The following is a 57,373-nucleotide window of genomic DNA, read 5'->3' on the forward strand; positions in this document are numbered from 1 at the left end:
GCAGCAGAAGGCGCACAGTGATTCTGTGCGTCGGTATTGGAGCAAATTCGCCCGTTTTAAGCGCCATCGGCCAGTGTCCCCCTGTCCCCTAGGCAGGCAGACTTACCGACGTTGCTTTGCTCGTGTGTTGCTCCAATGTGGCCCAACCTGGGCACGGTGCAGAGCGCTCGAGGAGAAAGGCTTCCGATCCGACCTAGGCCGCGGCGTCACGCCTCGGATGGAAATGCGTCGCAGGTACCCGCCGGGAGCGTCACCTCGATCGTGCTGGGTCGCGTGGCGGCTGCGCCGGCCTCTCCGCCATGTTGCCGAGCGATCTGACGAACAAGAGCAAGCCCCAGGCCAGACCCTTGCGAGCGCGTTCCGCGCGGGCGGTAAAACGGCGCGAAGACCTGCTCACGCTCGCCCATGGGGATGCCATCTCCACCGTCGCTCACCGTCAGGATAGCGCGTTGGCCCTGGCGGCGAACCCGGACCCCAACCGGAGGCGATCCGTGCTGCTGGGCATTTTCGATGAGGTTGCGAATCATTCGACGCAGCAAGGTCGGATCGCCGCTCACAACGATGGGCTCGCCCGTGATGTCGCTCTCCCCGCACCGCGCACCCTCCTCCGCCGCGAGCGCCAAAAGGTCGACCTCCTCACGAATGTCGAGCTCCCTTACGGCGTTGAGGCGGCTTGAGAGCAGGATCTGTTCGATCAAGGCGTCGATTTCGGTGACGTCCTTCTCCAGATCGGCTTTGCGCTTCGGGTCCGCAACCTCTTTGAGCAGCTCAGCCGTCAGACGCAGGCGCGCCAAGGGAGTCCTGAGCTCATGCGAGACATTGGCAAGCAAAAGCTTATGCGCGCCGACCAGCTGCTCGATCTGTGCCGCGGCGCTGTTGAAGCTCTGCGCCAGGCGCCCGACCTCGTCGCAGCCTTCGACTTTTACCCGCGCCGTAAGGTCGCCTGATCCCAATGCCTCTACACTCGATTGCAGGCGTTCGAGCCGGCGCGTCATGCGTCGCACGACCGGATAGCAAAGAAGCGCGATCAGGAGTCCCACAGGGACGAACATCTTCACCTTGTCGTAGATATCTTGCGTCGATGAGAATCCTCGCGCCTCGATCCAGCCTCCATTGCTCAGACGAATACCAATGGCAGGCCGGATGGCTACGAAAACGTTGTCGCCGCCCTCATCGCCGACGGCGTCGATGAGACGATTGTCAGCGCCAAAAAGGGCAAAGTCGACACCTACCAATTCGGATAGATCCGTGAGGAAGCGGCGGCGGGCGACAGGGTCGGAGTCGGGAGACAGCAAACGGCGCGACTCGAAAGTGGCGACGCTCTCGAGAGCAATTTGGGCGTCATTCTTCCGCCCTGACAAATGCCAGAGACCAATGATCCCAACGACGACAATCAAGAGCGCCCCGAACATCGTCAGGTAAAGCTGGTAATGGAATCGGTTGCGTATCGGCCAGCTCAATCCTGCGTCCTCGCAAACACGTATCCGGTGCCCCGAACGGTGATGATGCGGCGCGGCCTCTTCGGATCGTCCTCGATGCTTGCCCGGATGCGCGAGATGTGGACGTCGATCGAGCGATCGAATGCCTCCAGGGCCTCGCCCTTAACGAGGTCCATAAGCGCCTCCCGCGCCATGACGCGACCGGGCCGCTCGGCGAGCGCAACGAGCAGGTCGAACTGATAGCCTGTTAGTGTGCGCGCGACGCCTTCGATGCGCGCCACGCGCGCGCCGCGATCGATCTCGAGCCGGCCGAAAATCAGCAGGTCGCCCTTCCGCATGTCCCTCTCGCGGCGCAGGATCGCGCGCAGGCGCGCTAGGAGTTCGCGGGGCTCAAATGGCTTGGGCAGGTAGTCGTCGGCGCCCAGCTCCAGCCCGATGATCCGGTCCATGGCCTCCCCGCGCGCCGTCAACATCAAGATCGGCGTCGGCGCCGCCACGCGCACCTGCCGGCACACCTCGAGGCCGTCGATGTCGGGCAGCATCACGTCCAGCACTATGGCGTCGAAGCCATCGCGCGCGTGCAGCTTCAGGCCCGCGCCGCCGCTCGGAGCGTGCGAAACAACAAATCCCTCGGCGCCCAGATAGTCGCTCAACATCCCGGCAAGCCGCAGGTCGTCCTCGATGAGGAGGATCTGATGCATCATGTTCTCGAGTTGAGGACCCCGAGCCCAGAAGCCTCATACCTACGGCCAAAATGCGTCAAAGGCGGACGGGCCAGAGTACGAGTTTGGTTTACGCGTCGAAATCCGCGCATTCCGCCGCGGCGCGTGTTTGTAAAGTTTTGTAAAGCGCGGCGAATAACCGCCGGCGTTTCGCGCCGCACTTGATCGCGCTCGACTTCACATAACTTTACATGCCGGACAAACGGCAGAAATCCCCGCTTTTCAATCTCGGTCCCTGCTGCGGGGCCAAAGAGAGTGGAGGATTGTTCTTGTCCAAAGATCATCCTGAGAACGAGGCCGGTGCACCCGATAGCGAGCCTGAGCTGAGCCGCCTCGGGGCCATAAGCCTTGTCGTCGTGTTGCTCCTCCTGATCACGCTGATGGGAGGGCTCCTCTATGCGTCGACGGGGCTCTGATGCTTTCGCCGCGCCTTATGTCGGCACCAAAGCGATGCGGAGCCAAGGCGGGGCGGGATTGGCGTGCGCTGTCTGCACCGTCCTCTCGGTTTTGTGCCTCCCGCCCGTATCTCAAGTTCGGGCCGCTGCGGCCTCCGCCACGCTGGCACCAGGCGCCCGCCAGCCCGGCCCCACAGCCACGTTGGCTCGGAAGCAGAATTGGTATTGCCGGCGAATAGAGCGCGCGATCGCCAGTCTCGCGGACGCGATGCTGGCGGCGAAGGCACGCGCGGAATTGGAGGAGGAGCAATTGGCGCCGACACTCGCGCGGACGTTTGCGCGTGTCTCTGGTCCGCCCGGAGCGGGCAATGCCGCCCTCGCCGAGTTCCAGGAACTGCGTAGCGACGCGGACCAATTGAACGACCTGCTGCGGGAAAAGGGATGCGCGACCTTCCCTATCTGGGTCGATGCTCCCGAGTTCTTGAAGTGATGGCGCGATGCGCGGCTGCCCGCCTCCTTACGAAACTTTGCGTTCTCGAAAAACGCCGGCAACGGGCAGTCGCAATCCCAAGCGCACGATGTCAGCCCCCGGGATGTGGCTGCGCAATCAGCGATCCCAGCGACCCTGCCGCGCCGCTTCACGGCAGGCGTGCCTTTGTCGGCGTCAATTTCCCGGAGCATGCATGAATCAGCAAACGCCCTCTCGCCACCTCGCACTTCTCGCTCTCCTCGTGAGCAGCTTGCAGCCAACAAGCGCCGCACCTCTCGAGGTGTTCAGTGCAATGCCTGGTTTTTGGATAGGACCCGGGCGCATTGAATTCACCGAGGGCGCATCAGAGGCACTCGTGTGCAAGGCCTACTACGCGACCACGGATCAGACCAGCCGGCTCAGCATCGTTCTCCGCTGCGCCAGCCCTTCTCAGAAAATTGAGCTGAGGGCTCAGCTGCTAGCGCAAGGCCCAAATTTGACGGGGATCTGGGAGGAACGAACCTACAACGCCAGCGGAACCGTCACCGGCCAAGCGACGGATCAGCAAATTACGCTTTCGGTCGAAGGCGGCGGTTTCACCGCCACGATGCTGGTGGTGCAAGACGGAGGACACCAGAGCGTGTCCATCACGACGCAAGGCGTCGGCTTCACGAAGGTCAGCGTGTCGCTCACCCGCGGCACAAACGACAAAGACGGCAAGCCCAACGAGGCTCACCGGTAGGCTCGAGCAAGCTGCGACTCTGGCCTCGCCGCCGAGCGCACTCGAAAGACGCCGCACCAATGCAGCCCAAACCTTGAGAGGCGGATATGAATTGGCGTCCTGCGAATATTCCACGGTTTGCGACGGCGAGGTGCGTGGTCCCCGCGATGCTCCTTGGGCTGTTGCTGGTCCCGTCGAGCCGCGCACAGGATCAGCCCAACGCATCGGTCGTCGCCTCCGCCGCGACAGTCGCCGATGGGCGGCCCTGGACCATGCACATGGTCGACCAACAAAGGTTCACGCTGACCTTGATGCCGAACGGCACGGGTACGATGGAGCCCAACTCCCTCGCACCCGACCTCACCTGGTGGCAAAGTGGGGAAAGCCTGTGCATCAGGCCATCGCCGATTAAGAGCGAGCATTGCGTCACGTTGCTCGTTCGCGACGGCGGCTACGATGCCGTCGAAAACAGCGCCCTCTTCTTTAGGCTTCGCCGCTGACCGCGAGTGCTCCCTCCAAATGCGAAACATGGCTGTCCGAATATGCTTAACGGGCCGCCAGAAACATTCCTTCACACAGCGTCATGCTTTGGCCCAGTGGCTTGCATAGGTGTCCGATACGGGGTGCGCATCAGTGCACCAAATGCAGAGTAGCCACTTCACCAGGGGATGTGGTTTGGCCAATTGCTCACCAGCCCACCTGTCTCTCGCGCGAGCATACGAACCCGTCCGGCTCAGTTGCGCTGCAGCCATCCTCGTTGCAGCCCAACTGTTGTTGGTCGGTTGTGCCACTGATCGGTATAGCGCAGTTCCCTCGGCGCTCGCCGGCGACCTCACCTTCGCGCAGGTCGAGAATGCGCGCTTTGCAGGCGAGGATGTCGCCTCCATGCGAATCGAGCTCGAAAGAGCCTTCGCACGCCGGCGCTCTCAAGCGCAGTCGGCCGCGCCGGTGACGCTCCTCGCATTGTCCAGTGGACAGGAGGACGGCGCCTTCGGGGCGGGCCTTCTCGTCGGCTGGAGCGAACACGGCGGCCGGCCAGCATTCCAGATCGTCACCGGCACGAGCACGGGTGCACTTGCAGCGCCCTTCGCGTTTCTCGGCCCCGAGTTCGATTGGGCGCTCGAGGCCATGTACACGAAAACCGGCGCCGACGACGTTGTGGACGCACGCTACCTAGTGGCGGCCGTCAACAACGATGCATTGATGGATACGGAACCTCTCGCGCGGACCATCGCCAAGTATCTCACGCCAGGGGTCCTGCAACGCATCGCCGCCGAATATCAAAAAGGTCGGCTATTGTTGATCTCGACCACCAATCTCGATTCCGGCAAGCTCGTCATCTGGAACATCGGCGCCATCGCCGCCAGCGAGAATCCGCAGCGTCTTGAACTGGTGCGCAAGATCGTCCTCGCGTCGGCGGCTATCCCGGGGCTTTTTCCTCCCGTCATGATCGACGCCACCCTGAAAGATGGACGTCATCAGGAGATGCACGTCGACGGCGGGACGGTGTCGCAGATGTTCCTTTATCCGCCGTCTCTCGACATGGCAGCGATCATCAAGGCCTTCGCCAAGAGGAAGGAGCGGCCTGCCGCGTATATCGTCCGCAATGGACGCGTCAGCCCTCAACCCGAGGAGGTAGAGCGCGGGACGCTGCAAATCGCGGGTCGCGCCATCACCACGATGATCGCGAGCAACGCCGTCGGAGAACTCTATCGGATCTATACGACGACGCAGCGCGACCATATCGATTTCAAACTCGCTTTGATCGAGGACGACTTTGCGGAGCCGTATAAGCTGCGCTTCGACCACGGGTACATGACCAAGCTGTTTGCTTATGGGAGAGCGAAAGGCATCGCCGGCTATGCCTGGCAGACCGTTCCTCCCGGCTATGCACGCTCGTCGCAGTGAATTTTTGACTAGCCCGCCGTCGCGCGCAACAGGCTGTCGAGGTCGAGTGCGCGCGTGTGCATGGCGAGGCCCCCGTCGGCGTTGCGCGGCCAGTCCTTCTCATGCCTATCCCAATAGAGCTCGATGCCGTTGCCGTCAGGGTCGCGCAGGTACAGCGCTTCGCTGACGCCGTGGTCGCTCGCGCCGTCGAGGCCAATGCCGGCGTCGATGAGGCGACGCAGGGCGTCGGCGAGCAACGCACGCGTCGGATAGAGGATGGCGACATGGAACAGCCCCGTCGTACCGGGTGGTGGCGGCGGGCCGCCTTTACTCTCCCAAGTGTTGAGGCCGATGTGGTGGTGATAGCCGCCGGCCGCGAGGAATGCGGCGTCGCGCCCGTAGCGCTGCTTCAGCTCGAAGCCGAGCACGCCGCAATAGAACGCCAATGCGCGGTCGAGATCGGCCACTTTCAAGTGCGCGTGGCCGATGCGCACGCCGGCATCGATGGGGCGAGGCGTGAGATTGGGGTCGAGAGCGGGCAGCGTGGGCTGGGACATGGGTGTTCGCCTCAGGGGGTCTGTCCCGGCAACATGTAGGTGCGGGCGCCCGGGTTGCCGAGGGTGACAGGAGGGGCTACGCGGCGCGCGCCAGCGTATGCACTTCGCGGGCGGTGCCGGCCGGGTCGCGCGCAAAGCCCAGGCGGGCGGCCAAATCGAATAGCTGCTGCAGCCCCGCGTCGCCATAGGTGTCGCGGTGCACCTCCATGACGATGGCGCGGACGTGCGGTAGCGCCGCGATTTGCATGAGGGCCAGCTCGCCCCCTTCGATGTCCATGATGAGGACGCCGGGCTTGTGCTTGTCGAGCAGCTGGGCGAGGTCGAGCGACGGCACCTCGACGGCGCGCTCGTAGGCAGCCGACGTGGGCTCGAGCGAGCTCGCCCAGAAATCGCGGCGGCAATAGAACGGCATGCTCGCGGGAAACGGAGGCACCTGCGCCACGCCGTTGAGCACCACCGTGTCCGCGATGCCGTTCAGACGGTGGACGTTCTCGATATAGGGCACGAGGTCAGGATTGGCCTCGACGCAGACGATCTTGCCGGCAGCCGTGTTGCGGCGAAGGTAGCTCGAGACGAAGCCGATGCCGGAACCAAGCTCGAGCACGGTGTCGCCGGGCGCTACGGCACGCGCGCCCATTCTCGCCTCGCCCCATTCATAGCGCCCCTTGGCGAGCGTCCACTCCATGTTCGGGGAGATGACTTTGGCGGAGAGCGGCAACCGGATGCCATCTACCTTGGCTTCGCCACGCCAGCGGTTGAGGTGCAGTCGGGCGGTTCGGGTCAGCTTCATTGCACACACACGTTGGCTGGAGCGGCGCTACAAGACTTCAGCTTGGCGAAAACGTCCATGCCAAAGTGGGCGTCCTCGTTCGTATGGTTACGCGGCAATCTGCGCCTCGCGCTCGAGCGTGCAGGTGATGTCGAGATCGGCGACCTCCGCCTCGAAGTCGGCGAGCGGGAACAGTCCAAAACAAGGCGTGGCGCCCGGCGGCGGTCCCTCGCCTGTCACGAGCCGCTTGGCGAGGATCACCGACGCCATTGCCGGCACGTAAGGACCATCGCCCCTGCGCGCGATCAGCGTCCAGGTCGACGCCCGGCTCGTCCCCTGCTGGTCGCGGCCGACGACCCGCACGAACATGCCGCCCGCGTCGGTGCCCAGCATCGATAGCCGCCGCTTGGCGGCGAGCATCGGCGGCGCGAGTGCGCCGAGGTCGCGCAGCAGCCCGGCGCGGACCAGCCCGGCTGCGGCCCACAGCCCGAGGTGAAACACACTGACCTCAAGGCCGGCGCTGAAACGTGCGGTCCGCAGCTCGGGATAGTGCTGTGGCAGCAGCTCGAGATCGGGCACGTCGACGTCGCTCATCCAGCGCGCGCCGATCTCAGGAAAGACATGCCGGTGCAGGCCGTGCCAGGCGTAGAGCGTGGTCCACCGACCGCCGCTCCGCGCTTGGATCGGCTTGCCCGCAGCGCTTATGATCGACGCTGCCGTCGCGATGCCGGGATCGAAGCTGTTGCCGGGTGAGATGCCGATGTGCACCTCGTCGAGCTGCGCGAGGTTGCCGGCCATGTGCCGCACCGCGGCCGATGACAACCCCGGCACGGAGCTCGCGCCGCTGACGACGCTGACGTTGGCAGCGCGCGCCTCCGCGTCGAGCTGCGTGATGCCGGTGACGAAGCCGCGCGCATCGGCGAGATCGACGTAGTGGCACCCCGCAGCGATGCAGGTGCGCGCCAGATGGTAGTCCTGCGCCTGGAAGGGCCCCGAGGCATTGATGACGACGCCCGGCGCCAGCGCCCGCAGCTCTTGTGCGGTGACGCGCGTGGCGTCGAGCGCGGCGGCCGTGACGCTGGCCTCGGCCGTCGGAGAGAGCATCCCCGCCTGCGCCCGCGCCGAGGCAAGGGAGCGTCCGGCGATGATGACGTCGAGACCGGGCTCGCGGGCCAGGCGTTCCGCCGCACGCGCCCCGAACGCACCGTAGCCGCCGACGATGATGATGCGGCCCACGGCGCGCCGCCGTGGCTAAGCGTGCTTCTTGGCGGCGACTCGGTCCGACGGCGGGGCGGGTGTCGCCGGTTCCACCGACGTGTGTGTGGACGCGGAGATGCGGTCCGACAGGGCCAGCAGCACGCTCGAGACGACGAAGACAACGTGGATGACGACCAGCCAGAACAGGTCGCGGTCGGACACGGTGGAGATCGTCATGAACTGCTTCAGGAGCTGGATCGCCGAGATGGCGACGATCGACCCGAGCAGCTTGATCTTCAGCGCCGTGAAATCGATCGTGCCCATCCATTCGGGCCAGTCGCGATGGCGGCTGTGGTCGATCTTGGAAACGAAGTTCTCGTAGCCCGAGAAGATGACGATGACGACGAGCGAGCCGGTCAGCGCCAGGTCGACGAGCGCGAGCAGACCGAGGATGACCTGCGATTCAGTCGCGGTGAACGCTGTCTCGGCAATGTGCACCAGTTCGAACATGAACTTGATGAGCAGCACGAACAGCGACAAGGCGAGGCCGAGGTAGAACGGCGCCAAGATCCAGCGGCTGGCGAAGATCGCCGCTTCCATGGCGCGTTCGATTTGGCGTGGGATACTGCTCATTATGTCGACGTCCCGCTGATTGGAATTCTGCTGCAGCGTGTATGACACGCAGCGGGAAACGTCGGCAAGTGAAGCCCGGCGGCTGCGACGAGCCGCCGGGCTTCAGATCATTGGTAGCTCGTCATTGGTAGCTCGAACTGCGGAATTCGTGCCAGCGGCGATTGTCGTCGGAGCCTCTGGTGTAGCGCGCCTCGTGGACGACGCGTCCCTCGCCGCGGTACTCGCTGTACTCGCGCTTGCTGCTGCGCTTCTTGCTCTTCTTCGCCGACTTCTTCTTCTTCGGCGAGCGAGCCTTCTCGCGCTCCGGCTCCTCGAGCTTGAGCGTCACCTTGTGTGCGACTTGCTCGCGCAGGGCCGCGTAGCGGCGGCAGCTGGCGAGCGCGAGTGAGCACCGCAGAGGACGTGTCAGGGTTTCGCTGATGCCCGGGCGTGCAGCCTGCGACGCCACCTGCTTCTCGAAGTTCTCGCCCAGCTTGTTGGCGATCAGGGCGGCAGCGGCGGGGCCACCGAGATAGGAGGCAGTGCCCGCCACCGCAATCGACGCGGTCTTGATCTCGGCCGTCTGCGGCTCGATCTGCGGCTGCTCGGCGACGCGCTTGTTGATGGTCGAGAGGTCGGCGATGACCTGTGCCGTTTCCGGACAGACGTCGATCGGACCCGGATTAAAGCCCTCGAGGCGGCTCGCCGACGCGAAACTGTAGCGCGTTCCGCACACGCTGACACGCGGCGGGCGGTGCGTGCGCTCAAAGAGGTCGTGGCCCTCCTTGAGGTTACGCCAGAAGCCGTTCCACAGCGGGTAGTCGTACTTGGCGAAGTTCGCTTCCGTCATGCGGAACGGGAAGACGTGCACCGGGATGTTCGGCTGGCCTGCGTCGAGGGCGTCGGTCGCCAGCTTGAACACTTCGAGGCTGACCGCGTTGGTCATGGCAAAGCAGCCGATCGAGGCGCAACCGCCGTGAATGAGGATGTGCGAGCCCGAGCGCAGGTTCACTTTGTCGAACGGGTTCGGGTAGCCGATGTTGAGCGACTTCGGCCAGCGCGTCCCCTCGTGGAGGCTCTGCTCCATGGTGACGGTGTAGAAGCCTTCGGGGGCCTGCTTATCGCCCTCTTTCTGCTTCGGGCCGAGCGTGCCGGACCAGTAGCAGATCGGATAGGTGGCGAAGAGTTTGTAGTTTCCGTCGTCGTCCCCGGTCCAGACTTCCATCTCGGACTCGGCCTTGAACACACGGATGAGAATTGGCGCGTCATCGGCGACGCCTTGCTCGGCAAGGCGCTCATCAAGACGTTTCAGATCGGGCGTGCCGGCCAGCGGCAACTTGCCGTCCGAGTTCGCCTTCTTGCGCTCCATGCGCAAGTCGGTGATGTCCTTGATGTCCAGCGAATGTGCCGACGTGGTCCCGACCTGTCCCAGGACGACGGCAGCGGCGCACACGGTAAGAGCGGCGCGCCCCATGTAAGGGATCGATTTCCTCATGCCGTCGCTTCTGCATACCGCGTGCCAACGGCCCACTGGCCGGAGCGCTCGCGGCAAACGCAAATTGTTTCGGAAAGTGTCAGCATGTTGAACTCTCTTACTTCTTCTTGCTGGCGAAGATTTGGCAGGTGAAAAATTGGGGCGTGAATGTCAACTACGACTCACGTCGCAGGGCAGCCCGCTTCAATGGGTGCACTGCCGTTGCCGACCCCGGTTCCAGGCCGAATTGCGTAGCGTCCATCGCAGACGCTCACATTCGGTGGGACATGATCGCGCATGAATGCGTCATGTCCCTCCCGCAGCTGTTGCCAAAACCCGATGTTCGGGTTTGCCGCATGGCGTGACATATTTGTCTCGGTCATGCGGAACGGGAAAACTTGCACTTGAACGCGCTTCTGACCGGCGTCGAGTGCTGAGGTCAACAATGACCAGACTTCATCAATAACGCCATCGGTCATGGCGTAGCACCCAATCGAGCGGCAATCGCCGTGAACCATAAGAAGCGACCCGGTGCGATCGTGCGCGCGATCGAATGCGTTCGGGAAACCTAAATTGAATGAGCGGTGATAGGCGCTGTTCGGATTTAGCGCCGAGCTGTCGACCGTGTAGAAGCCTTCCGGCGCCTGCTTGTCGCCCTGCTTCAGTTTCGGCCCCAAGCCTCCTGACCACATGCAGATCGGATAGGTGGCGAACAATTCGAACTTGTCGCCGCGCTTCATCCACATCTCCAACTCGAATTCGCGCTTGAAGACGCGAATGAAGATCGGATCGCCAAGCTTCTGATTCTGCGCCGCGAGTCTCGCCGGCAGGTTTTTCAGATCGGGCGTTCCGGCGAGTGTTTGACCAGCCGAATACGTGTCCCAGTGCTGCTTCTTGGCGCGCCAGATGAGCTCGGCTTCGATGAATGGATAGATTTGGGGCCAGAAAAAGTAGCCTGTCCCTGCGGCTACTGCTGCGAGCACTGCCAAGACGACGAGTGCCACGGACCAGCGGCTTCTGCGGCGGTCAACCATGCGCGGAGCATGCCGGGGAAATGTGGCGCGCGCAATGACGCTCGGCGCGTGCCGCGGCGATCTGCCCTTGGCGAACTCTTATTGCGCGAATCCGACCGCCGGCGTGCTGCCCGTTTCGACAGGAGCGCCAAGGCCATATGACGGCTGATACGCCGTCTGTGATGGCGGCTGTGATGGAGACGGCGGCATCGGTATGACGTCGGCAAACTGGCGGGTCTTCGGGCCGGGCGCGGTGATGCGCTCGTCCGCGATCTGCTCCTCGAACGGCTTGGGCGAGAACGGCTCGAACACCGGGCGCTGGAAGCGCGGGCACTGGCCGTCCGGGCGGACCGACGCGTTCGACGGGATCTTCACGTTGACGACGTAGCGCTTCTCGCACACGGCAACGGTGGGCGGCAGGCGATACTTCTCGAAGAAGTCGTAGCCCTGCTTCATCGTCCGCCAGAACGGCATGTTCGGGTTGCCCTGGAAGCGCGCGAGATTGGCTTCCGTCATGCGGAAGGGGAACGCGTGCACCTCGAACGCTTCCTGCCCGTTCTTCAAGGACTCGCGCGCGAGCGTGTAGATCTCCTCCATCAGCGCGTCGGTCATCGCGTAGCAGCCGACCGACTTGCACTTGCCGTGCACCATCAGCGCGTCGCCCGTGCGTTGCAGGGCGCGGTCGTAAGCATTCGGATAGCCGAGGTTGAAGGCGAGGTAGTACTGCGAGTTGGGGTTCATCTGCGAAGTGCTGACGCGATAGAACCCTTCCGGCGCCTGCTTGTCGCCGAGCGTGGTCTTCGGTCCGACGTTCCCCGACCAGTTGCAGATCGGGTAGGTCTTGAAGTGGTAGAAGCGGCCGTCGTCGCGCGCCTTCCACACCTCGAGCTCGGACTCTTCCTTGAAGATGCGCACGAAGATCGGCGCGCCGGTGTCCATGCCCTTGCGGCCGAGCATCGACAGCGTCTCTTTGCTCAGCGGTGCCTCGGAGGCCGGATTTAGGGTCGGAACGCCGCCGCTGCAGCTGGCAAGCGCGCAGGCGCCCGCGGTCATCGCGATGGCAGCGAAAAATCGGGCTCTCAGAATTGAGCCAAGGATGATCGAACGCATACGCAGTGCCCCTGGCGCACGGTGACCAACCATCGATCTTTAGACCTTTAGAATTGGTTAGCGTTACGGGTTTCTTAGCGGCGACGGGCACTTGCACGGACCGCGAGGCTTCTGGGTAACTAACTGAGAGATTGGACCGGAATTGGGCGAAACGCGCTGCAAAAACTACGGTTTGACGCGCTAACCCCTTACAAGGACTGCCCGATTTCCATGAACCGGGTGTGCCTCTGGCGGCGGATCTCCGCCGGCGACTTGCCGTCGAACTCGGCCAGGGCCCGGGCGATGGCATCCCCCGTAGCCTTCATAATCGATTCGCGGTCCCGATGAGCGCCCCCCACCGGCTCGGTGATGATCACGTCGATGACGCCGAGCTGGTCGAGGTCCTGGGCGGTGATCTTCATGTTGGTGGCCGCGTCGATGGCTTTGGCGCTGTCGCGCCACAGGATCGAGGCGGCGGCCTCGGGCGAGGCGACCGTATAGATCGCGTGCTCGAGCATGAGGATGCGGTTGGCGGTGGCGATGGCGATGGCGCCGCCGGATCCCCCCTCGCCGATGACCACGGAGATGAGCGGCACGCCGATTGCGAGGCAGCAGTCAGTGGAGCGAGCGATGGCCTCGGCCTGCCCGCGCTCCTCGGCGCCGATGCCCGGATAGGCGCCGGCGGTGTCGACCAGGGTGATGACCGGCAGGCCAAAGCGCTCGGCCATCTCCATCAGGCGCACGGCCTTGCGGTAGCCCTCGGGCTTGGCCATGCCGAAGTTGTGGCGGATGCGGCTCTCGGTATCGGAGCCCTTCTCGTGGCCGATGACCACGACGGAACGCCCGCGGAATCGGCCGATTCCGCCGACAATCGCCTCGTCCTCGGCGAAGTAGCGGTCGCCGGCCAGCGGCGTGAAATCCTCGATCAGCGAGTTCACGAAATCGAGGCAGTGCGGGCGGTCGGGATGGCGCGCGACCTGGGTCTTCTGCCAGGGCGTCAGCTTGGAGTAGGTGTCGACCAGCGCGGTGCGGGCCTTCTGTTCGAGCTTCTTGATCTCATCCGCGATCGACACGGGCCGGTTCTCGCCTTCGATCGCGCGCAGCTCGGCGACCTTGCTTTCCAGCTCGGCGATCGGCTTCTCGAAATCGAGGTAAGTGCGGATGGGGGAGCGCTCCAAGTCGGTCCTCATCTTGCATGCTCTGGGATTGGGACCGGACAATCGCGCCACGGCTTCGGCTCTGTCAAGGCGCGGCTCGAGAGCGGCTTAATGCGGCCTTAGAGGCTTAACGTCGCTCAGCGCTTCTTGGCGAGCGGATGGTGCTCGTTGACGAGCTTCTTCAGCCGCTCCTCCAGCACGTGGGTATAGATTTCGGTTGTCGAGATATCGGCATGGCCGAGTAGCTGCTGCACCGATCGCAAATCGGCGCCGCGGTCGAGCAGGTGGCTGGCGAAGGCGTGCCGCAGCACGTGCGGGCTCACTCGTTCGGGGTCGAGGCCGGCCTCCTCGGCCAGCGCTTTGAGGTCCTGGGCGAGCCGCTGGCGGGTGAGATGCCCCTGGGTGCTCTTGGAGGGGAACAGCCATTTGACGGCGATCCGGCCCTCGCCTGTGGTGGCCGCCAAGTAGCGGTCGAGGGCGGTGCGGGCGGAGGCGTTGAGCGGCACCAGCCGCTCCCGGCCGCCCTTGCCCTTGATGGTCAGCATGCGCGCGTCGCCGGCGAGCACCGAGCGGGGCAGGGAGACGAGCTCGCTGACGCGCATGCCGGTCGCGTAGAGCATCTCGATGAGGCAGTAGAGGCGCAGGGCGCGCACTTGCTCGGTTGCGTCGTCCGCTTCGGTGCGGCGCGCGGCGACGGCGAGGAGTTTGTCGACCTCGGCGACGCTGAGCGTCTTGGGGAGCGGTCGCTGCTTGCGCGGGCCCGAGTGGCCGTGCGTCGGATCGGCGGCGACGTGACCTTCGACGAGGAGAAATTTGTAGAGCTGGCGCACGGCGGAGAGGCCGCGGGCGCGCGACGCGGCGCCCAATCCGGCGACCGACGTGGCGGTGAGCCAGCCTGAGACGTCGGCCGCCTCGGCGACAACTAGCTCGGTGTCGCGCGTCGAGAGATAGGCGGAATAGCTCGCCAGGTCGCGGCGGTAGGCGTCGATGGTGTTGGCGGATGCGCCGCGCTCGACGCCGAGCATCTCCAGGAACGCATCGATGTGGCGCTGCGCTACGCTCATACCTGCCCTATGTCGGCGCTATCGCGTCGGCGTTAGTTGCTGATGGCGCGCGGCCAGCTCGCGAACAAAGCTTCGAAACCGAGACCGCGGGCGTCCGTCTCGAGCCCCGCACGGCGCAGGGCGCGGATCGAATCACCGAGAGCGATCATATGCGCTCCTTCCGCCCCGGTGGGACCGAGCGTCTGCATGGCGAGCAGCACGGTGCGGCCGAACTCACGCTTCTTGGCGGCATCCTGCAATTCCGTCAGCACGCCGGTAGCGGGCAGGAAGCCGCCGGCCGGCTGAGGCGTACGGCTTGCCGCTTCCCACAGCGGAATGGGCACGTTGTACTCCAGCGCATCGAGGACGGTTGCCAGCCGATGCATGAGAGTGGCATCGAGCCGGCCGCGCACGGCGAGATCCTCGATGTGGCGCAGGTCGTCCTCGCGATTGGACGTTGCACCCTCGGCGATGTCGATCAGCGCCAGCCAGTGTCCGAGACTGGCTCCCGTCGGGCTGGCGGAGCCGAATGCCGCCCACTCGCGGGCTTTGCGATGGCTGCCGGCAGCGAGCGCTACCTCGATGCCGGTCTCTGCGTACCAGCCGATCTCCGGCGCGGCGACGATCGTGTCGGACGCGGGCGCCGCCATGCGCAGGGCGGTGAGGTAGAAGCCGGCGCGATGGGCCTCGTCGAGAAAAGCGCGGATGAGGCGCACCTTTTTCTGCGGCGTCCCCTCGTGCTCGGCGGCGACGAACAGGGCGGCGCGCCGCTGCGGCGTGTCGGTGCCGCCCGCATCGGAAAGCGTGGCCCCGGTTGCCGGCTGCGCGCGGTAGATGTCGGCGAGCTGCTCGGCCGAGATGGCGTTGACTTGCGCGGCGGCCTCGGCGGCGGCGAGCCTGTCGCCAGCCGGCGCCTGAGTGTCGATGGTCATGGCCGCAAGCAGCGACGGCGCCGCCTGCTTCAAAACGAGCGGAATTTCGACGGCGCCCCCGGCCGCCTCGATGAGCCGGTAGTCGATAAGCGAGATCGACTGGCTGGGCGAGACCTGTGGCTTGCCGCCCATCGCCAAGGCGTCGAGCGCCTCCAGGCCAGGACCTTCCTTGACGCCCGCCTCGCGCGCCAGCTCGGCCGCGAGACCCGCGCCCGGCGCATCGCCGGCCACGGCGGCGCAGAATCCGGAGATGAGCGTGGCGTCAGTCTTCACCGGCTTCGGGAGGGAAGCAGGCGCGCTGCCGCCCGCCTTCATCGTCTCGCAGCCCTTGTCCTGCTTGCCGAGCGCGATCTCGTTGCGAGCCGCGAGTATGGCGACGGTTGGGTCGGTGCCGGGCATCGTGGCGAGGATGCGCTCGGCTTCCTCGAGCAGGCCGGAGCGGTAGAGGATCTCCAGTCGCAGGGCGAGGAACTGCTGATCGGTGACGCCGCCTTCGGGGGGCGTGACATTCGACGTGATAAGGCGCAGCCACAACTTATGCAGGGTCGGCGAGCGCGGCGGCATTTCGATCTCGGAGATCAGCCGCTCGAGCGTGCCGACATCCAGGCCGCGCCAAAGCTCGTAGGGAAGGCCGGACCCGTCGGTAGCCATGACCGGCGCGAGATCGCCGCGTTCCACTGCGGTTCCGGCGCTGTTGCCCAGGGGCTGGACGACGTCGTCGTTGCCGTAGCCCCGGGGCGCGCGCTCTTGCGCGGGCGCCGGTCCTTGCGGGGCTTGCCGCTTAGCTTGCCCGCGGGCCGGATTGTTGAAAGTGTCGAACGGGCTCCAGTCCTGCGCCGTCGCAGATCCGGAAAGTGCGCCGAAGCTCAATAGGACGCCGGCCAGGGCGGGCAGAACGGCGAGAGGGATGCGCTTTCGCATGGCTGAGACGGGGTCACTCCGCACGCACCTTTACGCCCGGGACAGGCTTCGTGACGGTGCGCGGCTCCGGCTCGAACTTGGTGGCAAGTACATAGAGCGCGCCGGTAATAATGGCGCCGGCGGTGCCAACAATGAACAGAAACCGGAACAAGCTGGGCATTGGTTATCCCGTCCCCACGGCTTTGGTCTCTTTGCAAGTTGGCGCCATTATGACTTGCACTCGACGATGATCCAAAGTAGGCGGCGCTGACGACGCGGGCAATTCTAGCGCCCCGGCCTCGAGTAGAGGCTGTGGGCGATGCAGAATCCCAGCTTGGTCATCCGGCGATTCGGCCGGGATCGGAAGTGAAAGCGAATGCCGGACGCACAATCGCTGCAAGCGATCCGCACTGCTCTCGGGCAGCGCTCGGTGGTGCTCGTCGGGCTGATGGGCTGCGGCAAGTCCGCCATCGGCCGCCGGTTGGCGTACAAGCTGGTGCTGCCGTTCGTCGACGCCGACGAAGAAATCGAGAAGGCCGCCGGCAAGAGCATCGAGGACATTTTCGCCGAGCACGGCGAGCCCTACTTCCGTGAAGGCGAGCGCAAGGTGCTGGCGCGGCTGCTGCGGTCGGGTCCGCAGGTGCTGGCGACGGGCGGCGGCGCGTTCATGAACGACGAGACGCGCGCCGCGATCGCCGAGTTCGGCGTATCCGTGTGGCTGAAGGCGGAGCTGGCGCTGTTGGTGCGCCGCGTCGGCAAGCGCGGCAACCGCCCGCTGCTGAAGGCCGGCGATCCGGAGGCCGTGTTGCAGAGCCTTATGGACAAGCGCTACCCCGTCTATGCCGAGGCCGATATCACCGTGGAGAGCCGCGACGTGCCGCATGACGTGATCGTGGGCGAAATCGTCGAAAGCCTGAGCCGTGCGCTCGCGGTGCCGTCGGAGGTCGCCCGATGACCACCGCGACCGCGACACTCGCAGACGTGCGCACCGTCAACGTGCCGCTGGGCAGCCGCGCCTATGACGTGCTGATCGGCCCTGGGCTTGTCGCCCGCGCTGGCGCGCTGATCGGCGAGCGTCTGGGGCCTGCGCGCTGCGCCATCGTCACGGATAGGAACGTCGCCAGTTTTCACCTCGCCGCGCTCGAAGCGGCGCTCGGCGCGGACGGCCGCCTCGTCGGCTCGATCGTGCTGCCGCCTGGCGAGTCGACCAAGAGCTTCCGCGAGCTGGAGCCGCTGTGCGAGCGCCTGCTCGACACGGGCTTGGAGCGCGGCGATCTCGTCGTGGCGCTGGGTGGCGGCGTCATCGGTGACCTCGCCGGCTTCGCCGCGGCGATCCTGCGGCGCGGCGTGCGCTTCGTGCAGATACCCACGTCCCTTCTGGCGCAGGTGGACAGTTCCGTCGGCGGCAAGACCGGCATCGACACGCCGCAGGGCAAGAACCTCATCGGCGCGTTTCATCAGCCGGGGCTGGTGCTCGCCGATACCGACGTGCTCGGCACGTTGCCGGAGCGCGAGCTGCGCGCCGGCTATGCCGAGGTGGCGAAATACGGCCTGCTCGGCGATGCGCCGTTCTTCGCATGGCTGGAGAAGAACCACCCGTCGGTGTTCGCGCTCGATCCCGGGCCGCTGACGCACGCGGTGGAGACGAGCGTGAAGGCGAAGGCCGGCATCGTCGGTCGCGACGAGACCGAGCAGGGCGAGCGCGCGCTTCTCAATCTCGGACACACCTTCGGGCATGCCTTCGAAGCCTGGTGCGGCTATTCCGACCGCCTCCTGCACGGCGAGGCGATCTCCATCGGCATGTGCATCGCCTTCCGCTTCTCGGCGGCGCAGGGATTCTGCGATGCGGCCGCGGCCGATCGCGTTGCCGCGCACTTCACGGCCGTCGGCCTGCCGACGCGGATAGGCGACATCCCCGGCGACAAGCCCGATATCGAAGCGATGATGAAGCTGATGGCGCAGGACAAGAAAGTGCGGCACGGCAAGCTCACCTTCATCCTGGCGCGCGGCGTCGGCGAGGCGTTCATCGCCCGCGACGTACCGCCTGACACGGTACGCGGCTTCCTGGCGGGCGAAATCGGCGCGTCAGCCGGCCGCTAACCATCGATCTTTCGACATATGTTATGGATGCGCTCCCGGCGGTCGCCGGAAGTGCAAACGCAACTTGTACAAGGCGCAGACCCAACCCCGATGTCTCTCGTCACCGCGCTCATTATTCTGGCGATCATTCTCCTGATCGTGCTGTCGGCTTTCTTCAACGGCAGCGAAACGTCGCTGACCGCCGCCTCGCGGGCACGCATGCACTCGCTTGAGCAGGAAGGGAACCCGCGCGCGGCGCTCGTCAACCGGCTCTTGCAGTCGCCGGAGAAGATGATCGGCGCGATCCTCATCGGCAACACGCTGGTCGACGTGCTCGCCTCGGCGCTCGCATCGGGTCTCGCGGTGGTGCTCGTCGGCGAGGTGGGCGTCGTCTATGCCACTGCCATCATGACGATCCTCATCGTCATCTTCGCGGCCGTGCTGCCCAAGACTTACGCGCTCGCCTACTCGGACCGCGTGGCGCTGCTCGTCGCGCCGATCATGCGCGTGGTCATCATCATCCTGAACCCGATCACCATCACCATCGAGTTCGTCGTGCGCTTCTTCCTGAAGCTCACGCCGGGCAAGCTCGACGACGAGGCGAACATTCTCGCGGCGCACGAGGAGATCCGCGGCACCATCGAGCTGCAGAAGATCGAGGGCTCGGTCGCCCGACATGACGCCGACATGCTCGGCGGCGTGCTCGACCTGCGCGATCTGCAGGTCGCCGACATCATGGTGCACCGGACGAAGATGGAGACGATCGACGCCGACGACCCGCCGCAGAAGGTGGTCGACGAGCTTCTGCGCAGCCAGTACACGCGCGTGCCGCTCTGGAAGGACGAGCCGGAGAACATCGTCGGCGTGCTGCATTCCAAGGATCTGTTCTCGGCGCTGGGCCGCTCCGGCTGGGATGTCTCCCAGCTCGATATCATGAGCTTCGCCGTCGAACCCTGGTTCGTGCCGGATACGACGCCGCTGAAGGATCAGCTCAATCAGTTCCTGAAGCGCAAGGCGCAGATGGCGCTGGTCGTCGATGAGTACGGCGAGGTGCAAGGCCTCATCACGCTCGAAGACATCTTGGAAGAAATCGTCGGGCAGATTGCCGACGAGCACGATACGCACGAGGCAGCGATTCGCGTGCAGGCCGACGGCACGGTGAACGTGGATGGCGCGGTCGCCGTCCGCGATTTGAACCGCCAGATGAATTGGAGCCTGCCCGACGAGGAAGCGACGACCGTCGCCGGTCTCGTCATCCACGAGGCGCAGACAATCCCTGAGCCGGGCCAGGTGTTCACGTTCTACGGGTATCGCTTCGAGATCTTGCGCAAGACGCGCAATAAAATCACGGCGCTGCGCATAAGCCCCGCGCCTGTCGTTGCTGCGCGCACAACGAAGCAAAGCGCTGGTTGAGCACGCCGCGCGGTCTCAAAAATTTCGTTCAGATTAGGTTCAGGTGCCGAGCACGAACCTGGGCGTGGATCTTTCAGGAGGATCCAGGACCTGCGTTTCTACCGGCCGAAGATGTCGGAGAAGCGCACGGAGAAAAAGGAGCTAAAATGAAGAGAGTTCTCCCCCTCGCCGCAATCGCTGGTGCTCTTGCCGCCGTCGTCGCTGTCGGCAGCGCGCAGGCCGCCCCGGCCTCCGGCAACATTCTCGGCAAGCTGACCACGGTCGGTGAGAACGGCGCTTCCGTCGAGAAGGCCGGCTATCGCCATCGCGGCTACCATCATCATCACCGGTGGTGGAAGAAGCGCTACTACCGCCGTCACCACCATCACCACCGTCGTCACCGCCACTGGAACTAAGCGCCAGTCGACGCTGATCGACGTTGGTGTTCGGCATCTCGCCTTCGCGCAAGCGGAGGCGAGATTTTTCATGCCTAAATGGGCTCACCCGGCGCCAGAGCCTTGACGGCCAGCGCGTGCACACCATCTTTGAGCTCGTCCCGCACCACATCGTTGACGAGCCGGTGACGCTCGACGCGCGATTTGCCCGCGAACGCCTCCGCGACGATGAGCACGCGGAAGTGGCTTTCGCCGGTTCCGGGCGACGACGCGTGGCCGGCGTGTAAATGTGACTCATTGACCACGTCGAGGCGCGTGGGGCTGAGGCCGATCATCAGCTTTTCGCGCATGCGTGCCTCTAGGCTCATTAAGGGTCGCCTCATCGGGTTGTGAAAAAATAAGTGCCTAGCCGTTGCCTCCGATCGTCTTGTGTGGAGGCCAAGCCCGGATCATACTTCGCCAGAATGAAGCTCGACTCCAAATACTTCGACAGCATCCGCGTCGGATCGAAACGCGAGCGCGCCGCGCCCGCGCGCGAGGAGCGGCACCCGCGTTGCCAGTGGAAGGGCTGCAAGGGCGTCGGCGACCACCGGGCCCCGCGCGGCCGCGGGCAGGACGGTCAATACTACCTTTTCTGCATGGAGCACGTGCGCCAGTACAATGCCGAGTACAACTACTTCGATGGCATGAACGACGCCCAGGTGCAGGACTTTCAGAAGGACGCCCTGACCGGCCATCGGCCGACGTGGAAGGTGGGCGTGAACGCCAAGGCGCCGGGTGCCGCGCCGGCGGCTGAGCCTAGCCCTGCCGCCGCCAGTGCAGCCTTCCGGACGCTCGATCCGCACGCATTTTTTGCGCGCCGGGCGAAAGCCGCGCGCGAGCAGGCGCCGGAGGGTCGTCGGCAGCTAAAGCCGCTCGAGAAGAAAAGCTTCCAGACCCTCAACCTGCCGGGCGAGGCGACGAAGGTCGAGATCAAGGCGCGCTTCAAGGAGCTCGTGAAGATTTACCATCCCGACACCAATGGCGGGGATGCACGCTCTGGCGATAAGTTGCGCGAGATAATCCAAGCCTATAACTATCTGAAGCAAGCGGGCCACGTCTGAAATCCGGCATTGCCGTCGCACCGATTTCTCCGCCCGCTCTCTTTCCGAGGACACCGCGATAATGCGTGCGCAAACCCAGTCGGGTGCAGAAGGTAAGCCTGTCAATCTTCCGGACATGAAGCTGTCGGTGCGCCAGGTCTTCGGCATCGACAGCGATCTCGAGGTGCCGGCGTTCTCCAAGCCGGACGAGCACGTGCCCGAACTCGATGCCGACTACCTGTTCAATCGAGAGGTGACGCTCGCCATCCTCGCCGGCTTCAAGCACAACCGCCGCGTGATGGTGCAGGGCTATCACGGCACCGGCAAGTCGACGCACATCGAGCAGGTGGCGGCGCGCCTCAACTGGCCGTGCATCCGCATCAATCTCGACAGCCACGTGAGCCGCATCGATCTCGTCGGCAAGGACGCCATCGTCCTGAAGGACGGCCAGCAGGTGACCGAGTTCCGCGAAGGCATCCTGCCCTACGCGTTGCAGTCCAACACGGCGCTGGTGTTCGACGAGTACGATGCGGGACGTCCCGACGTGATGTTCGTGATCCAGCGCGTGCTAGAAGTCTCGGGCAAGCTGACGCTGCTCGACCAGTCGAAGGTGATCCGCCCGCATCCGGCGTTCCGTCTGTTCTCGACGACGAACACGATCGGCCTGGGTGACACCTCGGGCCTCTATCACGGCACGCAGCAGATCAACCAGGGGCAGATGGATCGCTGGTCGATCGTCGCCACGTTGAACTATCTGCCGCACGACGACGAGGTGAAGATCGTCCTGTCGAAGGCGAAGGGATTCGCCAAGACGGAGGCCAAGCGCAAGGCTGTCTCGAACATGGTGCGCGTGGCGGACCTGACGCGCAACGCCTTCATCAACGGCGACCTGTCGACGGTGATGAGCCCGCGCACGGTGATCATGTGGGCGGAGAACGCCGAGGTGTTCAGCGATATCGGCTTCGCCTTCCGCGTCACCTTCCTCAACAAGTGCGACGAGCTCGAGCGTCCGATGGTGGCAGAGTTCTACCAGCGCTCGTTCGGCGAGGAGCTGCCCGAGAGCGCGGCCAACGTCGCGCTGAGCTAACCTATGTCGACCCAGCCGAAGCGCAAGGAGGCACCGACCGAGCCCTTGAAGCGGGCGATCGGTCTGTGCGTGCGCGCCATCGCTGGGCATTCCGATCTCGACGTCGGCTTCGCGCCGGGCGCGCCCGAGTATTCCCCCAAGCACGTGCAGCTCCCCGAGCCGTCACGCGTGCCCTCGCAGCGGGAGATCGCCGTAATCCGCGGCTGGGCCGACAGCTTCGCGTTGACCGCCGGCTGCCACGACGAGCGGCTGCACAACAAGCTGGCGCCGAGCGCCGGGCCGGCACGGCTCGTGTTCGAGGCGGCCGAGCGCGCGCGCGTCGAGGCGCTCGGCGCCAATCGCATGCCGGGCATGGCGCGTAACCTGACGGCACGCCTCGAGGACCAGTATGCGCACGGCCGCTACGCGCAGGTGAAGACACGCGCCGACGCGCCGCTCGAGGATGCCGTGGCGCTCATGATTCGCGAGCGGCTCACCGGCCTGCCGCCGCCTGAAAGCACCAAAGCGCTCGTCGACGTCTGGCGCCCGGCGATCGAGCAGCGTGCCGCGAAGGTTTTGAAGCGGCTCGATTCGCTTGCCGAGGACCAGGAGAGCTTCGGCCGCCTGATGCGCGACCTGTTGCGCGCCCTCGACCTGACCGAGGAAAGCGTGCAGGCCGACCGCGACGAGAACGAGAACGACGAGGACGACAAGGACGAGGGCAGCGACGACACGACCAAGACCGCCGAGGACGGCGAGGACGGCGCCACCGACCAGACCGGCGAGGAAGGCAACGTCGACGGCGAGCTCAGCGAGACGCAGGAGACGTCGGAAACCGCCGGCGCGGAAGACCTCGACAACATGCTCGACGATCTGGAGCAGATCGAGACGCCGGAGCCCTGGCGTCCGAACGCGTCGGTGCTCGATAACCCTGAGGCCTTTGGCTACAAAGTTTTCACGCGCGAGTTCGACGAGGAGATCCCTGCCGATCAGCTCTCCTCGCCCGAGGAGCTGGAGCGGCTGCGCGCCTATCTCGACCGCGAGCTCAGGGCACTGTCGAGCGCGGTGGCGCGACTCGCCAACCGCCTGCAGCGCCGCCTGTTGGCGCAGCAGAACCGCGCCTGGGACTTCGATCTGGAAGAAGGGACCCTCGACGCATCGCGCCTGACGCGGGTGATCATCGATCCGATGCATGCACTGTCGTTCAAGCGCGAGCGCGACACCGACTTCCGCGATACGGTTGTCACGCTGTTGTTGGACAACTCCGGCTCCATGCGCGGTCGGCCGATCATGGTCGCCGCCTGCTGCGCCGACATTCTGGCGCGTACACTGGAGCGCTGCGGGGTGAAGGTGGAGATACTGGGCTTTACCACCCGCGCCTGGAAGGGCGGGCAGGCGCGCGAGCAGTGGCTTGCGGCGGGCAAGCCGCAGGGGCCAGGACGGCTGAACGACCTGCGTCACATCATCTACAAGACGGCAGATTCACCGTGGCGGCGCACCAAACGTTCGCTGGCGCTGATGATGCGCGAAGGGTTGTTGAAGGAGAACATCGACGGCGAGGCGCTGGCGTGGGCGCACCGGCGCCTGCTGGCACGCCCCGAGCAGCGCCGCATCCTGATGATGATCTCTGACGGCGCGCCGGTCGACGACTCGACGCTGTCCGTCAACTCGGGCAGCTATCTGGAGCAGCACTTGCGGCAAGTGATCGACGAGATCGAGATGCGTTCGCCCATCGAACTCATCGCCATCGGCATCGGCCACGACGTGACGCGCTACTATCGGCGGGCGGTGACCATTACCGATCCGAGCGAGCTCGCCGGCGCCATGACCGACAAGCTGGTCGAGCTTTTCGAGGAGAAGGCGCGCGACCAGAAGCGTCCGCGCCGCCCTGGGCGGAGGCATGTGCATTGAGTTTGCGTGAGTTCCTGAAGTCGCATCGTGGCCGGCGGCTGCGCCGCCCGGCCGGCGTCGCCCTCCTGCTCGCCGTGGGCGCGGGCATTGCGATGGGCGGCAGCAAGCCGTCCACGGTCGATCTCAAGACCGGTCCAGTCACCGTCGAGGCAAAGCCGCTCGCCAACTTCGATCGCCTGAAGCGCGACGAGACCCGCTTCGGCAAGCTCACCTTCCGCGGCGGCGTGGAGTTGACCTCGCCATCGAAGTTTTTCGGCGGCTGGTCGGGATTGGCGCTCGACGATGACGGCAAGCGCTTCTTCGCGGTCTCCGACGCCGGCCTCTGGATGTCGGGCAAGCTTGCCTACGACGACAAGGGCCGGCCGTCGGGCATGGATGGCGTGACGCTGGGAGCCATCCAATCCAAGGATGGCGATCCTCTGTCGCGCAAAGGCGACCGCGACGCGGAAGGTCTCGCCCTCATCAAGGGCGAAGCTACAAACGGCGGCGCCTACGTGTCGTTCGAGCGCAAGCACCGCATCTCGCGCTTCGACATCGTCGGAGGAGAGCTGTCCCCGGCGAAAGGCAAAGTCTCGCTGCCGAAGTCGGCGCGCAACATGCCGTCGAATGGCGGTTTCGAGGCCATCGCCGTGCTGCGCGGCGGACCGAACAAGGACAAGCTCGTTGCGTTCGCCGAATCCATGCGCGACAAGCGCGGCAACTACGTCGGCTGGATTTGGGAGGGCAAGGAGCGCCCGCGCAAGTTCCACGTGACGAATGACGGCGACTACGACGTCACCGACGCGGCCCCGCTGTCCGACGGCGGCCTGCTGGTGCTGGAGCGCCGCTTTCGGTTCAGCGAGGGCGTGCGTATGCGCTTGCGCGTGATCCCCGCAAAGCAACTGCGGCCGGGAGCCGTCATCGATGCCGACATCCTCGTCGCCGCCGATGGCCGAACCGAGATCGACAATATGGAGGGGATCGCGACGCATGCCGGCCCGGGCGGCGAGACCATCGTCACGATGATCTCGGACGACAACTACAATCACGGACTACAGCGGACGGTCCTGCTGCAGTTCGCGATCAGTGCCGGAGACCTGGTTGCGTCGTCGGGAGGCGCGAAGGCCGACCAGCCTTAAGCGGCGACGGCGCCTTTGACGGCCTTCTTGATGTCGCGCTTCATCTTCAGGCAGCGCTCGGAGAGATCCTCGTCACCGGCCTTCATGAGGAATGCGTCGAGACCGCCGCGGTGCTCCACCGATTTCAGAGCGTGAGCCGAAACGCGCAGGCGAAAGCTGCGGCCGAGCGTGTCGGAAATCAGCGTCACGTCGCACAGGTTCGGGCGGAACTTGCGCTTGGTCTTGTTCTCGGCGTGGCTCCTCAGCTGCCCGGAAAGGGGCAGTTTGCCGGTCAGCTCACAGCGCCTCGTCATCGTAAAACTCCTTCGCCCCCGCTCTGGCGGTTGGGCGTCGTGCAAGGGATGGGTGGAAACATTTGTCCCCCTCCGGCAAGGCCGTCGGGGGATTTGGCGGCTTCTATGCCCGACACCCTCGTTCTCGTCAAGGCATCGGGCCCCTCGGATGGCCGCCGTTGTGCGGGCGCGGCTGGGGTCCCGGAAGCGGCCAAGGGACACAGATTCGACGTAAAACCGGCCTATCCGCGAGGTCAGTCAGTGCGCTTCAGCAAGGGCAACGGGGCATCATGACATACCGGGTTCGGCCAGCAGCCTGGCGGGTGCTCGCGGCACTCGTCCCGGCGGTCGCTTTGTTGGCCGGCAGCGCCACGATCGCCACGGCGCAGCGCGCCGGCAAAGGACCGCTGCCCGCGACCGTCGACGCCGTCTACCGCATCTCCTTCACGGCGCTTGGCGACATTGGCCACTTCCACTTCAACTCGCAGGTCAACGGCGACACCTACGCGCTGGTAGCTGACGGGAAGATCGACACGACCATCTTCGATTACCGCGGCGACATGAAAAGCCGGGGCTCGGTGATCGCGACGGGTACGGGCACGCAGCCCGCCGACTACACCTACAACTACAAGCAGAAGACGTTTCTCAAGAAAAAGAAGCTCAAGAACGTCAACATCGCCTTCAATGGTCCGGCGGTCGCCTCGGTGACGCCCCCCGAGAATTTGTCGGCTCCCTACGTCCTCGTCACGCCCCAGCATCTGAAGAGCGTCCTCGACCCCCTGAGTGGGGTCATGGCGCTGTCGATGGGCAATTTGGCAAACCCGTGCGCACAGAAGTTGCCAATTTACGACGGCAAGCAGCGCTTCGATCTCGTCTTCACGCCCAAAGGCAGGGCCGGGGCGGATCACGTGTGTGACGTCAAGCTTGTTCCCGTCTCCGGCCATAAGCCCGGCGGGGGCGCCGGCTCGGTCGTCAACGGCAACATCGAGCTGGTTATGCGGCCGGTCCCGAACGCCAACGTGGTGATTCCCTACAAGGTCACGGTACCTACCATCGTCGGCACGGCGGAGCTCACCTCCGAGCGGGTCGACATTACCATGCCCGACCAGCAGCGCATCGCACTGCGCCGCTAGCCGCGAAGAGGCCCTCGAGCAATCGCCAGTGGGCGAGAAGGTGCTAGAATGCGTGCATTTCGCGCGCGGTGTCGGCAATCATGCCCTTGATCTCGGCGGACGTCTCTGCGATGCCATCGCCAGAACGATGAGGAGGCCAGATGGCCAGCGACCTCGAAACGCGCATCCGCCATGTCACGGCGGTGCTCGGGCCGACGAACACCGGCAAGACCCACCTAGCGATCGAGCGGATGCTTGGCCACGAAAGTGGCATGATCGGCTTGCCGCTGCGGCTGCTCGCGCGCGAGGTCTACGACAAGATCGCGCATCGGGTCGGTGCCGATAAGGTTGCGCTCATTACCGGCGAGGAGAAGATCAAGCCGGAGCGCGCCCGCTACTGGGTGTGCACCGTCGAGGCGATGCCGCGCGACGTCGATGTCGACTTTCTCGCCATCGACGAGATCCAACTGTCGGGGGACCCCGAGCGCGGACATGTGTTCACCGATCGGCTGCTGCACGCGCGCGGACGCTCGGAGACGCTGCTGCTCGGCGCGCAGACCATGCGCGAGGCGATCAACGATCTGATCCCCGGCGCCAACTTCATCTCGCGCCCGCGCCTGTCGAAGCTCTCCTACTCCGGCCAGAAGAAAATCACGCGCCTGCCGCAACGCTCGGCCATCGTCGCCTTCTCGGCGGCCGAGGTCTATGCCGTTGCCGAGCTTATCCGCCGCCAGCGCGGCGGCGCCGCTGTCGTCCTCGGGGCGCTGTCGCCGCGCACGCGCAACGCCCAGGTGGCACTCTACCAATCGGGCGACGTCGACTTCCTGGTGGCGACCGACGCCATCGGTATGGGCCTCAACCTCGACCTCGATCACGTGGCGTTCTCGGCCACGCGCAAGTTCGACGGTCACAATCATCGCAACCTCACGCCGTCGGAGCTGAGCCAGATCGCCGGCCGCGCCGGCCGCCACATGAACGACGGCACGTTCGGCGTCACCGGCTCGGCCGATCCGTTCGACAGCGACACGATCGAGCGGCTCGAGACGCACAACTTCGAGAGCGTGCGCGTGTTGCAGTGGCGCACTCGCGACCTCGATTTCCGCACGCTGGAGGGCTTGAAGCAGTCGCTGCGCGAAATGCCCAACATCACCCGCTTGGCGCGCGCTCGGGCGGCCGACGACGTCGTGGCGCTCGAGACCGTGAGCGCCGATCGCGACATCGCCGCCATGACATCGGCCCCGGCCGCCGTCGCCAAGCTGTGGGAGGTCTGCCAGATCCCCGACTATCGCAAGATCTCCGGGCAGAACCACGCCGAGCTGGTCGCGTCGATCTTCGGCTATCTGATGAGCCCCGACGAGCACATCCCTGAGGACTGGTTCGCCAAGCAGGTGGGGCTCGCCGACCGCACTGACGGCGACATCGATACGCTCGCCAATCGCATTGCCCACATCCGCACCTGGACGTTCGTGTCCAATCGCGCGACGTGGCTGAAGGATCCGGAGCACTGGCAGGGGAAGACGCGCGAGATCGAGGATCGACTTTCGGATGCGCTGCACGAGCAACTGACGCAGCGCTTCGTCGATCAGCGTACCAGCGCGTTGATGAAGGGTATGCGCGACAAGGACGAGCTGCACGCCGAGATTGCCGCCGATGGCGCCATCAACGTCGAGAACCACTTCGTCGGACGCTTGAAAGGCTTCCGCTTCCAGCTCGACCCGGCCGCCGATGGCGTCCAGGGCAAGGCGACGCGAACCGCAGCGGCGCAGGTTGTCGGGCGCGAGCTGGCGATGCGCGCCCGCCGCGTCGCTGCCGCGCAGCCCGATGCACTGAGTCTCAGTCGCAAGGGCCGCATCTTGTGGCGCGAAGAAGAGATCGCGCAGATCGAGGCGACGGAAGACCCGCTGAAGCCGACGGTATCGCTGCTGGTCGACGAGCACCTGTCGGGCCCAGACAAGGAAAAGGTACAGGCTCGCCTCGAGACGTGGCTGACGCAGACCATCGGCGAAAGGCTGAAGCCACTGGTCGAGATCAGCAAGGCCGAGGACATAACCGGGCTCGGCCGCGGCATTGCCTTCCGCCTGCGCGAGAACCTCGGCATCCTGCGGCGCGAGACCGTGGCCGAAGAGATCAAGTCGCTCGATCAGAACTCACGCGCCCAGCTGCGCAAGTACGGCGTGCGCTTCGGTGCGTTCAACATCTACTTCCCGATTCTGCTGAAGCCGGCGGCGGCCGAACTTGTTCTGACGCTGTGGTCGCTGAAGAACGCCGGCGCCACCGGCGTGGACGCGTTGCCCGATCCGCCGCGCGCGGGGCTCACCTCGTTCAATCCCGATCCGGCCTGCCCCGAGGCGTTCTATCGCGCCTACGGCTATCACGTGTGCGGGCCGCGTGCCGTGCGCCTCGACATGCTGGAGCGCTTGGCTGACGTTATCCGTCCGCTGCTCGCCTGGCGCGGCACCAACGGCTCGGCACCGCCCAAGGGCGCAACCGGCGACGGCGGCTTCACGGTGACGCCCGAGATGATGTCGCTGCTCGGATGCTCGCCCGACGAGCTCGGCGGCGTGTTGAAGGAGTTGGGCTTCCGTCTCGATCGCCGTCCGATCAAGCCGCAAGTGCAGCAGCCCGCGACGGCGGCTGACGGCACCGAGGCGCCCGCAGCGCCATCTGGTGGCGCGGAGGCAGCGCCTGCAGTCGAGGCTCCCGCCACGACTGGTGAAACCGCGATGCCGGACGCCGATGCCGCGTCGCTCGTCGCCGAGCCCGTTGCGGTTGAGACGGCGCCTGTCGCCGAAGGGGCTGCGGCTGAGGCGACACCGGCTGCGGCACCGGCCGCCGATGCCGAGATCAAGTATGAGGAGGTCTGGCGTCCGCGCCGGCACCAGCGCGGGGAACGCCGGCCCGAGCGTCGCGAGCAGCGCAATCGCCAGCGCGGCGGTGGCCGCCAGGCGGCGGCGACGGCGGCGACGGCACCGCCGTCCACGCCGGCCGAGGCCGCGCCGGCTGCAGCGGCAGCGGCAGCGACAGGTGATGCACCCGCTGCTGCGCCCGCGCGCGAGCCAAAGCCCGAACGTCGCGACGATCGGCGTCCGCACGGCAAGGAGCGCGGGGAGCGCGGCCGGGAGCGCGATCGCGACGCGGCTCCGCATCGGCGTGCTCAGCATGGCGATCGCCCGCGCCGCGACGACCGGCGCAAGGACGACCGGCGCAAGGCCGAGGTGCACACGGCAGCCCCGCCCCGTCGCGGCGGCATCGATCCGGATTCGCCCTTCGCGGCGCTGGGCGCGCTGCGCGACGAGCTTGCCAAGCGAGGCAAGGAGTCCGGCACTTGAGCGCCGGGGCGGCAGACGAGGCGCCAGCGGCGCCCGGCACGCAGCGCCTCGACAAATGGTTATGGTTCGCGCGCTTCATAAAGACGCGTACGCTTGCCGCCGAGCTGGTGAGCGCCGGCAAGGTCCGGGTCAACAAGGTGCGCACCGACAAGCCAGCGCAGATCGTGCGCGCCGGCGACGTTCTGACCCTTACGATTAACCGGCGGGTCCAGCTCGTGCGGGTTCTGGGGATTGCCGAGCGGCGGGGCCCATCTGCCGCGGCGCGTTCATTGTATGAGGAATTGACAGCCGATGGCGTTGTCATCAAACCTCATTCGCCGCCGCCGGGCGTCGGCCGGCCACCCAGCGAGGTAAGTCCGGCCATGCGCCCGGTGGGGAGTGGGCGGCCGACCAAGAAAGAGCGCCGAGAGATCGATCGGCTCAACGGGAAGGCTCGCTGAGGCGGGCATGCCGGAGAGCCGTCGACCGACGGCGCACCAGCTAAGGCTAAAGCTCGCTGGTAGCGGGAAGTGATCCGGATCCAGGCAATGACCTACGTCGTCAACGAAAAATGCATTAAGTGCAAATACACCGATTGCGTCGAGGTCTGCCCTGTCGATTGCTTCTATGAGGGCGAGAACATGCTCGTCATCCATCCCGACGAGTGCATCGATTGCGGGGTCTGCGAGCCGGAGTGCCCCGTGGACGCCATCAAGCCGGACACTGAATCCGGCCTCGAGAAGTGGCTTGAGCTCAATCGGAAGTTTTCCGAGAGTTGGCCCAACATCACGTCCAAGAAGGACGCCCTCCCGGACGCCGACGCGCATAAGGACGAATCCGAGAAGTTCCAGAAGTACTTTTCCCCGGAGCCCGGCTCAGGCGATTAGCCCGCCTCCCGCAGCCGCGGGTTGTTGCGGCAAAATGCGCAACCTTTTCGCACCCTTTTCAGAATGCTTAGGATTCGGGCCCGTGCGGTAAGCCCCGCCACACCCTGCTTCAGGGCTGCCCTTCATTTTCAATGAACTTTATGTTACGCTGCTCCCAGATGATGCCCAAAACCAGGTACAGAGTCGGAACAGGAGCGAACAAAGAGTATCCGCTTTGCCGCCGAGGCAATGATCGGACCCTGCTTTGGTCCGACCATCAAGCGGTTTTGATCATTTCAGAGCACAAGTTAGGGCCGGTCAACGCTCCCTACGGCGACTCCGACCCACCATATGAACTCGGAGCGGCGGCGATGACGCTGACGCGCCGGGTTAACGCGCACCCCTGCGAGTACGGCTCATAAATCCGACGAGAAAGTGAGACGACCCCTATGGCTGACAAGAAAAAGGCGCCCGCCCGCTCGGCGAAGTCTACGGCTGCCGCCGGCAAGAAGGTTGGCCGCAAGCTAACCGCTGCGAAAAAGCCTGGTCGCCCGGAAGCGAAGCTTGTCGCGAAGAAGCCGGTGGGCAAAGCCCATTCACCCATCAAGGGTAAAAAGCCTGTGGCGAAGACAGCAGGAACCGCCGCGGGCGTCAAGCCGGTGGCGAAGCCTCTCCAGAAGCCTGTTGCGCATAAGCCAGCAGTCGCCGCCCCCGTGCGGGCCGTCGCCGCTGCGGTGAAGCCGTCGGGCCAGAAGATCACGGCGCCGATTCCTCAGCAGATGACGCCGAAGGCGGTGGCCGAGAAGGCCGCTGCGGCGCGCCAGCTGATGACGGCGCAGAAGAAGCCGGTCAGTCAGCGCCACGGCTTCAAGGCCAGCGAGTTCGTCGTCTACCCGGCGCACGGCGTCGGCAAGATCGTTGCGATCGAGGAGCAGGAGATCGCCGGCATGGCGCTCGAGCTCTTCGTCATCAGCTTCGAGAAGGAGAAGCTGACGCTGCGCGTGCCCACCGGCAAGCTGGCGAGCGTCGGCATGCGCAAGCTGGCCGAGGAGCCCGTCGTCAAGAAGGCGATGGAGATTCTCAAGGGCCGCGCGCGCGTCAAGCGCACGATGTGGAGCCGCCGCGCCCAAGAGTACGTCGCCAAGATCAACTCCGGCGATCTCGTCTCGATCGCCGAGGTCGTCCGCGACCTCTACCGCTCCGAGGCGCAGCCCGAGCAGTCGTACTCCGAGCGTCAGCTCTACGAGGACGCGCTCGACCGCATGGCCCGTGAGATCGCCGCCGTCGAGAAGCTCGACGAGCGCGGCGCGGTGCAGCGCATCACCGAAGTGCTCTCCAAGAGCGCGCGCGGCCGCCGCCTCGCTGCTGAGGCCGAAGGTGGTGGCGACGCGGAGACACGCGCGGCCTAAGCGGGCCGCGCATCAAAGATCGAGAGCGCCCGGTGCCGATGGTGCCGGGCGCTTTTCTTTGTCGGGCGCGGTCCCGGGGGCTTGGTCGCTGCTGGTGGCAGCAGCCGGTGGCGCCGGCGTCCGACCGGGGAGCCTCTCGCCGGCGATGGCGATTTGGCTCGGGTCCTCGATGTCGATGTAAGGCCCGTTGCGATACTGGATCCAGCCGCGGACCTCGACGCGCTTGCCCTCGAGACCGCTGAGCATTTGCTCTAGTTCGGGATTGGCGCGCAGCACGCGCGGCTCGATGCCGGCCGTGAAGTCGCGCCGCCAGTCGCTGCCGAAGTTGACGTACGTGCGCGCCTTGGTGACCGCCACCTTGGCGACCGTGCCGGCGACGACCTCGTAAGAATTGCGCCGGCGCAGGAGATTGCGCGTCGCCCGCGCGGAGCGCACCGCGTATGCCGCGCTGCCCCAGAGACCCGCAGCCGCGTCGCGGGCGACGCGCTCGTGAGCCATGAGCTCGTGCATGCACGCATAGCTGCCGGGGAGGCCGTAAGCGCGGGCGTGGCCGGCGGCGAGCATTTCGCCCTGCACCCAGACGCGCTCGCCGCCGTCCTCGACAAAGAGGTGCGCGAGCTGTCGGCCGTATCGATCGCGTGCGCGCCCCGAGGCGGCGATCGACACCGAGCGGCCTTGAACGAGCGCCTTCAGTGCGGCGATCGCCGCTTCCTCCGGCGGCCAGGGCTCGGCGCTCGGGCTGAAATCCGGTGAGCGCGGTGCCAAGGCTCCGATCAGCCGGACCTCCTGATGGTCATCGAGCAGCACCGTCTCGGAATCAACGACGCGCACGACGGAACGCGTCGGGCCCGCCTGCAGCGTGCATGTCTCGGTGTCCGCCCGCACGTCCTGCGCCATCACGGCAGCCATGCCGGCCAAGCCCGCGAGCGATGCAGCCGCGGCGGCAAGGCAGGTGATGCGAAAGGCGCGATGCATAGGCGGAAGTCCCCGCCGCGAGCATAGGGACAATCCGCCTCGGAATCTCGTCAGAAGAGGTCCTGAGCCGAGGCGCCGTCCTGCCAATCGGCGCCGAGAACCAGGCTGGACGCATCGTGGTCAGCCCCGGCGACAGGCCAAATGGCATGCGGCTGGTCGATGGCACGCAGCTCGATGTCCTCGCGCGTCCAGGGCGGCGCGTGGTCGAACAGCACCCGCTCGATGCCCACATGTGGCGAAGCAAAGTAGCCGCAAACGCGGATCGAGCCGTCGGCAAAGGCGAGCAGCAGGTCGTCGGCACCAAGGCGCATGACTCGAACATCGCCCGGCTCGATGCCGCCCGCGAGGACCAGCTCGTCGACCTCGGGTGCGCCAGACAGGTCGATGACCACGTCGTCGCCGTCGCCGGGCAGGTAAACGTAGCCGTCGCCGCCGGAGCCGCCGACGAGGATATCGTCCCCTTCGGCTCCGTACAGCGTGTCGTCACCCGCGCCGGCATCGATGACGTCGTCGCCACGACCTCCAACGATGCGGTCGGCACCGGCGCTGCCAGTCGAGGCGCCCGCCGGGGCTGCCAGACCTTCGACCGCGATTGAAGCAGTGCGGACGTCGTCGCCATCCAGTCGCGCATTCGGCGGCGAGACGCGGTCATCCTCGAGAAGATCGACACCCTTGCCGAGCACGATGCGATCGGTCTTGGCGCTCCACTGAATGCGCTCGACCGAGAACAGGTGGTCGACCCCGGTATCGAACACGGCGACGAAATTCGGCACCTTGTGGGGAATCCAGTGGCGATTGAAGGTTATCGTGACCTCGCCGGCTCCCGAGTAGTCGATGACGTCGGTGCCATCGGTGCCGTAGTCGAGCTGCGGCTGCCCGCCGTGCGCAATGTTGAACCCCGGCGACCAGCGGAAGATGTCGTCGCCTTCGCCGCCGTAGAACTTCTCGATCTGTTTTGGACCGGCGCTGCCGGAAAAAGTATCCGCGCCGCGACCGCCGAGCAGCGTCGTGAATCCGTGCTCGGCGTGCAGGCTGTCGTCGCTGCCGGTCCCCAGCAAGGTCGACATGCCGGGCGACAGATGCATGCCGTAGGGGAGCGTTCGCGTCGGATCGAGACCCGAGTAGTGCACGAGCGAGGCGATGGCCGACGACGAATTGACGGTCGGTGTCGGCGAGCCAGGCAGACCGAAGGCGATGTAGGGATAGTCCTCCGCCTCGATGTCGCGCGCGTAGCTCGCCATCGTCTCCCAGGCGCCGAACTCCTCGCCGGCATAGGGCAGCGCGCGGCTGCCGCGAAGCTCAGGCGTCCCAATCTTGTCGGCGAGCTCGGCGCGCGCGGCGAGATTGGCGGTGGCCAGCGTGGTGCGCCCGTCGGCGCCTTCGATCCCCAAATAGGTGCCGTCGCTGGTGGCGTCGCGCACGCCCTCCATGACGAACCAATCGTCTTGCGCGCTACGGCCGCTCTCGCCCGGCTCGAACACGAGTTGCAGATGGTCGAAGCCGAGGCGCCCCAACCCGTACATCTGCACGGGTACCCATTCGATGCGCACCCGCGGCAAGGTCCCCCTCCTCCCGATTACTCCCTCCCGATAGGCCGATCCGGCCGCGGAATGCAACCCAAGATTGCAGATCAGGGTTCTCGGACCTGGATCGGGTGGGATGGGGGTCGGGGCGCCAACAGGCTTGCGGAATGGCCAGACTTCCGCCATTAACCGCGTTTAGATGGAAGCAGGACTGCCAACTGCACCGTAATTTTCTTGCCACCGCGGTGGGGTTGCGTATCCGATTTCGTCTTCAAGCCCGGCTTCGGCCGGGCTTATTTTTTGCGCTCTCCCGACGTCCATGTGCCGTCGCGGAACGCTTCGTGCACCGAGGTCGCGAGCGTCCGGGAGCTACGCAATACAGCGTCGTCGTCGATCCCGGCCGGTGGAAGCCAGGCCGGAACCTGTGCCATTCAGATCGACTGAAGGTTGACACGACTGTGCAGCTCTTCGGCAGTCTCCTTGCGCTCGCTATAGCGGTCGACGAGGTAGGCGGCGCGGTCGCGCGTCAGCAGCGTGAACTTAATCAGCTCTTCCATCACGTCGACTACACGGTCGTAGTACGCAGACGGCTTCATACGTCCCGCGTCGTCGAACTCGTTGAAGGCCTTGGCGACCGATGACTGGTTGGGGATGGTCAGCATCCGCATCCAGCGCCCGAGCACCCGCATCTGGTTGACGGCGTTAAACGACTGCGACCCGCCGCTCACCTGCATTACCGCCAGCGTCTTGCCCTGCGTGGGTCGCACGGCGCCGACCGACAGCGGTATCCAATCGATCATCGATTTCATCACGCCGCTCATCGCGCCGTGGCGTTCCGGCGAGCACCAGACCTGACCCTCCGACCACGCCGCCAGATCGCGCAGCTCCTGCACCTTGGGATGCGTGTCGGGTGCACCGTCCGGCAGAGGCAAGCCGTGCGGATCGAAGATCTTAGTCTCCGCGCCGAACTTTTCGAGCAACCTAGCCGCTTCAAAGGTCAGCAGCCGACTGTAGGACTTCTCGCGCAGTGATCCGTAGAGCAGCAGGATGCGCGGCTTGTGCTCCGAGCGCGTTGCCACATCCAGTTTGTCGTGTGCCGGGATGTCGAGATGCTCATGCGCTACGTTGAGGAGATCATGCTTGTCGTCGTGCTTACCGCTCATACCGTACTATCTGCCTTCTTCTGGGCGACGACCTCGGTAGATGACGATGCTCATGATATTTCACCGGGGCGTTGCGGGGCAATTTGGTGTGCGGGTTGACGCGTCCCGAGAAGCCACCGCGTCACCAGCAAGCCAATCATGGCCCCCACGAGTTGGGCCGCGATGAAAGCCGGAACGTCCTCTAGCCGGATGCCGGCAAAGGTATCCGAAAAGGCGCGTGCCAGTGTGACCGCCGGATTTGCGAATGATGTCGAGGCCGTAAACCAGTAGGCGGCAGTGATGTAAAGGCCGACAGACACGGGGACGGCAGCCGGCCTAGCCTTCAGGGTCGCCAGGATGGTCAGCAACAGGCCAAAGGTGGCGATCCCCTCCGCGAACCATTGCCCCTGACCACTACGTATCTTCACGCCCGCCTGCCACAGCGGCAGATCGAACATCACGTGGGCGGCGCAGACGCCGACCAGCGCGCCCGTCAGTTGGGCGAGAACATACAATCCAGCATCTCGGCCATCGATGTCCCCGCGTAGCCAAAAGGCGCCGGTGACCGCCGGATTGAAATGGGCGCCCGACACTGGCCCCAGCATGGTGATCAGCACGATAAGGATGGCGCCCGTAGGCAGCGTGTTGCCGAGCAGGGCCAGCGCTTCGTTGCCCCCTGCCAGGCGCTCACCCATGATCCCGGACCCGATTACCGTGGCGAGCAGGAAGGCGGAGCCAATGAACTCAGCCGCCAGCCGCTGCACCAGTGTCGGGTTCGTCATCTCGTCGGCTCCGGCTCGGTGGCCTTGGAGCGCCCGATGTCGTCGAGACGACGCTGCAGTGAAATCTTGTCGAGCGATTGCAAGGGCAGGTTCACGAAGATGCCGATGCGCTGATACAGCATGCGATGCGTATCGGCGAAGGCGAACCGCTTCTCGCTCTCGTTGCCTTCGACCGCCGACGGATCGGCGACGCCCCAGTGGGCGCTCATCGGCTGCCCGGGCCATACCGGGCACACTTCGTTGGCCGCGTCGTCGCAGACGGTAAACACGAAATCGAGCCCGGGTGCGCCGGGAACGGCGAACTCTTCCCACGACTTGGAGCGCAGGTTCGACGTGTCGTAGTTGAGGCGCTGCAATAACTCGAGTGCATAGGGATGCACTTGGCCGCGCGGGTGGCTGCCGGCACTGTAACCCTTGAACTTGGTCCCGCCGAGTCGGTTCATGATGCACTCGGCGACGATTGAGCGCGCCGAGTTATGCGTGCACAGGAACAGCACGTTGAGTGGCTTATCGGCCATCTTTATCCTCCCTTACTTACACAACGAACGAGCTTTCTTGATGGGGCCGCACAGCTCCGGCCGTCCGTGGCAGCAGTCCTCGGTGAGGTAGGTCAGCAGCTGGCGCATCCCCTCGACGTGGATGGCGTAGCGGATGTAGCGGCCGTCACGGGTGCCGCGGATCAGCCCGGCGTGATCGAGCTCCTTCAAATGGAAGGATGCCCCTGTCGCGGTCGCGCCCACGGCCTCGGCAATTTCGGAGGCCGCCAGCCCGTTCGGGCCTTCAACGACCAGCAAGCGGAAAATGCGCAGCCGCAGCGGATGCGCAAGCGCTGCTAAAGAGGTGACGGCCTGGTTCTCATCCATGCATGCATACTACAAGGATTATTGCAGTATGCAAGCGATGCCCCTTACGCGTCCGTCGCCGTGTCTGCTGGTGCCCCCTCGCGCTCTTTGAGGTGTATCGTCGACGGCGGCAATTGCAGCCGCCTCTTGCTGTCGCGGCAACGATCATCGAAGACAGGTGCGTCGCCCTTCGTGAGGCTACATGAGCTTGGCGTAGGCTTCCTTGAAGCCGCTCAACGCGATGGGGATCGTGATCTCCTTCTTCTCCAGGCTCTTGAATGCGATGGTGAGGATCTTCCCCGACTGCAACGTCTTTAGGAGTGTGTCGTCGATGGGCACGCCGACGTAGCAACCCTTCTGGTCGCATGTCTGCACGGGCTGCTTCTGCGGCGGGTTGGTGTCGATCGTCAGCGAGACGCCGTCTGGCAAAAACATCCCGTGCGGCAAATGCAGCATCATGGCCGCGGTTTTGGAGTTCGGCGGGATGCGCACGCTGATCGACAGCAAGAGCTGACCCGTCTTCTGGATGGTGAGCGTCTGGATGGCCTCGCAGGACATCTGGTCGGGCAGACTGGCGCAATTGACGAGCCAGGGAATTTGCGGTGCTGCCGCGTCCGCTGCCGGCTTCGGGGGCGCTTCCTTCGCGGCCGGTGCTGCCGCCGGCGCTTTCGCGGCCGGAGCGGGTGCCTGAGCCCCTGCCGATGAGACCGACCCGCACAATACTGCGACGAATGAAAGAAATAGAACGCAGAGGCGAACTGTACGCGTCATCGGCGACCAATGATCTAGAGGGTACGGACTGAACCTACATCGCGTAGGCCAGGAACTTTTCGGGATCATGACAGTGATGCTCGGCCGATTGCCACCACGCCCGCCACGTAGGCGGCGAAGCATTTCCGCAACGTCACACTTGAATCGTCCCCGCGAGTGCTCGGCGCGCGAATGACCGCAATGCGTCGCTGCTAGGCACTGCCCCCTGTGTTGCTCTTATTTGCGGCGTAGGAGCGTGCCCCGTGCGTATTTTGTCTCGCGTGTTTCGCGGCTTAGAGTCTCGTCATCTGCGCTCCTCCGGCAGGCGCGTGCTCCCGAGTAAGACCGGCATTTGCCGATTTGGACTTGTCACAGTCGGCTTTGCCGCGAGTTGGCTCCTGATCGCCGGACCAGCCGCGGCGCAGAACTCGACCTGTACGACGAGCGGCGCGCAACGCACGTGCAACGACGTTGCGAGCGATGGCATCGCCTACACGTCCGGCGTCGACAGGGTCACCGTCAACGACACGGTGGCTGGCCAGACGACCGTCAACGTCAACACCATTGGCGTCCTGCTGAGCAAGTCCGGCACCGACGGCGGCTCCAACATCCAAGTGGCGCCCGTCGAGTTTACCGACGACAAGGGCACGTCAAGCACATCCGATGACGTCGTAATCCTCGTCGGCGCCGGGAATACCGCTCTTATGTTTGGTGGAGAGCGCATCAAGGTCGTCGTCGAGAGCGGCAATAAGGTGTTCCGCCAAGAGAGCAGCAACGTTGTGGTGACGCCGGCGCAGTTCAGCGCCATCCTCAGCCAGGGCGGTCCTGGTGCGGGTGTCGTCGTCGGCGATGTCACGGTGGACAATGCGGCGAGCTTTACCACCAGCAACGCCCACGGCATTCAAGGCTCCGCCAGCGGCGGCAGAGGCGGCAACGGTGGCTGGTGGACGGTCCTCGGAATCTACACCGAGGGCGAGGACGGCGGCAGTGGTAGCGGCGGCGGCTCCGTGTCGGTGAGCAACAGCGGCCAGATCGTCGCCACTGGCAACGCCCGATATGGCGTCACTGCGACGAGCCAGGGCGGCGATGGCGGCAACGGCGGCGGCGCGGGAGGCATTGTTGCCAATCCCGGCGGCGGCGGTGACGGCGGGGCCGGCGGCCAGGTCAATGTCACCCTGAATTCCACCTCCTCGATCCTCACGCACGGCGATGAAGGTCACGGCGTGTTCGCGCAAAGCAAGGGTGGGGAGGGCGGCAACGGCGGCGACGCCGGCGGCCTCGGAGTCTTGGGAACCGACGGTGGCAATGGCGGCAATGCCAGCAAAGTCATCGTGAGCAACGGCGGGTCCATCGAGACTCGCGGCGCTGCCGCCTACGGCCTCTACGCGCGCAGCTTCGGCGCTGGCGCCGGCCAGGGCTCCACCGGCGGCGGCCTTGTCGCTTTCGGTGGCAATGGCGGCGGATTCGCCAGCGGCGGCGATGTCGAGGTCAGCAACAACGGCACCATCAAGACCATCGGCGCGGGCTCAATCGGCGCGCTGGTGCAGTCGATCGGAGGTGGCGGCGGCGACGGCGGCAACGCGGGGGGTCTATTCACCAGCGGCGGTCGCGGCGGCTCGGGCGGCGACGGCGGCATAGTGACCTATACGCAGTCGGCCGACGGCTCGGTGCACACGACAAACGATCGGGCGACCGCAACCCTCGCGCAGTCGATTGGCGGCGGCGGCGGCAATGGCGGCAACGCCGTAACCGTCAATCCCGCGGTATCGGTCGCGCTCGGAGGCGCCGGCGGTGCCGGCGGCAAGGGCGGCACGGTGATCGTCGATGCCAACGGGACCGTGAAGACGGAGGGCGATGATTCGAATGCAATCGCCGCGCAATCGATCGGAGGCGGCGGCGGCAATGGCGGCCTCGCGGTGGCCTTCGCTCCGACCACGTTGCCGTACTCGGCCTCGGTCGCCATTGGCGGCAGCGGTGGCGACGGCGGTGCCGGCGGCAGCGTCAACGTCGATTCGGCCGCAACCGTCAACACAACGCGCGACCGATCGAGCGCCATCGTCGCGCAATCGATCGGCGGTGGTGGCGGCAATGGCGGCCTCGCGGTGGCAGCCTCGGTCGGCCCCAGCCTGTCGGCAAACGTCAGCATCGGTGGAACTGGCGGCAGCGGCGGCGGAGGCGACGCGGTCGATGTCGACACCACGGGTGGCTCGATAAACACGGATGGCGACAACTCCTACGGAATCTTCGCCCAGTCGGTCGGCGGCGGCGGCGGCTCGGGCGGCCTGGCCGTATCCGGCGCCATCGGTTCCGGCAATGTGGGCGTCAGTCTCGGCGGGTCCGGCGGCGGCGGTGGTGCCGGCGGAGAGGTATCGGTTGCAAACGTCGCGGGGATCGACACCGAAGGCTCCGGTTCGTACGGCATCTTCGCCCAGTCGGTCGGTGGCGGCGGCGGCGAGGGCGGTCTTGCCGTTTCAGCCAGCCTGAGCGCCACGGCCAGCATCAACGTCGGGTTGGGAGGCGCTGGTGGCGCCGGCGCCGTCGGCAAGCTCGTCGACGTCGACAACACCGGTAAGATCACAACCCGCGGCGGCAACGCCTACGGCATCCTGGCGCAATCGGTCGGCGGCGGCGGCGGATCCGGCGGCAACACGATCACCGCGAGCGGCGCCGGCGGCATCGTTGCGGGCAGCGTAGCCGTCGGCCTCGGCGGCTCGGGTGGCGGCGGTGGCACCGGCGGGACGGTCAATCTCGACAACACGGCAGCCAACATCACCACGCTTGGTGCCGGCTCGACAGCCCTTGTCGCACAATCGATCGGTGGCGGCGGCGGTGCCGGCGGCTACGCGGTTGCCGCCACGCTTACGGTCAGCAAGGACGGCGGCGGCTCGGTCTCGGTGGCCCTCGGCGGCTCCGGCGGCGACGGTGGTACGAGCGGTATCGTAACCGCCAACAACTCCGGTGTGCTCGACACGACGGGCGACCTCGCCTCGGGCATCGTCGCTCAGTCGCTCGGCGGCGCCGGTGGCGTCGGCGGCACGGCGATTGCCGGCGCGCTCAACTTCAGCAAGGGCTCGGGCATCGCGGTTGCCGTCGGTCTCGGTGGCTCCGGCGGTGATGGCGGACTGGCCAACGCTGTGGCGGTCAACAACGACGGCGCGATCACAACGCGGGGCGCGGACGCGTTCGGCGTGCTTGCGCAGTCGATCGGCGGCTCCGGCGGCGTCGGCGGCATGAGCATTGCGGGAGCGCTGAACGGTACGGGCGGCGCCGGCGGCTCGGTGGCCGTCAGTCTCGGCGGAGCCGGTGGCGCCGGCGGCGAGGCTGGAACCGTCACCGTGACGAACGACGGTAGAATCGTGACCACGGGCGCGCGCTCGGGTGGCGTCGTTGCGCAATCGATCGGCGGCGAGGGTGGTGCCGGCGGACTTTCAGTTGGTCTGTCGCTGGCCGGCTCGACCCAGGCGCAAACCGGCGCGGTTGCCGTTTCGCTCGGCGGCTCGGGCGGCGGCGGCGGGAAGGCCAAGGCCGTGCGCCTTACCAATACCGCCTCCGTCTCGACCTCCGGCGGCTCGAACACCAACGCAGCAGGCGAACGCGTCAATACCGACGCGCACGCGCTGCTCGCCCAGTCCATCGGCGGCTCGGGCGGCATTGGCGGTATCGGCGGCGCGGCGGCGGTGGCTATCGGCAAGGAGCAGACGGCATCAGCGTCGATTGCGGTCGGCGGTGCGGGCGGCCCAGGCGGCACGGCCGGCGCGGTCACCATCGACAACAGCGGCAATCTTTCGACCGGCAGCGACAATTCCATCGGCATCGTCGCGCAATCGATCGGCGGCGGCGGCGGCGCCGGCGGCGGATCGGTGGCGCTCTCCTTCGCCTTCTCGCAGGCGAGCAACTCGGGTGCGGTGGGCGTGTCGATCGGCGGCGGCGGCGGCGCCGGCGTGACGGCGAGCACCGTAGACGTCGACAGCACGGGTAATATCACGACGCGCGGCGCCAGCGCCTACGGCATCCTCGCCCAGTCCATCGGCGGCGACGGCGGCCAGGGCGGCTTCACCGTCGCAGCGACGGGGACCATGTCACGTGAGGTCAGCGGCGCGGTCGGTGTGGCGGTCGGCGGCAAAGGCGGCGTCGGCGGCACCGCAAACACGGTGACCGTAGGCAAGACGCAAGGCATCCGCGGCAGGATCTCGACGAGCGGCGACAACGCGGCGGCCATCGTCGCGCAGTCGATCGGCGGCGGCGGCGGCTCGGGCGGCTTTGCCGCCTCGCTCACCGGCGTCGTCAACACCGGCAAGGACAAGCAGACGCTGGCCATAGGCGCGACTGTCGGCGGCTTCGGCGGCAGCGGCGGAAAAGCCGGCGCGGTCAACGTCAACACGGCGGCGAGCGCGGAGATCGCCACCACCGGCGATTTCGCCTACGGCATCCTCGCCCAGTCCATCGGCGGCAAGGGCGGCAACGGCGGTGGCGCAATCGGCGCGGTGTTCAATGTCGCGACCGGCGGCAACAGCTCGCTCAATGCGGCGCTGACGGTTGGCGGCTTCGGCGGCCAGGGCGCGATAGGCGGAGCCGTCGACGTCAACAACGACGGCACGATCACGACCGGCGATCCCACCCAGGCGCACGCCGGACAGTTCGCCCACGGCATCCTCGCCCAGTCGATCGGCGGTGACGGCGGCGCCGGCGGCTTCAGCGGCTCGATCGCCTTCGCTGTCGGCGCCAGCAATCAATCCTCGAACAACTACAACTTGTCGGCCTCCGTCGGCGGCTTCGGTGGCACCGGCGCCAACGCCGGGACGGTGCACGTCGACAACTCGGGCACGATCGTGACGTACGGCGAGCGAGCGCGCGGCATCTTCGCCCAATCCGTCGGCGGCGGTGGTGGCACGGGTGGCGACACGGGCCTCGGCGACGACATCTGGGGCGAGGACTTTCTGCTCGACACGGCTGTCACCAAGGTAGCGACGGGCGACACCGAATCCCTCGACCTCGGTGCCGGCGGCGCCTACGCGGGCGGCTACGGAGCCAACAGCCACAGCATCGCCGTCTCGGTCGGCGGCTTCGGCGGCGCCGGCGGCGACGGCGACACGGTAGACGTCGACAACACCGGCGCCATCGTGACCTTCGGCACAGCCGGGCATGCGATCTTCGCCCAGTCGGTTGGTGGTGGCGGCGGCTCGGGCGGTACCAGCACCGCGGCGACGGCGGCGGCCGCGGCCAGCAATTCGACCTCCATCTCGCTCGCCGTCGGCGGCTTCGGCGGCGCCGGCGGCAAGGGCGGCAACGTGATCGTCGACAATGACGGTCAGATCATCACCGTCTACCACGGCGCCTACGGCGTGTTCGCCCAGTCGGTGGGCGGCGGCGGCGGCACCGGCGGGGATACGCGCGGGTTCACCCTGCAGCGCAAGGACGAGACGCTGGACAAGAAGCTGAAGCCCGGCAAGCAGCTCACCGTCACGGTCGGCGGCTTCGGCGGCGCCGGCGGCGACAGCGGCACCGTCGACGTGACCAACGACGGCAACATCTTCACCTTTGGCACCGGCTCGCTCGGCATCTTCGCGCAAGCCGTGGGCGGCGGCGGCGGTACGGGCGGCAGCTCGTCCGTGTCGAGCAAAGAGCTGGCGATCCTGGAGAACGACCAGACGGTCAAGAAGCAGTTCCGTTCGCAGAAATACAAAGTGGCGCTCGGCGGCTTCGGCGGCGCCGGCGGCCTGGGCAAGAAGGTCACTGTCGACAACCGGGGCGCCATCACGACCGAAGGCGAGCAGGCAACCGCGATCTACGCCCAGTCGGTCGGCGGCGGCGGCGGCACCGGCGGCAAGGCCAGCACGGGGTTCACGGGCGACCTATCGGTGGGCGGCTTCGGCGGCACCGGCAGCAACGGCGGCATGGTGGAAGTCACCAACCGTGGCACCATCTCAACTGAAGGCAACCTCGCCGATGGCATCTTCGCGCAATCGGTCGGTGGTGGCGGCGGCGACGGTGGCGCGGCCGATTTCGGCGACGCGCGGTCGGCGCGCACGGAGTTGATCAAGGCCATCAAGAAGAATGGCTTTAAGGACGGCATCAAGGAATTCGCCAAGAAGATCTTCCTGCCGACCTTCGGCATCGGCGTCGGCGGCTTCGGCGGCGCCTCCGGCGACGGCGGGGTGGTGTTGGTCACCAACAACGGGGGTATCTTCACCGAAGGCAATGCATCGCACGGCATCTTCGCCCAGTCGGTGGGCGGCGGCGGCGGTGCCGGCGGCCAAGCCTACCTCACCAACGTCGGCAAGATCGGCATCGGTGGCCTGGGCGGCGCCGCCGGTAACGGCAATACGGTTACGGTCGTCAACAACGGCGACATCGTCACGCAAGGCATCGGCTCGTACGGCGTCTTCGCCCAGTCGGTCGGCGGCGGCGGCGGCCTTGCCGGCGACATCACCTTCGGCATCAAGAATTTCGGTCGCGACGAGGCCAAGATCGTTCGCGATTTCGTGCAGTACACGAGCGCTGCGGATGTGCCCGGCATCGATCTCGACGGCGATGGCACCGTGACGTCGACGGAACTGACCGAGACGCAGGCGCTGTTCGGCTTCGGCCCCGGCGGAGCGACCAGTACCACCCTCAACCAGAACGGCCTGCCGATCTCTGCCGAGCAGGCCGCTCAGTTCGCCGCGCTCTACGATTCCGCCGGCGGAACCGGCGTTGCGGACCCGCTCAGCTACTCGCCGGCGGACCCACTCAATGGCCAGAGCACGACCGGCCTCGACACGGCCGTGACGGACGCGCTCAGCCTTGGTCTTCAGGCCGGCGCCGACGCCATGAAGACTTCGGTGCTGAGCGGCTTGAAGAGCGCCTTTGGCAACAATGCGGCACTCAATTCGCTCTTCGACTCGCTTTCCGGCTCGGAGGTGATCGAATTTCTCCAGGCCGCCTTTACGAGCGATGGGACGTCCATCACCTTCAAGGGTTCGACCATCGATCTGCTCAACGGCGTCACCGGCGACGGGGGCGTGGTCAACGTCACGACGACCGGCAACATCGTCGTCATGGGCGGTGCCAGCAGCGATGCCGAGGAACGCGCCGGCTCCATCGGCATCTTCGCCCAGTCGGTGGGCGGCGGCGGTGGTATTGTCGGCAATACGGTGGCCATTACCGAAGCCGAGATTGATACCGACCTCAACTTCGACGGTGACAAGAGCGACACCTTCGACGTTTCCGACGGCACTGCGTTTGCCGGCACCATCGGCGGCAAGGGCAAGGGCGGAACGGTCAACGTCACGCACACCGGCTCCATCTATTCGCCTTCCTTCAACGGCATCGGCATATTTGCGCAGAGCACCGGCGGCGACGGCGGCAGCAAGATCACGGTCAACGTCGATGGGGGAACCATCGAAGGCGGTGACCTCTTTGACGATGGGACCGGTACCGCGGCGGCGATCGTCATCGATGGTGGCGACAACACCAATACTTTGACAATTGGCGCCGGAAGCCTGCTCTACGCAGTGGGCGAGCAGGTCCTCCTGGGCGGGGATCAGACCGAAACCGTCACCAGCCGCGGCGAGGTCATCGGCAACATCGACCTCGACTACCACGGGGCGGCGGCGAACGTGAACAACTACAGCAACTTGGGCGCCGGCGTGCTCGAAACGCGCACCAAGATCAACCTCGCCGGCGGCTTGCTGTCGAATGCCGGCAAGCTCGACGTGGGCGGCTTCGACGTGGTCACGACGACGGCGCTGACCGGCAGCTATGAGCAGACCGCGCCTGGCAACTATGCCGGCGACTTCAATTTTGCCATCGCACCGTCCGACCTGCTGACGGTCAGCGGCACCACGATCGTCGACGGCCTGGTAACGCCGAACCTGATCTCGCTGGCCCGCCTTGCCCCGCCGGAAACCTTCATCCGCAGCACCGGTGCGGTGACCGACAACGGCATGGATGCCGTGGACACCCTGACCGTTGATTTCGGCGTCGTGACTACGACAAGCGAGGTGCAACTCGCGATCAACGGCATCGACTTCACGCCCAACGGCGTTGACCTGACGCGCAATCAGCAGTCGGCCGGCGACTTCATCAACACCGTGCTGACCGGCGATGGCTCGGAGGGACTCGGTCCCTTCTTCGCCTTCCTTGGCAATCTGCAGGCTGACGAGGGAGCCATTTTGGCGGCCACCTTGGAGCGCGTGCACGCCGAGCCCTACGCGGCGATGCTCGCTCCGGTCCTCTTCTCGGCGCAACGCTTCGGCAATCTTCTGCAGAGCTGTCCCGTGGGCGGCGATACCGGCGCGGTGATCCGAGAGGGTCAGTGCTTGTGGGCACGCGCGTCGGGTGCGTACCTTGAAAAGGGCCCTACGGACGACTTCTCCAATGCGAGGGAGACGACGTTCGCGTTCTCCACCGGCGGGCAGCTCTACCTGTCGCCGCGCTGGCGTGCCGGCGGCGCCATCGAATATGAGCAGGCCGATTTCGACAACGGCAATCTGGCCGCAAGCCAGGGCAACCGGATGAACTTCGGCGGCGTTCTAAAATACCAGGAGGGCTCGACCCTGCTCTCCGCCGCGGCAACTGGCGGCTACGGTTGGTATGAGACGGAGCGCTTCGTCAACCTCGGCGCCATCCTTCCTGGCGTCAATCGCGCGGAGGCCGACCACAATATCGGGCACGCCCACTTGCAGCTGCGGGCGGCGCAGCTTTTCACGGCCGGCAATCTTTACGCCAAGCCCATCATCGATGTGACCGCGACGTACCTCGCCACCCGCGGGTTCCAGGAGACGGGCATCGGCGCTCTCAACCTGCACGTGGTGGATTCCGGCGAGTGGGTCTACGCGGGAACGCCGTCGCTGGAGATCGGCGCGCAACTCGCCAACGAGCATGGCGTGTTGTTCCGACCCTATGTCCGAGGCGGCGTCACATGGTTCAGCGAATCGACGCTCGGCGTAAACGCGACCTTCGAAGCGGCGCCGGCGAGTGCCGGTACCTTCGCCTCCGTGAGCGATCTCGATCAGACGATTGCCAATGTCTCCGCTGGGCTCGACATCCTCGATGCCAACGCCGGCTTCGACCTTCGCTTCAGCTATGACGGGCGGTTTGGCGCGGAGAATGTCGAGATCCACTCGGGGAGCGGGCGCTTCATCGTCAACTACTAGCGTCTGGGCACAACGCACCGAGCGCGGCGTCCACACTTGGCCCCAGTCGCCCCACCGAGCATCAATGTCCGCTTCGGGGATTATCGGACGTTCTGGAAGGCGGGTGTGCGCCCGGCAGGCGTGGTCACTCCTCCAACGTTGATGTGCTATCTGGTGCTCTCTCTGGGCAGCCCAAAGCAAAATCAAAGCCTTGGGCTGGTAGCGCACCCTGACTGGCCAGCAAATGGGCGCAGAGGGGCATTACGGAGCGCGGTCGGTGTGGTCTACTTTGTTGGCGCGAATCGCGTCTGGCTTTATTTAGTGAAATCAAGCCCATAGTATGGGCGACAACAAAGGCCCCGTAGCTCAGCTGGATAGAGCACCAGATTCCTAATCTGGGGGTCACAGGTTCAAATCCTGTCGGGGTCGCCACCACCAGCCGGCAACGCGAGTCCCATTTGCCCGCGCAACAGGCAAATGCCGCGCGCTTGCGCAGGCCCGGTCGGGCGGCGGCGGCGAAATTGCTGCGAAATCGGGCTTGATGCCCTGGCATAGAACTTGCCGCCTCACGATGCGCGCTGCACGGCGTGCATCGGAAGAAAGAGGCTGGCGAGTTCCCTTCCCCAGCTTCGCTGGCGCCGGATCCGCACGGGTCCGGCGCCAGACTGCTGCTAGGGGCGGCGGCTCACCAACGAGCCGATGAGCGCGATGGCGATCATCACCGGAAGCGCGATCAGCACCACCGCGCCGATGGTCAGCGCAATCCCCACGAAAACAAAGGCGAGGAAGAAGAAGGCGGCGATCGCGCCGAGGACGACTCCGAGCGCCAGCAGCCACGCCCGCCAACCGGAGACGACGGTCGTCCGGCCATTCTTTTCGACGACAAGCATGCAGATGCTCCGTGCCAGTAGGCCGTTGTCAGCGCGCATGGTCGTGATCGGCGGCGCCAGCGTCAAGGCCCGAGCCCCGCATGCTTCGAAACAGACCTAGTGGCTGTGGAAGGCGTGCGGCAGCACGAAGGGGATGCCCTGTGCGGGCGTGACGTTGATACGCACATCGCAGCCGTAGACGCGCGACAGAAGCTCGTCGCAAAACACGTCCTGCGCCGTGCCGCGTGCCGCCACGCGTCCCTGGCTGAGCAACACCAGCTCGTCGGCAAATACGGCGGCGAGATTGAGGTCATGCAGGATCGCGAGCACCGCTCGCCCCGCCCGCGCCTGGCGCCGCGCTTCCTCGAGAACGACGCCCTGATGGGCGAGATCGAGGTTGGCGGTCGGCTCGTCGAGCAGCAGAACCGAGGGCTCGCAGCCCGGGCGCTCGGCGATGGCGAGCTGCAGGAGTGCGCGCGCGATGTGCACCCGCTGGCGCTCGCCGCCCGACAGATGCGTGAACAGCCGGTTCTCGAGTGCCGACAGTCCGACGGTGCGGATGCAGTCCGAGGCGGCACGCGCGATGTGCGCCGGCGGCTCGACGAAGCCCGGAACGGTCGCGCCGAGCATGACGACTTCGCGCACGGTGAAAGGGAACGACAATGCCGTCGATTGCGGCACAACGGCCCGCCGACGGGCGAGCTCGGCTGCCGTGTAGGTGGCGAGAGGGCGGCCATCGAGTGCGACGGTGCCCGACGTCGCTTTGAGCTCGCCGGACAACAGGCGCAGCAGCGTGGACTTGCCGGCGCCGTTGGGACCGACGAGTGCCACCAGCCGTCCCGGCCGGACCGAGAGGTCGATATCGGAGACCAGCGTCTTGCCGTTGACGACGAACGTGGCTGCGCGCGCACTCAGCATGTCGCTACTCCATGCCGCCAATGCCGCGCCGCAAGACGAGGTGCAGGAAGACCGGTGCGCCAATCGCAGCCATGACGATGCCGATCGGCAGCTCGGCGGGCCGCACGATCATGCGCGCGACAATGTCGGCGACGAGCATCAGCACGGCGCCGAGCAGCGCGCTGCCCGGCAGAACGACGCGGTGATCGGGCCCGGCCAACAGCCGCACGACATGGGGCACGACGATGCCGGCGAAGCCGATGACACCGGCGACGGCCACGGCGGCGCCCACCGAGGCTGCGGTCGCCACGACGACTGCGCGTTTGGTCCGTTCGACGTCGATGCCGAGGTGAAAAGCTTCCGCCTCGCCGAGCAGGAACCCGTTTAGGCCTCGGATCAGCCGCGGCGTGATGATCACGACGAGGATCGCAAACGGCAGCACCGCAAGCACCTTCGGCCAGTTCGATCCGCCGAGGCTGCCCATCATCCAGAGCGTCAGATCGCGCAGCTCGCGGTCGTCGCTGGCAAAGGCGATGAGACCGGTCAGCGAGGCAGCGAGCGCGCCGACGGCGATGCCGGCGAGCAGCAGCGTGCCGACCATGAGCTGGCCGTGCCGCCCGGCGACGGCAACAAGGACGCCGGTGGTCACCGCGCCGCCGAGGAAGGCGGCGACGGGGAGTGCGTAGACGCCAAACGGTGCCAGGATCGGCGCGGCAATGCCGTTGGCGAGGGCGATTGTCGCCACCGCCGCCAAGGCCGCGCCCGACGACACGCCTATGAGGCCGGGATCGGCGAGCGGATTGCGAAACAGTCCCTGCATCATTGCGCCGGCGATGGCGAGGCTCGCTCCGACGAAGATGGCAAGCAGCGTGCGCGGCAGGCGTATATCGATGAGCACGAGCTGCTCGCGCGCGGCGGCGCTGTCGGCCGGGAAACCGAGCGCGGAGGCGATGGCGCGCGGCAACGACGACAGGGTGATGCCGGTCGGGCCAAGCGACAGCGAGGCGATGGCGGCAATTGCCAGAAGCACCGCCGCGCCGACGATCAGCTGCGTTGGACTCAGCCTTTGCACGCCCTCGGTACGCTGCGCGTGCAGAGGCAGAGCGTCATCGGTCATTCGGACGAACTCGCACGCTTCTGAGCCAGCTCCGGATAGAGCGCTATCATGAGCTCACGCGCTGCGCGCGCGCAACGCGGGCCGAAGCCGAGAAGATAAAGGCCGTTCATCTCGATGACCTGGTGATTCTGCAGCGCCGGGCTGCCCTGCAGGCTCTTCACGGTGGCGATGTGGGCAGACGGCGGCCCATTGCGGCCGTGCTGCATGGTTACGATGGCGTCGGGTGCCAGCTCGACGGCGGCCTCGTCGGCGAGCGGCTTATAGCCCTGCGCGCCTGCCGCGACATTCTCGCCACCGGCGAGCTTGATCATCGCGTCGGCGCTCGTGCCGGAACCGCCGATCGTGGCGCGGCCGTTCTGCACACTCAAGATGAAGAGAGCGCGCTTCGGTTTGCCGATCTTGCTGCGCTGCTCGGCGAGCAAAGCGAAATCGTTCTCGATGTCCTTCGCCAGCGCATCACCGGCCGCTTGTGCGCCGACGACCGAGGCGATGAAGCGGATCTTGGCGGCGACGCCTTCGGGTGTTTGGGTGTCGGGAACCTCGATATACGGAATCGACGACGCCTTCAGCACCGCGACGACAGGCGGCGGGCCGGCATCCTTGCCGGCGATGATGAGTGACGGGTTGGTCGACAATACGCCCTCCGACGACAGCGCGCGCAAGTAGCCGACGTTGGCCTTGGTCTTCAGGGCCTCATCCGGAAACTGGCTGGTCGAGTCGACAGCGATGATCTTGTCGTCGGCCTTCAGCGCATAGAGGATTTCGGTGACGTCGCCGCCGATCGACAGGATGCGCGACGTGTCGGCGACCTTGACCTGCCGGCCACTCGCATCGGTGATCATCTGCTCGGCGCGCGCAACCGAGAGGAGCGCGGCGCCAGTGAGAAGCGCGGCGCAAATCATCGCCAGGCGCAATGCACGGATGTCAGTCATGGGGCCTCACTTCGTCAGAATGAGTTTGCCGTTCGCGGTGATACGCAGCCGATAGTCCTGTCCATCGTGCTCGAGTATGGCTTCGCGGCCGCCTTGCAACAGTTCGGCGACGATAACGCGCACTTTCCTGTCACTGGTCTCATGGGTTTCTGAAATTGCGTTGGCGCGATAGCGCTCTTCGGCGGCGGTCGTCATGACCTGCGCTCCATCATTCTTGGGCTGCCTCGAAATGTGCGCCGCGCTATATCCGCCACCCTAAGCGGGATGTGACAGGTGTGCGGCAATCACATTGTTGACTCTATTAGTCATAAAAGAGTAGCTTGCACAAGCCCGGTCTAACCCGGGTGTTGCGTACGCCTCCTGTCGAGGCGACGTGTAAGGCAAGCCCGCCAAGTACGCGTTCGTCGTGCGTGAGCCAGCCAGCCCTTGGTACCAGTAGGGGGGTGGCTGAGTTATGTTTGCGCGTAGCGAAAGTGTGCGTCCGTGTGCCGAGTTCGAGTTCCGTGCACCGGAACCAGAGCGAGACGATCCGAGAAAGCATAGCGACGGAAAGCCTGAGCGCCCCCGTACTCCCGGCGCTTCAGGGAAGGGACCGATCGCTCGGACACTGCTTCTTCTCGGCGTGTCGGCGATCGCGGCCGCCGCTGCCAGCGAGGCCCTCGCGCAAGATGCGCAGCTGCCCCCCCTGACCGTCGAAGGCACCAAGCCCGCCGCCAAGAAGAAGGCGGCAGCGAAGAAGGCTCCGACCGCTGCGCCTGCGGCGGTGGCACCGGCTCCCATGGCCGCGCCGACGACCGCAGCTGCTAAAGCAGTGGCTCCGTCTGAGGTGCCCTATACCGTTCCCGCCGGCGTGAGTGTCGTTACCGGTGAAGAGCTCGCGACGTACGGCAATGGAAGCCTAGATGACGCGCTGCGGGCGCAGCCGGGCACGTTTACCCGCATGAGCCCGCAAAACGCGGGTCTCGCCGTCAACATCCGCGGCTTCGAAGGCTCCGGCCGTGTGAACACCAACATTGACGGCGTGCGGCAGAATTTCCGCTTCACCGGCCACGAAGCACAGGGCTTCGCCTACATCGATCCCTCGCTCATCGCCGGCATCGAGATCGAGCGGGGCGCCGTCTCGACGGCTGGCGGCGCGGGTGCGCTTGCCGGCGCGGCCAATCTGCGCACGCTGGATGTGCAGGACATCCTGCTGCCGGGGCAGACGGTCGGCGGATTGACGAGCACCACTTGGGGCACAAATAGCCAGCGATTCACGGGGCTGGCGGCCGCCGCAGCGCAGAGCGCCGGTGTCGGCATCGCTGGAGCGGTCGGCAGGCGTAACCCGGCCGACTACGAAAATGGTAACGGCGTCACCGTGCCCTTGACGTTCCAGGATCTCTATTCAGGGCTGTTCAAGGCCAACTTCCAGATCAACGAGGAGAACTCGCTGCGCTTCGGCGGCGTGTTCTACAACAACGACTTCTTCGCCAACTCGTACTACCAGCAGGTGATCTCGAACACCTTCACGGCGAAGTACGCCTACAAGCCCATCGACAACGACCTCATAGACTTCAGGTTGAACGGCTACCGCAACGAAGTGACGATGAAATACGGCACGGACGCCAGCCCGACGGTCGGCACCCCGCCGCAGGGATCCTCGTGGGGCCGTGTCATGGACGATGACGGTTGGGGCTTCGACGTTTCGAACGTCTCGCGTTTTCGTCTAGGCGGCGTTCTCGTGCGATCAGAGTACGGCTATGAATATTTTCGCGATGATGTCGACGCCTACAATCGCTATCAGCCAGCCGCGCTCGGCGGTGTAAATCCGTCGGGCACTTCCAGCATCGGTGGCGCGTTCTCGGAGACGACCTTCTCGCAAGGCATCTTCGATTTCATCGCCGGCTTGCGCTACGACACCTACACATTGAACGGCAGTGGCACGCTGGTCACGCCGCTCCCACCGCTCCCCGTCGGACCATATACGGTTGACCGATCGGAAGGCGGCTTCAGCCCCAAGCTGACGTTGTCGGCCAAGCCGTACACCTGGTTCCAGCCGTACGTGACGTATTCGCAGACGTTCCGCGCGCCGACGATTTCGGAGACGCTTGCCGGCGGGTCGCATCCTGGTGCCACCACTTTTGCATTTCAGGCCAATCCATTCCTTGAGTCTGAAAGCCAGGAAGGCTGGGAGTTCGGATTTAATACGGCCTATGACGGCGCGATCGTGAGGGACGACATTTTCCGGCTCAAGGCCGACTACTTTACTATGGGTATCGAGAACTACATCACCGCCTGCCCCGCCCCTGGCGGCGCGGTCTATTTCTGCAACGCAGCCGGCGAATCTACCGTGCAAGGCGTGGAGCTGCAGAGCATGTACGACGCCGGCTACGTGTTTGCTGGCGCAAGCTACACGTATACGCATACCGACCTACCTTCACAGACCGCGGGCTTCGGCGCTCCGAACTACGTGCCCGAACACACCGCAATCGGATCGCTTGGTGTGCGTCTGTTGGCGAGGAAGCTTACATTGGGCGGTCGCGTGTCCTACTTCTCGGAGACGGACGTGGGCGCAGTGAACAGCACGCCCGGCCCCGGCCAGCCGCCGCCGTATGCATCGCGCTTTATGCCGGGCTACACAGTGGTCGACTTCTTCTCTAACTATACGTTCAGCGAAAACTTGGACGTGGGTCTGAACGTGAACAACCTCTTCGACGAGGACTACACCCCCGCTTTGTCGACGACGTTTACATCGCCAAGCGGACAGTGCTTTGGTTCGAACTCTCCAGGTTGCAACACGACGGGTATCGGACGCACGGTCTATCTGACAGCCAAAGCGCGGTTCTAATTCGACACGGCCGCTGCTTGGGTGAAGGCCGACTATTGAGACCGGTGTCGGCGGATGGCAGCATCCGCCGACACGCATTTCATCTAGCCCGTGTGGGCGAGGCCACCTGCAAGGAAGGAAAGCAACATGTTTATCGCCATGAACCGGTTCAAAGTGCTGAAGGGCAGCGAGCAGGATTTCGAGCACGTGTGGCTCAGCCGCGAGACGCATCTCGGCGAGATGCCGGGCTTCATCGTGTTCCACCTCTTGAAGGGTCCGGAGCGCGAGGACCACGTGCTTTATTCTTCGCACACGATGTGGGCCTCGCACGCCGACTTCGAGGCGTGGACCAAGTCCGAGCAGTTCCGCAAGGCGCACGCCCGCGCGGGCGGCAACAAGCCGCTCTATCTCGGGCATCCCGAGTTCGAGGGCTTCACGGTGCTGCAGGAGGAGAAGGCGGACGGCTCTACGCGCACTCAGGCGGCCGAGTAAGAGAGAGTCGAACATGAACACGGAAGTCGAAGAGCGGCCGTCACTGGTCGCGCGCATTGCCGCCGCACCCGGCGAGTTGCTCGAGCAGATCGCCCGCGAATACGGCGTCAGTACGCTCGAGGTCGTGCGCAACCTGCCTGCGGAGCAGGGAACGGTGGCGCCGGGCGAAGCTTTCGCCGACATCATGCAGGACATCACCACCTGGGGCGATATCCTGTTCCTCATCCACAATGCCGACATCGTGCTCGAGTGCACCGGCAGCCTGCCGCCGGGCAGCTTCGGGCACGGCTATTTCAACATCCACGGCGAGAGCCCGATCGGCGGCCACATCAAGGCCGACAACTGCAAGTCGATCGCCTTCGTGGCGCGGGGTGCCAAGCGCATCTCGATGTCGGTGCAGTTCTTCAATGCCGCCGGTGACGCGATGTTCAAGATCTTCGTCGGGCGCGACGAAAAGCGCGAGCTGAAGCCGGAGCAGGTGCAGAAGTTCGAGGTTCTGCGCGCCCGCTACGCCTGACGCTCCCTCGTACGGCGTTTACGAGGCACTACCCACCAACGCGAACCTCGGGTATGGGCTGGCCATGAGCCAGCCCATTCTGCTTGTGGCCGCCGCCGCTATCGTCGATGTCGACAACCGCATCCTCATCACGCGCCGCCCCCCGGGCCGGTCGATGGCGGGGCTGTGGGAGTTTCCCGGCGGCAAGGTCGAGGCCGGCGAGACGCCCGAAGTGGCACTGCGGCGCGAGCTCTTCGAGGAGCTCGGCATCGACGTCTGCCCGACGTGCCTGCACCCGGTGACGTTCGCCAGCCATTCGTACGAGAAGTTTCACCTGCTGATGCCGCTTTATCTCTGCCGCCAGTGGGATGGCACGGTCGAACCGCGCGAGGGGCAGGAGATCGCCTGGGTGCGGCCGCTGCGTCTCAAGGACTACCCGATGCCGCCGGCCGACGAGCCGCTGATCGCGCCACTGCGCGACCTCCTCGGCTGAGCGCTACTCTTTGAGCTTTCCCTCTTTGACGCCGAGCGCATCGGCAAGCCGCGTCTGTGCCGATCCGGGGCGAAGCGGCTTTGGCTGGCTCTCGTCCGGCGCCCAGGCCGTGAGCGTGACGATCTCGAAGGTCGCCGGTACCCGCCCGTCGGCTGCCCCGAAGCGATCAGCGTAGATTTCAGCGGCGCGCAGGACGAGGCCACGCGTCACCGGCTGACGGCGGCGCGCGACCAGCATGTTGCTCGCACCCATCGCCTTGATCTCGTGCATGAGCGACAAGGGATCGGCATAGGTGACGGTGACCGTCTCGGAATCGACCACCGGTAAGGCGAAGCCGGCGCGCTGCAAAAGTCCACCCAAGTCGCGCACGTCGGCGAAGGGAGCAACGCGCGGCGAGGCGCCCCCGCTGATCTCAGCTTCCGCCGCGAGCCACGCATCGCGAAGCTCGTGCAATGTCGCGCCACCAAGCAGCGCCGCCAGCAGCAGGCCATCGGGCCTGAGGGCGCGGCGCATCTGCACGAGCGTGCCCGGCAGATCGTTGACGAGCTGCAGCGACAATGCCGACACGATGAGATCGATTGAGGCATCGGCGAAGGGTAGTGCCTCCTCGTCGGCGACGACGCGCATGTCGACGGCGTCGGTGAGAAGCTGCGCAGTCGAGTCGACGTCGACGATGCGTTCGATGCCGGCCAGCCCGCGGAGGCGCCGCGAGAGCAGCCCGTGATGCGCGCCGACGTTCACCGCAAGCGGAAAGCGCCGCTGCACGATGCCCAGACGATCCGCGAGCTCATTGGCAACGCGTGCCAGGAGAAAGTCATGCTGCGCCGCAGCGCCGACCACGCGTCTCCAGCGTTGAGCCAGTAGTGCGCGGTCGAATATGCGGACGGGGTCGGGCGGGGGCAATGCAGGCTTCCGGAACGATGCGTGCTCGCGGTGGGTGCGGGGCCGCGCTACCATGCTCGCTCGAGGGGCACTTGGCCAGCTGAACGGGCAACATGCTGCACTGGGGGAGGAGCGCCGTCGGCGCATTGCGAGCTGCCGTCGCTACGGCAGCCGATCTCGTGGTGCCGCCGCTCTGCCTCGCCTGCCATCGGCCCTTGGCAGCCCATAATGCGATGTGCGCCCGTTGCTGGGCTGACATCGCCTTCATCCGCCCGCCGCTGTGCGACCGGCTCGGCATACCGCTGCCGTTCGACATCGGAGGCACGATGGTCTCCGCCGCCGCCGAGGCCGATCCGCCCGACTACGATCGCGCCCGCGCCGTGGCCCGCTTCGACGGCGTGATGCGCGAACTCGTCCATGACCTCAAGTTCCGCGACCGGCACGATGCGCGGCGCGTCTTCGGCCGGTGGCTAGTCGACGCCGGCAGCGCACTGCTGACCGACGCCGACCTCGTCATCCCGGTGCCGCTCACGCGCCTGCGGCTGGCCGCACGGCGGTTCAATCAATCGGCGATCCTGGCGCAGGAGGTGGCCCGGTTAACCGGGGTACAGTATGCACCCGCGGTGCTGGTTCGCGCGCGGCGCACGGCCCCGCAGGTCGGCCTCAGCCGCCAGCAGCGGCGCGACAACGTCGCCGGCGCATTCGCCGTGGCACCCGGTCAGGGTGGCGCGCTGACTGGTGCCAATATCGTGCTCATCGACGACGTCATCACGACGGGTGCCACGGTGCGTGCCTGTGCCCGGCCGCTGAAGCGAGCGGGGGCAGCGCGGGTGGACGTGCTGGCGCTGGCCATGGTTACCGATCCCGCCTTCC

Annotated in this window: 52 protein-coding genes and 1 tRNA gene (1 of these 53 cut by a window edge); 25 read left to right on the forward strand and 28 right to left on the reverse strand. The window is 65.8% G+C overall.

The genetic code is table 11. The features are described 5' to 3' along the window. Positions 1–206: 206 nt before the first annotated feature. Entirely contained in the window at positions 207–1,460 is a 1,254-nt protein-coding gene (locus GIW81_RS18335) for a sensor histidine kinase (protein WP_210251969.1), read from the reverse strand. After that, positions 1,457–2,143 carry a response regulator gene (locus GIW81_RS18340; RefSeq protein WP_154740866.1) on the reverse strand — a complete coding sequence of 229 codons (687 nt, stop codon included), beginning with the start codon at positions 2,141–2,143 and terminating at the stop codon, positions 1,457–1,459. The genes GIW81_RS18335 and GIW81_RS18340 overlap by 4 nt, the downstream gene beginning before the upstream one ends. Before the next feature lie 287 nt (positions 2,144–2,430). Between GIW81_RS18340 and GIW81_RS18345 the strand changes: the two genes are divergently transcribed. From GIW81_RS18345 to GIW81_RS18365, 5 genes are all read left to right on the forward strand, one after another. Beyond that, entirely contained in the window at positions 2,431–2,577 is a 147-nt protein-coding gene (locus GIW81_RS18345) for a hypothetical protein (RefSeq protein WP_154740867.1), read from the forward strand. Positions 2,578–2,824: 247 nt separating this feature from the next. Next, complete coding sequence (locus tag GIW81_RS18350) at positions 2,825–3,046, forward strand: hypothetical protein (protein WP_154740868.1); 222 nt, start codon at positions 2,825–2,827, stop codon at positions 3,044–3,046. Between the two features lie 193 nt (positions 3,047–3,239). Then, a complete protein-coding gene (locus GIW81_RS18355; protein WP_154740869.1) occupies positions 3,240–3,767 on the forward strand; it encodes a hypothetical protein in 528 nt (175 codons plus the stop codon). Between the two features lie 134 nt (positions 3,768–3,901). Continuing rightward, complete coding sequence (locus GIW81_RS18360; protein WP_154740870.1) at positions 3,902–4,246, forward strand: hypothetical protein; 345 nt, start codon at positions 3,902–3,904, stop codon at positions 4,244–4,246. A gap of 142 nt (positions 4,247–4,388) precedes the next feature. Further along, positions 4,389–5,654 carry a patatin-like phospholipase family protein gene (locus GIW81_RS18365; RefSeq protein WP_229309461.1) on the forward strand — a complete coding sequence of 422 codons (1,266 nt, stop codon included), beginning with the start codon at positions 4,389–4,391 and terminating at the stop codon, positions 5,652–5,654. 8 nt (positions 5,655–5,662) lie between these two features. Here GIW81_RS18365 and GIW81_RS18370 read toward each other — a convergent pair whose 3' ends face one another. The 11 genes from GIW81_RS18370 to GIW81_RS18885 form a co-directional block, all read right to left on the reverse strand. After that, positions 5,663–6,190 carry a VOC family protein gene (locus GIW81_RS18370; protein WP_154740872.1) on the reverse strand — a complete coding sequence of 176 codons (528 nt, stop codon included), beginning with the start codon at positions 6,188–6,190 and terminating at the stop codon, positions 5,663–5,665. 76 nt (positions 6,191–6,266) lie between these two features. Then, on the reverse strand, positions 6,267–6,980 hold the full coding sequence (locus GIW81_RS18375) for an FkbM family methyltransferase (protein WP_154740873.1): 714 nt from the start codon (positions 6,978–6,980) through the stop codon (positions 6,267–6,269). Between the two features lie 87 nt (positions 6,981–7,067). After that, on the reverse strand, positions 7,068–8,195 hold the full coding sequence (locus tag GIW81_RS18380) for a saccharopine dehydrogenase family protein (protein ID WP_210251970.1): 1,128 nt from the start codon (positions 8,193–8,195) through the stop codon (positions 7,068–7,070). 15 nt (positions 8,196–8,210) lie between these two features. Further along, complete coding sequence (locus tag GIW81_RS18385; RefSeq protein ID WP_154740874.1) at positions 8,211–8,789, reverse strand: TIGR00645 family protein; 579 nt, start codon at positions 8,787–8,789, stop codon at positions 8,211–8,213. A gap of 121 nt (positions 8,790–8,910) precedes the next feature. Then, complete coding sequence (locus tag GIW81_RS18390) at positions 8,911–10,263, reverse strand: L,D-transpeptidase family protein (protein ID WP_154740875.1); 1,353 nt, start codon at positions 10,261–10,263, stop codon at positions 8,911–8,913. 161 nt (positions 10,264–10,424) lie between these two features. Beyond that, on the reverse strand, positions 10,425–11,246 hold the full coding sequence (locus GIW81_RS18395) for a murein L,D-transpeptidase family protein (protein ID WP_324615109.1): 822 nt from the start codon (positions 11,244–11,246) through the stop codon (positions 10,425–10,427). Between the two features lie 108 nt (positions 11,247–11,354). Continuing rightward, the gene (locus tag GIW81_RS18400; RefSeq protein WP_154740877.1) at positions 11,355–12,365 is read right to left on the reverse strand and encodes a L,D-transpeptidase family protein; all 1,011 of its coding nucleotides are present in this window, start codon (positions 12,363–12,365) and stop codon (positions 11,355–11,357) included. A 188-nt stretch (positions 12,366–12,553) separates the two neighbouring features. Next, a complete protein-coding gene (locus tag GIW81_RS18405) occupies positions 12,554–13,534 on the reverse strand; it encodes an acetyl-CoA carboxylase carboxyltransferase subunit alpha (protein ID WP_154740878.1) in 981 nt (326 codons plus the stop codon). A gap of 104 nt (positions 13,535–13,638) precedes the next feature. Continuing rightward, a complete protein-coding gene (locus tag GIW81_RS18410; protein ID WP_154740879.1) occupies positions 13,639–14,565 on the reverse strand; it encodes a site-specific tyrosine recombinase XerD in 927 nt (308 codons plus the stop codon). A gap of 32 nt (positions 14,566–14,597) precedes the next feature. Then, entirely contained in the window at positions 14,598–16,397 is a 1,800-nt protein-coding gene (locus tag GIW81_RS18415; protein ID WP_154740880.1) for a hypothetical protein, read from the reverse strand. 13 nt (positions 16,398–16,410) lie between these two features. Then, entirely contained in the window at positions 16,411–16,557 is a 147-nt protein-coding gene (locus tag GIW81_RS18885; protein ID WP_195930699.1) for a hypothetical protein, read from the reverse strand. Between the two features lie 195 nt (positions 16,558–16,752). Here GIW81_RS18885 and GIW81_RS18420 point away from each other — a divergent pair, with 195 nt between their 5' ends. The 4 genes from GIW81_RS18420 to GIW81_RS18435 all read left to right on the forward strand — a co-directional run bounded on the left by GIW81_RS18420 (position 16,753) and on the right by GIW81_RS18435 (position 20,263). Further along, positions 16,753–17,331, forward strand: a complete 579-nt coding sequence (locus tag GIW81_RS18420) for a shikimate kinase (RefSeq protein WP_154740881.1) — start codon at positions 16,753–16,755, stop codon at positions 17,329–17,331. Then, positions 17,328–18,476, forward strand: a complete 1,149-nt coding sequence (aroB, locus tag GIW81_RS18425) for a 3-dehydroquinate synthase (protein ID WP_154740882.1) — start codon at positions 17,328–17,330, stop codon at positions 18,474–18,476. Before GIW81_RS18420 ends, aroB begins: the two co-directional genes overlap by 4 nt. A 90-nt stretch (positions 18,477–18,566) precedes the next feature. Further along, positions 18,567–19,868, forward strand: coding sequence for an HlyC/CorC family transporter (locus GIW81_RS18430; RefSeq protein ID WP_154740883.1), 1,302 nt, complete (start codon positions 18,567–18,569; stop codon positions 19,866–19,868). A 146-nt stretch (positions 19,869–20,014) separates the two neighbouring features. Continuing rightward, complete coding sequence (locus GIW81_RS18435) at positions 20,015–20,263, forward strand: hypothetical protein (protein ID WP_154740884.1); 249 nt, start codon at positions 20,015–20,017, stop codon at positions 20,261–20,263. A gap of 74 nt (positions 20,264–20,337) precedes the next feature. Here GIW81_RS18435 and GIW81_RS18440 read toward each other — a convergent pair whose 3' ends face one another. Further along, positions 20,338–20,610, reverse strand: a complete 273-nt coding sequence (locus GIW81_RS18440) for a BolA family protein (protein WP_154740885.1) — start codon at positions 20,608–20,610, stop codon at positions 20,338–20,340. 96 nt (positions 20,611–20,706) lie between these two features. Between GIW81_RS18440 and GIW81_RS18445 the strand changes: the two genes are divergently transcribed. From GIW81_RS18445 to GIW81_RS18460, 4 genes are all read left to right on the forward strand, one after another. Then, complete coding sequence (locus GIW81_RS18445; RefSeq protein ID WP_154740886.1) at positions 20,707–21,345, forward strand: J domain-containing protein; 639 nt, start codon at positions 20,707–20,709, stop codon at positions 21,343–21,345. A gap of 61 nt (positions 21,346–21,406) precedes the next feature. Continuing rightward, complete coding sequence (gene cobS, locus GIW81_RS18450; protein ID WP_154740887.1) at positions 21,407–22,411, forward strand: cobaltochelatase subunit CobS; 1,005 nt, start codon at positions 21,407–21,409, stop codon at positions 22,409–22,411. Between the two features lie 3 nt (positions 22,412–22,414). Further along, the gene (gene cobT / locus GIW81_RS18455; RefSeq protein WP_154740888.1) at positions 22,415–24,301 is read left to right on the forward strand and encodes a cobaltochelatase subunit CobT; all 1,887 of its coding nucleotides are present in this window, start codon (positions 22,415–22,417) and stop codon (positions 24,299–24,301) included. Further along, positions 24,298–25,419 carry an esterase-like activity of phytase family protein gene (locus GIW81_RS18460; protein ID WP_154740889.1) on the forward strand — a complete coding sequence of 374 codons (1,122 nt, stop codon included), beginning with the start codon at positions 24,298–24,300 and terminating at the stop codon, positions 25,417–25,419. The genes cobT and GIW81_RS18460 overlap by 4 nt, the downstream gene beginning before the upstream one ends. Here the strand turns inward: GIW81_RS18460 and rpmB are convergent. Further along, entirely contained in the window at positions 25,416–25,712 is a 297-nt protein-coding gene (rpmB, locus tag GIW81_RS18465) for a 50S ribosomal protein L28 (RefSeq protein ID WP_154740890.1), read from the reverse strand. The two genes, GIW81_RS18460 and rpmB, sit on opposite strands and share 4 nt — an antisense overlap. Positions 25,713–25,981: 269 nt before the next feature. Between rpmB and GIW81_RS18470 the strand changes: the two genes are divergently transcribed. From GIW81_RS18470 to GIW81_RS18490, 5 genes are all read left to right on the forward strand, one after another. Continuing rightward, positions 25,982–26,824, forward strand: coding sequence for a DUF3108 domain-containing protein (locus GIW81_RS18470; protein WP_154740891.1), 843 nt, complete (start codon positions 25,982–25,984; stop codon positions 26,822–26,824). Between the two features lie 140 nt (positions 26,825–26,964). After that, complete coding sequence (locus GIW81_RS18475) at positions 26,965–30,132, forward strand: helicase-related protein (RefSeq protein WP_154740892.1); 3,168 nt, start codon at positions 26,965–26,967, stop codon at positions 30,130–30,132. After that, positions 30,129–30,572: an RNA-binding S4 domain-containing protein gene (locus tag GIW81_RS18480; protein ID WP_154740893.1), complete on the forward strand. Its 444-nt coding sequence runs from the start codon at positions 30,129–30,131 to the stop codon at positions 30,570–30,572. Before GIW81_RS18475 ends, GIW81_RS18480 begins: the two co-directional genes overlap by 4 nt. Before the next feature lie 87 nt (positions 30,573–30,659). Further along, the gene (gene fdxA, locus GIW81_RS18485) at positions 30,660–30,998 is read left to right on the forward strand and encodes a ferredoxin FdxA (protein ID WP_154740894.1); all 339 of its coding nucleotides are present in this window, start codon (positions 30,660–30,662) and stop codon (positions 30,996–30,998) included. Between the two features lie 428 nt (positions 30,999–31,426). After that, complete coding sequence (locus tag GIW81_RS18490) at positions 31,427–32,386, forward strand: CarD family transcriptional regulator (RefSeq protein ID WP_154740895.1); 960 nt, start codon at positions 31,427–31,429, stop codon at positions 32,384–32,386. 12 nt (positions 32,387–32,398) lie between these two features. Here the strand turns inward: GIW81_RS18490 and GIW81_RS18495 are convergent, their stop codons facing one another. The 7 genes from GIW81_RS18495 to GIW81_RS18525 form a co-directional block, all read right to left on the reverse strand. Next, a complete protein-coding gene (locus GIW81_RS18495; RefSeq protein ID WP_154740896.1) occupies positions 32,399–33,361 on the reverse strand; it encodes a thermonuclease family protein in 963 nt (320 codons plus the stop codon). A gap of 50 nt (positions 33,362–33,411) precedes the next feature. Next, positions 33,412–34,911 (reverse strand): calcium-binding protein, encoded by a 1,500-nt coding sequence (locus GIW81_RS18500; RefSeq protein ID WP_324615113.1) that lies wholly within the window; start codon positions 34,909–34,911, stop codon positions 33,412–33,414. A gap of 404 nt (positions 34,912–35,315) precedes the next feature. Further along, a complete protein-coding gene (gene arsH / locus GIW81_RS18505) occupies positions 35,316–36,047 on the reverse strand; it encodes an arsenical resistance protein ArsH (protein ID WP_154740898.1) in 732 nt (243 codons plus the stop codon). A 50-nt stretch (positions 36,048–36,097) separates the two neighbouring features. Further along, the gene (locus GIW81_RS18510; protein WP_154740899.1) at positions 36,098–36,808 is read right to left on the reverse strand and encodes an MIP/aquaporin family protein; all 711 of its coding nucleotides are present in this window, start codon (positions 36,806–36,808) and stop codon (positions 36,098–36,100) included. Continuing rightward, positions 36,805–37,326, reverse strand: coding sequence for an arsenate reductase ArsC (locus GIW81_RS18515; protein ID WP_154740900.1), 522 nt, complete (start codon positions 37,324–37,326; stop codon positions 36,805–36,807). Before GIW81_RS18515 ends, GIW81_RS18510 begins: the two co-directional genes overlap by 4 nt. Before the next feature lie 12 nt (positions 37,327–37,338). Continuing rightward, positions 37,339–37,671, reverse strand: coding sequence for an ArsR/SmtB family transcription factor (locus GIW81_RS18520; RefSeq protein ID WP_154740901.1), 333 nt, complete (start codon positions 37,669–37,671; stop codon positions 37,339–37,341). Between the two features lie 177 nt (positions 37,672–37,848). Next, a complete protein-coding gene (locus tag GIW81_RS18525) occupies positions 37,849–38,421 on the reverse strand; it encodes an invasion associated locus B family protein (RefSeq protein ID WP_195930701.1) in 573 nt (190 codons plus the stop codon). A 308-nt stretch (positions 38,422–38,729) separates the two neighbouring features. Between GIW81_RS18525 and GIW81_RS18530 the strand changes: the two genes are divergently transcribed. Together GIW81_RS18530 and GIW81_RS18535 are read left to right on the forward strand one after the other, a co-directional pair. After that, entirely contained in the window at positions 38,730–47,537 is an 8,808-nt protein-coding gene (locus GIW81_RS18530) for an autotransporter outer membrane beta-barrel domain-containing protein (protein WP_154740903.1), read from the forward strand. A gap of 334 nt (positions 47,538–47,871) precedes the next feature. Then, positions 47,872–47,948: transfer RNA gene (locus tag GIW81_RS18535), tRNA-Arg, on the forward strand. Between the two features lie 239 nt (positions 47,949–48,187). Here GIW81_RS18535 and GIW81_RS18540 read toward each other — a convergent pair. The 5 genes from GIW81_RS18540 to hemP form a co-directional block, all read right to left on the reverse strand. Further along, complete coding sequence (locus GIW81_RS18540; protein WP_154740904.1) at positions 48,188–48,406, reverse strand: hypothetical protein; 219 nt, start codon at positions 48,404–48,406, stop codon at positions 48,188–48,190. 96 nt (positions 48,407–48,502) lie between these two features. Beyond that, positions 48,503–49,303, reverse strand: coding sequence for a heme ABC transporter ATP-binding protein (locus GIW81_RS18545; protein WP_154740905.1), 801 nt, complete (start codon positions 49,301–49,303; stop codon positions 48,503–48,505). Between the two features lie 4 nt (positions 49,304–49,307). Continuing rightward, positions 49,308–50,399 (reverse strand): FecCD family ABC transporter permease, encoded by a 1,092-nt coding sequence (locus GIW81_RS18550; RefSeq protein WP_154740906.1) that lies wholly within the window; start codon positions 50,397–50,399, stop codon positions 49,308–49,310. Continuing rightward, positions 50,396–51,331, reverse strand: a complete 936-nt coding sequence (locus GIW81_RS18555) for a heme/hemin ABC transporter substrate-binding protein (protein WP_154740907.1) — start codon at positions 51,329–51,331, stop codon at positions 50,396–50,398. The genes GIW81_RS18550 and GIW81_RS18555 overlap by 4 nt, the downstream gene beginning before the upstream one ends. 6 nt (positions 51,332–51,337) lie before the next feature. Beyond that, entirely contained in the window at positions 51,338–51,526 is a 189-nt protein-coding gene (hemP, locus tag GIW81_RS18560; protein ID WP_154740908.1) for a hemin uptake protein HemP, read from the reverse strand. A gap of 427 nt (positions 51,527–51,953) precedes the next feature. Here hemP and GIW81_RS18565 point away from each other — a divergent pair, with 427 nt between their 5' ends. The 4 genes from GIW81_RS18565 to mutT all read left to right on the forward strand — a co-directional run bounded on the left by GIW81_RS18565 (position 51,954) and on the right by mutT (position 55,618). Continuing rightward, entirely contained in the window at positions 51,954–54,158 is a 2,205-nt protein-coding gene (locus tag GIW81_RS18565) for a TonB-dependent receptor domain-containing protein (RefSeq protein WP_324615110.1), read from the forward strand. A gap of 126 nt (positions 54,159–54,284) precedes the next feature. Next, entirely contained in the window at positions 54,285–54,629 is a 345-nt protein-coding gene (locus GIW81_RS18570; RefSeq protein WP_154740910.1) for an antibiotic biosynthesis monooxygenase family protein, read from the forward strand. Between the two features lie 13 nt (positions 54,630–54,642). Continuing rightward, on the forward strand, positions 54,643–55,146 hold the full coding sequence (gene hutX / locus GIW81_RS18575) for a heme utilization cystosolic carrier protein HutX (RefSeq protein ID WP_154740911.1): 504 nt from the start codon (positions 54,643–54,645) through the stop codon (positions 55,144–55,146). A gap of 64 nt (positions 55,147–55,210) precedes the next feature. Then, the gene (gene mutT, locus GIW81_RS18580) at positions 55,211–55,618 is read left to right on the forward strand and encodes an 8-oxo-dGTP diphosphatase MutT (RefSeq protein WP_154740912.1); all 408 of its coding nucleotides are present in this window, start codon (positions 55,211–55,213) and stop codon (positions 55,616–55,618) included. Positions 55,619–55,621: 3 nt separating this feature from the next. Here the strand turns inward: mutT and GIW81_RS18585 are convergent, their stop codons facing one another. Then, the gene (locus GIW81_RS18585) at positions 55,622–56,458 is read right to left on the reverse strand and encodes a methyltransferase domain-containing protein (protein WP_324615111.1); all 837 of its coding nucleotides are present in this window, start codon (positions 56,456–56,458) and stop codon (positions 55,622–55,624) included. Positions 56,459–56,646: 188 nt separating this feature from the next. On the opposite strand from GIW81_RS18585, the gene GIW81_RS18590 reads away from it, so the two are divergent. After that, positions 56,647–57,373 carry the 5' portion of a ComF family protein gene (locus GIW81_RS18590; RefSeq protein ID WP_229309460.1) on the forward strand. The gene runs 11 nt beyond the window's last position, so the window shows 727 of its 738 coding nt (coding positions 1–727); it begins with the start codon at positions 56,647–56,649; its stop codon lies beyond the right edge, outside the window.

Origin of the sequence: Hyphomicrobium album (assembly GCF_009708035.1) — a bacterium.
Classification (GTDB): domain Bacteria; phylum Pseudomonadota; class Alphaproteobacteria; order Rhizobiales; family Hyphomicrobiaceae; genus Hyphomicrobium_A; species Hyphomicrobium_A album.

Bases quoted from the DNA above. Each gene is read 5' to 3' on its own strand.
- GIW81_RS18340 (WP_154740866.1), bottom strand. From the start codon at position 2,143: ATGATGCATCAGATCCTCCTCATCGAGGACGACCTGCGGCTTGCCGGG.
- GIW81_RS18350 (WP_154740868.1), top strand. From the start codon at position 2,825: ATGCTGGCGGCGAAGGCACGCGCGGAATTGGAGGAGGAGCAATTGGCG.
- GIW81_RS18355 (WP_154740869.1), top strand. From the start codon at position 3,240: ATGAATCAGCAAACGCCCTCTCGCCACCTCGCACTTCTCGCTCTCCTC.
- GIW81_RS18365 (WP_229309461.1), top strand. From the start codon at position 4,389: ATGCAGAGTAGCCACTTCACCAGGGGATGTGGTTTGGCCAATTGCTCA.
- GIW81_RS18370 (WP_154740872.1), bottom strand. From the start codon at position 6,190: ATGTCCCAGCCCACGCTGCCCGCTCTCGACCCCAATCTCACGCCTCGC.
- GIW81_RS18375 (WP_154740873.1), bottom strand. From the start codon at position 6,980: ATGAAGCTGACCCGAACCGCCCGACTGCACCTCAACCGCTGGCGTGGC.
- GIW81_RS18385 (WP_154740874.1), bottom strand. From the start codon at position 8,789: ATGAGCAGTATCCCACGCCAAATCGAACGCGCCATGGAAGCGGCGATC.
- GIW81_RS18390 (WP_154740875.1), bottom strand. From the start codon at position 10,263: ATGAGGAAATCGATCCCTTACATGGGGCGCGCCGCTCTTACCGTGTGC.
- GIW81_RS18400 (WP_154740877.1), bottom strand. From the start codon at position 12,365: ATGCGTTCGATCATCCTTGGCTCAATTCTGAGAGCCCGATTTTTCGCT.
- GIW81_RS18405 (WP_154740878.1), bottom strand. From the start codon at position 13,534: ATGAGGACCGACTTGGAGCGCTCCCCCATCCGCACTTACCTCGATTTC.
- GIW81_RS18410 (WP_154740879.1), bottom strand. From the start codon at position 14,565: ATGAGCGTAGCGCAGCGCCACATCGATGCGTTCCTGGAGATGCTCGGC.
- GIW81_RS18415 (WP_154740880.1), bottom strand. From the start codon at position 16,397: ATGCGAAAGCGCATCCCTCTCGCCGTTCTGCCCGCCCTGGCCGGCGTC.
- GIW81_RS18885 (WP_195930699.1), bottom strand. From the start codon at position 16,557: ATGCCCAGCTTGTTCCGGTTTCTGTTCATTGTTGGCACCGCCGGCGCC.
- GIW81_RS18420 (WP_154740881.1), top strand. From the start codon at position 16,753: ATGCCGGACGCACAATCGCTGCAAGCGATCCGCACTGCTCTCGGGCAG.
- aroB (WP_154740882.1), top strand. From the start codon at position 17,328: ATGACCACCGCGACCGCGACACTCGCAGACGTGCGCACCGTCAACGTG.
- GIW81_RS18430 (WP_154740883.1), top strand. From the start codon at position 18,567: ATGTCTCTCGTCACCGCGCTCATTATTCTGGCGATCATTCTCCTGATC.
- GIW81_RS18435 (WP_154740884.1), top strand. From the start codon at position 20,015: ATGAAGAGAGTTCTCCCCCTCGCCGCAATCGCTGGTGCTCTTGCCGCC.
- GIW81_RS18440 (WP_154740885.1), bottom strand. From the start codon at position 20,610: ATGAGCCTAGAGGCACGCATGCGCGAAAAGCTGATGATCGGCCTCAGC.
- GIW81_RS18445 (WP_154740886.1), top strand. From the start codon at position 20,707: ATGAAGCTCGACTCCAAATACTTCGACAGCATCCGCGTCGGATCGAAA.
- cobS (WP_154740887.1), top strand. From the start codon at position 21,407: ATGCGTGCGCAAACCCAGTCGGGTGCAGAAGGTAAGCCTGTCAATCTT.
- cobT (WP_154740888.1), top strand. From the start codon at position 22,415: ATGTCGACCCAGCCGAAGCGCAAGGAGGCACCGACCGAGCCCTTGAAG.
- rpmB (WP_154740890.1), bottom strand. From the start codon at position 25,712: ATGACGAGGCGCTGTGAGCTGACCGGCAAACTGCCCCTTTCCGGGCAG.
- GIW81_RS18470 (WP_154740891.1), top strand. From the start codon at position 25,982: ATGACATACCGGGTTCGGCCAGCAGCCTGGCGGGTGCTCGCGGCACTC.
- GIW81_RS18475 (WP_154740892.1), top strand. From the start codon at position 26,965: ATGGCCAGCGACCTCGAAACGCGCATCCGCCATGTCACGGCGGTGCTC.
- fdxA (WP_154740894.1), top strand. From the start codon at position 30,660: ATGACCTACGTCGTCAACGAAAAATGCATTAAGTGCAAATACACCGAT.
- GIW81_RS18490 (WP_154740895.1), top strand. From the start codon at position 31,427: ATGGCTGACAAGAAAAAGGCGCCCGCCCGCTCGGCGAAGTCTACGGCT.
- GIW81_RS18495 (WP_154740896.1), bottom strand. From the start codon at position 33,361: ATGCATCGCGCCTTTCGCATCACCTGCCTTGCCGCCGCGGCTGCATCG.
- arsH (WP_154740898.1), bottom strand. From the start codon at position 36,047: ATGAGCGGTAAGCACGACGACAAGCATGATCTCCTCAACGTAGCGCAT.
- GIW81_RS18510 (WP_154740899.1), bottom strand. From the start codon at position 36,808: ATGACGAACCCGACACTGGTGCAGCGGCTGGCGGCTGAGTTCATTGGC.
- GIW81_RS18515 (WP_154740900.1), bottom strand. From the start codon at position 37,326: ATGGCCGATAAGCCACTCAACGTGCTGTTCCTGTGCACGCATAACTCG.
- GIW81_RS18520 (WP_154740901.1), bottom strand. From the start codon at position 37,671: ATGGATGAGAACCAGGCCGTCACCTCTTTAGCAGCGCTTGCGCATCCG.
- GIW81_RS18525 (WP_195930701.1), bottom strand. From the start codon at position 38,421: ATGACGCGTACAGTTCGCCTCTGCGTTCTATTTCTTTCATTCGTCGCA.
- GIW81_RS18540 (WP_154740904.1), bottom strand. From the start codon at position 48,406: ATGCTTGTCGTCGAAAAGAATGGCCGGACGACCGTCGTCTCCGGTTGG.
- GIW81_RS18545 (WP_154740905.1), bottom strand. From the start codon at position 49,303: ATGCTGAGTGCGCGCGCAGCCACGTTCGTCGTCAACGGCAAGACGCTG.
- GIW81_RS18550 (WP_154740906.1), bottom strand. From the start codon at position 50,399: ATGACCGATGACGCTCTGCCTCTGCACGCGCAGCGTACCGAGGGCGTG.
- GIW81_RS18555 (WP_154740907.1), bottom strand. From the start codon at position 51,331: ATGACTGACATCCGTGCATTGCGCCTGGCGATGATTTGCGCCGCGCTT.
- hemP (WP_154740908.1), bottom strand. From the start codon at position 51,526: ATGACGACCGCCGCCGAAGAGCGCTATCGCGCCAACGCAATTTCAGAA.
- GIW81_RS18570 (WP_154740910.1), top strand. From the start codon at position 54,285: ATGTTTATCGCCATGAACCGGTTCAAAGTGCTGAAGGGCAGCGAGCAG.
- hutX (WP_154740911.1), top strand. From the start codon at position 54,643: ATGAACACGGAAGTCGAAGAGCGGCCGTCACTGGTCGCGCGCATTGCC.
- mutT (WP_154740912.1), top strand. From the start codon at position 55,211: ATGAGCCAGCCCATTCTGCTTGTGGCCGCCGCCGCTATCGTCGATGTC.